General features: G+C 72.1%; 48 protein-coding genes and 1 CRISPR repeat array (1 of these 49 running past the window's edge). Of the genes, 14 read left to right on the top strand and 34 right to left on the bottom strand.

Translation table 11 applies throughout. From position 1 onward, the window contains the following. Positions 1-196 precede the first annotated feature (196 nt). Positions 197-898 carry a response regulator transcription factor CtrA gene (gene ctrA, locus miv_RS05270; RefSeq protein ID WP_048430019.1) on the bottom strand — a complete coding sequence of 234 codons (702 nt, stop codon included), beginning with the start codon at positions 896-898 and terminating at the stop codon, positions 197-199. Between the two features lie 431 nt (positions 899-1,329). Here ctrA and fliI point away from each other — a divergent pair, with 431 nt between their 5' ends. Further along, entirely contained in the window at positions 1,330-2,670 is a 1,341-nt protein-coding gene (gene fliI / locus miv_RS05265) for a flagellar protein export ATPase FliI (RefSeq protein WP_207181733.1), read from the top strand. An 89-nt stretch (positions 2,671-2,759) separates the two neighbouring features. Further along, the gene (gene fliJ, locus miv_RS05260) at positions 2,760-3,167 is read left to right on the top strand and encodes a flagellar export protein FliJ (protein ID WP_058618694.1); all 408 of its coding nucleotides are present in this window, start codon (positions 2,760-2,762) and stop codon (positions 3,165-3,167) included. Positions 3,168-3,365: 198 nt separating this feature from the next. Here the strand turns inward: fliJ and deoA are convergent, their stop codons facing one another. From deoA to cdd, 3 genes are read right to left on the bottom strand one after another with little or no spacing between them, the layout of a single operon-like run. Beyond that, positions 3,366-4,679 (bottom strand): thymidine phosphorylase, encoded by a 1,314-nt coding sequence (deoA, locus tag miv_RS05255; protein ID WP_207181731.1) that lies wholly within the window; start codon positions 4,677-4,679, stop codon positions 3,366-3,368. Positions 4,680-4,701: 22 nt separating this feature from the next. Then, positions 4,702-5,538, bottom strand: coding sequence for a purine-nucleoside phosphorylase (locus miv_RS05250; protein WP_207181730.1), 837 nt, complete (start codon positions 5,536-5,538; stop codon positions 4,702-4,704). Beyond that, the gene (gene cdd / locus miv_RS05245; RefSeq protein WP_058618695.1) at positions 5,535-5,933 is read right to left on the bottom strand and encodes a cytidine deaminase; all 399 of its coding nucleotides are present in this window, start codon (positions 5,931-5,933) and stop codon (positions 5,535-5,537) included. Before cdd ends, miv_RS05250 begins: the two co-directional genes overlap by 4 nt. Before the next feature lie 128 nt (positions 5,934-6,061). Between cdd and miv_RS05240 the strand changes: the two genes are divergently transcribed. Beyond that, on the top strand, positions 6,062-6,283 hold the full coding sequence (locus tag miv_RS05240; RefSeq protein WP_048431488.1) for a DUF2093 domain-containing protein: 222 nt from the start codon (positions 6,062-6,064) through the stop codon (positions 6,281-6,283). On the opposite strand, the gene lpxK is transcribed toward miv_RS05240, so the two are convergent. From lpxK to miv_RS05225, 3 genes are read right to left on the bottom strand one after another with little or no spacing between them, the layout of a single operon-like run. After that, positions 6,269-7,261: a tetraacyldisaccharide 4'-kinase gene (gene lpxK / locus miv_RS05235; RefSeq protein WP_207181729.1), complete on the bottom strand. Its 993-nt coding sequence runs from the start codon at positions 7,259-7,261 to the stop codon at positions 6,269-6,271. The genes miv_RS05240 and lpxK overlap by 15 nt on opposite strands. Next, entirely contained in the window at positions 7,258-8,592 is a 1,335-nt protein-coding gene (locus tag miv_RS05230; RefSeq protein ID WP_207181728.1) for a 3-deoxy-D-manno-octulosonic acid transferase, read from the bottom strand. Before miv_RS05230 ends, lpxK begins: the two co-directional genes overlap by 4 nt. Continuing rightward, positions 8,589-9,320, bottom strand: a complete 732-nt coding sequence (locus miv_RS05225; RefSeq protein WP_048429344.1) for a lysophospholipid acyltransferase family protein — start codon at positions 9,318-9,320, stop codon at positions 8,589-8,591. Before miv_RS05225 ends, miv_RS05230 begins: the two co-directional genes overlap by 4 nt. Before the next feature lie 253 nt (positions 9,321-9,573). Next, positions 9,574-10,089: direct repeats of the CRISPR family, unit length 29 nt; unit sequence GGGTCGATCCCCGCGAGTGCGGGGGAGCC. 214 nt (positions 10,090-10,303) lie between these two features. Here miv_RS05225 and mbfA point away from each other — a divergent pair. Continuing rightward, positions 10,304-11,272, top strand: coding sequence for an iron exporter MbfA (mbfA, locus tag miv_RS05220; protein ID WP_048429349.1), 969 nt, complete (start codon positions 10,304-10,306; stop codon positions 11,270-11,272). Positions 11,273-11,435: 163 nt separating this feature from the next. Next, the gene (gene glcF, locus miv_RS05215) at positions 11,436-12,779 is read left to right on the top strand and encodes a glycolate oxidase subunit GlcF (protein WP_207181727.1); all 1,344 of its coding nucleotides are present in this window, start codon (positions 11,436-11,438) and stop codon (positions 12,777-12,779) included. Positions 12,780-12,812: 33 nt separating this feature from the next. On the opposite strand, the gene miv_RS05210 is transcribed toward glcF, so the two are convergent. From miv_RS05210 to miv_RS05170, 9 genes are all read right to left on the bottom strand, one after another. Continuing rightward, positions 12,813-14,204, bottom strand: coding sequence for a TAXI family TRAP transporter solute-binding subunit (locus tag miv_RS05210; protein WP_207181726.1), 1,392 nt, complete (start codon positions 14,202-14,204; stop codon positions 12,813-12,815). A 15-nt stretch (positions 14,205-14,219) separates the two neighbouring features. After that, a complete protein-coding gene (locus miv_RS05205; protein WP_244748881.1) occupies positions 14,220-15,146 on the bottom strand; it encodes a DMT family transporter in 927 nt (308 codons plus the stop codon). Positions 15,147-15,191: 45 nt separating this feature from the next. After that, positions 15,192-16,463, bottom strand: coding sequence for an arsenic transporter (locus miv_RS05200; RefSeq protein WP_207181725.1), 1,272 nt, complete (start codon positions 16,461-16,463; stop codon positions 15,192-15,194). A 252-nt stretch (positions 16,464-16,715) separates the two neighbouring features. Further along, positions 16,716-17,822, bottom strand: a complete 1,107-nt coding sequence (locus miv_RS05195; protein ID WP_207181724.1) for a metallophosphoesterase family protein — start codon at positions 17,820-17,822, stop codon at positions 16,716-16,718. A gap of 8 nt (positions 17,823-17,830) precedes the next feature. Then, entirely contained in the window at positions 17,831-19,159 is a 1,329-nt protein-coding gene (locus miv_RS05190; RefSeq protein ID WP_048429340.1) for an MFS transporter, read from the bottom strand. Positions 19,160-19,305: 146 nt separating this feature from the next. Further along, positions 19,306-20,166 carry a hypothetical protein gene (locus miv_RS05185; RefSeq protein WP_207181722.1) on the bottom strand — a complete coding sequence of 287 codons (861 nt, stop codon included), beginning with the start codon at positions 20,164-20,166 and terminating at the stop codon, positions 19,306-19,308. Between the two features lie 110 nt (positions 20,167-20,276). Next, on the bottom strand, positions 20,277-21,608 hold the full coding sequence (locus miv_RS05180; RefSeq protein ID WP_207183408.1) for a sigma-54-dependent transcriptional regulator: 1,332 nt from the start codon (positions 21,606-21,608) through the stop codon (positions 20,277-20,279). Between the two features lie 59 nt (positions 21,609-21,667). After that, positions 21,668-23,191: a sensor histidine kinase gene (locus miv_RS05175; RefSeq protein WP_207181720.1), complete on the bottom strand. Its 1,524-nt coding sequence runs from the start codon at positions 23,189-23,191 to the stop codon at positions 21,668-21,670. A gap of 176 nt (positions 23,192-23,367) precedes the next feature. After that, on the bottom strand, positions 23,368-27,102 hold the full coding sequence (locus tag miv_RS05170; protein ID WP_048428619.1) for a vitamin B12-dependent ribonucleotide reductase: 3,735 nt from the start codon (positions 27,100-27,102) through the stop codon (positions 23,368-23,370). Positions 27,103-27,624: 522 nt separating this feature from the next. Between miv_RS05170 and miv_RS05165 the strand changes: the two genes are divergently transcribed. Together miv_RS05165 and miv_RS05160 are read left to right on the top strand one after the other, a co-directional pair. Further along, positions 27,625-28,041, top strand: a complete 417-nt coding sequence (locus miv_RS05165; protein WP_082172168.1) for an NADH:ubiquinone oxidoreductase subunit NDUFA12 — start codon at positions 27,625-27,627, stop codon at positions 28,039-28,041. Positions 28,042-28,186: 145 nt separating this feature from the next. Beyond that, complete coding sequence (locus miv_RS05160; RefSeq protein WP_048428620.1) at positions 28,187-28,858, top strand: DUF2155 domain-containing protein; 672 nt, start codon at positions 28,187-28,189, stop codon at positions 28,856-28,858. Between the two features lie 266 nt (positions 28,859-29,124). Here miv_RS05160 and miv_RS05155 read toward each other — a convergent pair whose 3' ends face one another. From miv_RS05155 to argJ, 3 genes are read right to left on the bottom strand one after another with little or no spacing between them, the layout of a single operon-like run. Beyond that, the gene (locus tag miv_RS05155; RefSeq protein ID WP_048428621.1) at positions 29,125-29,541 is read right to left on the bottom strand and encodes a (deoxy)nucleoside triphosphate pyrophosphohydrolase; all 417 of its coding nucleotides are present in this window, start codon (positions 29,539-29,541) and stop codon (positions 29,125-29,127) included. Positions 29,542-29,584: 43 nt separating this feature from the next. Beyond that, positions 29,585-30,295, bottom strand: a complete 711-nt coding sequence (locus tag miv_RS05150) for an SIMPL domain-containing protein (protein ID WP_207181719.1) — start codon at positions 30,293-30,295, stop codon at positions 29,585-29,587. Continuing rightward, positions 30,292-31,533, bottom strand: coding sequence for a bifunctional glutamate N-acetyltransferase/amino-acid acetyltransferase ArgJ (gene argJ, locus miv_RS05145; RefSeq protein ID WP_048428623.1), 1,242 nt, complete (start codon positions 31,531-31,533; stop codon positions 30,292-30,294). Before argJ ends, miv_RS05150 begins: the two co-directional genes overlap by 4 nt. Before the next feature lie 316 nt (positions 31,534-31,849). Here argJ and miv_RS05140 point away from each other — a divergent pair, with 316 nt between their 5' ends. Together miv_RS05140 and miv_RS05135 are read left to right on the top strand one after the other, a co-directional pair. Further along, positions 31,850-32,812: a LysR family transcriptional regulator gene (locus miv_RS05140; protein WP_207181717.1), complete on the top strand. Its 963-nt coding sequence runs from the start codon at positions 31,850-31,852 to the stop codon at positions 32,810-32,812. Positions 32,813-32,860: 48 nt separating this feature from the next. Further along, complete coding sequence (locus miv_RS05135; RefSeq protein WP_244276231.1) at positions 32,861-33,565, top strand: 4'-phosphopantetheinyl transferase family protein; 705 nt, start codon at positions 32,861-32,863, stop codon at positions 33,563-33,565. A gap of 197 nt (positions 33,566-33,762) precedes the next feature. Here the strand turns inward: miv_RS05135 and miv_RS05130 are convergent, their stop codons facing one another. From miv_RS05130 to miv_RS05095, 8 genes are all read right to left on the bottom strand, one after another. Continuing rightward, complete coding sequence (locus tag miv_RS05130; RefSeq protein WP_048428626.1) at positions 33,763-34,641, bottom strand: RNA polymerase factor sigma-32; 879 nt, start codon at positions 34,639-34,641, stop codon at positions 33,763-33,765. Positions 34,642-34,966: 325 nt separating this feature from the next. Beyond that, a complete protein-coding gene (locus tag miv_RS05125) occupies positions 34,967-35,560 on the bottom strand; it encodes a CarD family transcriptional regulator (RefSeq protein WP_048428627.1) in 594 nt (197 codons plus the stop codon). A gap of 434 nt (positions 35,561-35,994) precedes the next feature. Further along, positions 35,995-36,333, bottom strand: a complete 339-nt coding sequence (gene fdxA / locus miv_RS05120; RefSeq protein ID WP_048428628.1) for a ferredoxin FdxA — start codon at positions 36,331-36,333, stop codon at positions 35,995-35,997. Between the two features lie 157 nt (positions 36,334-36,490). Next, on the bottom strand, positions 36,491-36,805 hold the full coding sequence (locus miv_RS05115; RefSeq protein ID WP_207181715.1) for an RNA-binding S4 domain-containing protein: 315 nt from the start codon (positions 36,803-36,805) through the stop codon (positions 36,491-36,493). Positions 36,806-36,825: 20 nt separating this feature from the next. Continuing rightward, on the bottom strand, positions 36,826-40,314 hold the full coding sequence (locus miv_RS05110) for a helicase-related protein (protein ID WP_207181713.1): 3,489 nt from the start codon (positions 40,312-40,314) through the stop codon (positions 36,826-36,828). A 150-nt stretch (positions 40,315-40,464) separates the two neighbouring features. Beyond that, positions 40,465-40,791: a hypothetical protein gene (locus miv_RS05105; RefSeq protein WP_048428631.1), complete on the bottom strand. Its 327-nt coding sequence runs from the start codon at positions 40,789-40,791 to the stop codon at positions 40,465-40,467. Between the two features lie 6 nt (positions 40,792-40,797). Then, on the bottom strand, positions 40,798-41,742 hold the full coding sequence (locus miv_RS05100; RefSeq protein ID WP_207181711.1) for a DUF3108 domain-containing protein: 945 nt from the start codon (positions 41,740-41,742) through the stop codon (positions 40,798-40,800). 78 nt (positions 41,743-41,820) lie between these two features. Next, positions 41,821-42,984: a helix-turn-helix transcriptional regulator gene (locus miv_RS05095; protein ID WP_207181709.1), complete on the bottom strand. Its 1,164-nt coding sequence runs from the start codon at positions 42,982-42,984 to the stop codon at positions 41,821-41,823. 448 nt (positions 42,985-43,432) lie between these two features. Here miv_RS05095 and rpmB point away from each other — a divergent pair, with 448 nt between their 5' ends. Next, complete coding sequence (rpmB, locus tag miv_RS05090) at positions 43,433-43,723, top strand: 50S ribosomal protein L28 (protein ID WP_048428632.1); 291 nt, start codon at positions 43,433-43,435, stop codon at positions 43,721-43,723. A 283-nt stretch (positions 43,724-44,006) separates the two neighbouring features. Here rpmB and cobT read toward each other — a convergent pair whose 3' ends face one another. The 3 genes from cobT to miv_RS05075 form a co-directional block, all read right to left on the bottom strand. Continuing rightward, complete coding sequence (cobT, locus tag miv_RS05085) at positions 44,007-45,911, bottom strand: cobaltochelatase subunit CobT (protein WP_207181707.1); 1,905 nt, start codon at positions 45,909-45,911, stop codon at positions 44,007-44,009. A gap of 179 nt (positions 45,912-46,090) precedes the next feature. Further along, positions 46,091-47,074: a cobaltochelatase subunit CobS gene (gene cobS, locus miv_RS05080; protein ID WP_048428634.1), complete on the bottom strand. Its 984-nt coding sequence runs from the start codon at positions 47,072-47,074 to the stop codon at positions 46,091-46,093. A 237-nt stretch (positions 47,075-47,311) separates the two neighbouring features. After that, positions 47,312-47,938 carry a J domain-containing protein gene (locus tag miv_RS05075; RefSeq protein ID WP_058617410.1) on the bottom strand — a complete coding sequence of 209 codons (627 nt, stop codon included), beginning with the start codon at positions 47,936-47,938 and terminating at the stop codon, positions 47,312-47,314. A 134-nt stretch (positions 47,939-48,072) separates the two neighbouring features. Here miv_RS05075 and miv_RS05070 point away from each other — a divergent pair, with 134 nt between their 5' ends. Next, positions 48,073-48,345 carry a BolA family protein gene (locus tag miv_RS05070; RefSeq protein WP_048452134.1) on the top strand — a complete coding sequence of 91 codons (273 nt, stop codon included), beginning with the start codon at positions 48,073-48,075 and terminating at the stop codon, positions 48,343-48,345. Here the strand turns inward: miv_RS05070 and miv_RS05065 are convergent. The 4 genes from miv_RS05065 to miv_RS05050 all read right to left on the bottom strand — a co-directional run bounded on the left by miv_RS05065 (position 48,287) and on the right by miv_RS05050 (position 51,881). Then, the gene (locus miv_RS05065; protein WP_207181703.1) at positions 48,287-49,579 is read right to left on the bottom strand and encodes an MFS transporter; all 1,293 of its coding nucleotides are present in this window, start codon (positions 49,577-49,579) and stop codon (positions 48,287-48,289) included. The two genes, miv_RS05070 and miv_RS05065, sit on opposite strands and share 59 nt — an antisense overlap. Before the next feature lie 34 nt (positions 49,580-49,613). After that, positions 49,614-50,780, bottom strand: coding sequence for an acetyl-CoA acetyltransferase (locus tag miv_RS05060; protein ID WP_207181702.1), 1,167 nt, complete (start codon positions 50,778-50,780; stop codon positions 49,614-49,616). A gap of 63 nt (positions 50,781-50,843) precedes the next feature. Next, on the bottom strand, positions 50,844-51,569 hold the full coding sequence (gene queC / locus miv_RS05055) for a 7-cyano-7-deazaguanine synthase QueC (RefSeq protein ID WP_207181701.1): 726 nt from the start codon (positions 51,567-51,569) through the stop codon (positions 50,844-50,846). 96 nt (positions 51,570-51,665) lie between these two features. Further along, entirely contained in the window at positions 51,666-51,881 is a 216-nt protein-coding gene (locus miv_RS05050) for a glycine zipper 2TM domain containing protein (protein ID WP_048430443.1), read from the bottom strand. Between the two features lie 233 nt (positions 51,882-52,114). Here miv_RS05050 and rpsT point away from each other — a divergent pair, with 233 nt between their 5' ends. The 3 genes from rpsT to miv_RS05035 form a co-directional block, all read left to right on the top strand. After that, complete coding sequence (gene rpsT / locus miv_RS05045; RefSeq protein WP_048430444.1) at positions 52,115-52,390, top strand: 30S ribosomal protein S20; 276 nt, start codon at positions 52,115-52,117, stop codon at positions 52,388-52,390. Positions 52,391-52,587: 197 nt separating this feature from the next. Further along, positions 52,588-54,126, top strand: a complete 1,539-nt coding sequence (locus miv_RS05040) for a YifB family Mg chelatase-like AAA ATPase (protein WP_207181700.1) — start codon at positions 52,588-52,590, stop codon at positions 54,124-54,126. A 134-nt stretch (positions 54,127-54,260) separates the two neighbouring features. Continuing rightward, positions 54,261-56,023: the 5' portion of an ATP-binding protein gene (locus miv_RS05035; RefSeq protein WP_207181699.1), read on the top strand. 256 nt of this gene lie beyond the right edge of the window; the window shows 1,763 of its 2,019 coding nt (coding positions 1-1,763); its start codon is at positions 54,261-54,263; its stop codon lies off the right edge, out of view.

The raw sequence follows: 56,023 nt of genomic DNA, 5'->3' as shown, positions 1-56,023 counted from the left end.
GACGCCTCACCGGAACGCTCGCGCGGCTGGCGCCGTGACCTGTCCTGTCCATTCCGGCGCCGGGCACACCTCGGCGCGAGCGGCCGGTGACGCCCGCGTCTCGCGTCCTCGATTGTCGCGACCGTTTCCAGACACAAAAAAACCCCGCCGGGGCGGGGTTCTTTGGTCCGGCCCCCCCGGAGGGGGGATCGCACGATCAGACCGCGATGCGGTTCTCTTCCTCGGACGGCTCGCGCAGCACGTAGCCGCGGCCCCAGACCGTCTCGATGTAGTTCTTGCCCTGGCTGGCATTCGCGAGCTTCTTGCGAAGCTTGCAGATGAACACGTCGATGATCTTCAGCTCGGGCTCGTCCATGCCGCCGTAGAGATGGTTCAGGAACATCTCCTTGGTCAGCGTGGTGCCCTTGCGCAGGCTGAGGAGCTCCAGCATCTGGTACTCCTTGCCGGTGAGATGCACCCGGGCGCCCGACACCTCGACCGTCTTCTGGTCGAGGTTCACGATCAGGTCCCCGGTGGTGATCACCGACTGCGCGTGGCCCTTCGACCGGCGCACGATCGCGTGGATTCTCGCGACCAGTTCATCTTTGTGGAAAGGTTTGGTGAGGTAATCATCGGCACCGAACCCGAGGCCCTTCACCTTGTCCTCGATCCCGGCCATGCCGGAGAGGATCAGGATCGGGGTCTTGACCTTCGCCACCCGCAGCGAGCGCAGAACCTCGTAGCCCGACATGTCGGGAAGGTTCAGGTCGAGCAGGATGATGTCGTAGTCGTACAGCTTGCCGAGATCGACACCTTCCTCGCCGAGGTCGGTCGTGTAAGTGTTGAAGTTCTCGGACTTGAGCATCAGCTCGATGCTCTGCGCTGTCGCGCTGTCGTCCTCGATCAGAAGTACCCGCATCTCAGGTCCCCAAGCCCTGGCCCTCAAGGGTTAAGGCAAGCCCCCGCCGCCCGTCTCCCACCGGCCCGTGGGGGACGCCCGTTGTCTTCCGAACCGCGACGCTAGGCCATAACGGTTAACAAACCCTGTTCCCGTCCCGCAAGCGGTTATCAAACCGCAAGACGGTGGTGGCCCTTACGGGTTTGCGTTCCGCTCCGGCCGAATCGCGATACCATACCCGCATCCCGCCCTGCCGGGCCGGCTAAATGGCTCGCGCCCTGAAGCCGCCCCACGATGTTGCGTCCGCGCCACGCCCCCGGAGAACCTCCGGGAGCCTGCCATGGATCCCACCTGCCTCAGTGTTAAGGAGAGGGGTAAATGGATCGTTGATGGAATCCGGCAATGGCGGCGGCAGGGATCGGGAAACCCGCTCGTTTCAACAGGATGCTGCGATGACGGGCCCCGGGCGCCTCGAGGCCGCCCGCGCCGCGCTCGCCGGCATCGAGGAGGTCGAGACCTTCGGCCGGGTGGTGGCGGTGCGCGGCCTCCTCATCGAGGTCGCCGGCCCGGTGGCGGCGATGCGGCTGGGCGGCCGGCTCGACGTCGTGGTGAACGAGGCCGCCGGCACCGCCGTGCCCTGCGAGATCATCGGCTTCTCCGGTCCCCACGCCCTGGCGATGCCGTTCGGCTCGCTCCAGGGGGTGCGCCGCGGCTGTCCGGCCCGCGTCCGAGGGGAGGGCGCGGGCGCGATCCGGCCGAGCCGGGCCTGGCTCGGCCGCGTGATCGACGCGCTGGGGCGCCCGATCGACGGCAAGGGGCCGCTGCCGCCCGGGCCGATGCCCTACGGCCTGCAGGCCGACCCGCCGCCCGCCCATGCCCGCCGCCGCGTCGGCCCGCCCCTCGATCTCGGGGTGCGCTGCCTCAACACCTTCCTGACGATGTGCGAAGGGCAGCGCATGGGCATCTTCGCGGGCTCCGGTGTCGGCAAGTCGGTGCTGCTCTCGATGCTGGCACGCTACACCGCCGCCGACGTCGCGGTGATCGGCCTCGTCGGCGAGCGCGGCCGCGAGGTGCAGGAATTCCTCCAGGACGACCTCGGGGAGGAGGGCCTGTCCCGCTCGGTCGTGGTCGTCGCCACCTCCGACGAGCCGGCGCTCATGCGCCGCAACGCCGCCTACGTCACCTTCGCGCTGGCCGAGCATTTTCGTGACGAGGGCGCGCAGGTGCTCTGCATGGTCGATTCGATCACCCGCTTCGCCATGGCCCAGCGCGACATCGGGCTCGCGGCCGGCGAGCCGCCGACCGCCAAGGGCTACACGCCGACCGTCTTCTCCGAGCTGCCCCGCCTGCTGGAGCGGGCCGGGCCCGGGACCGGGGACGGGGCGATCACCGGCCTGTTCACCGTGCTGGTCGAGGGCGACGACCACAACGAGCCGGTGGCGGACGCGGTGCGGGGCATCCTCGACGGGCACATCGTGATGGAGCGGGCCATCGCGGAGCGCGGGCGCTACCCGGCGATCAACGTGCTGCGCTCGGTCTCCCGCACCATGCCGCGTTCCTGCGACCCGGACTATCTCGAGGTGGTGCGCCGCGCCCGCCGGGTGCTCTCGACCTATGCCGACATGGAGGAGCTGATCCGGCTCGGCGCCTACCGGCCCGGCAGCTCGCCGGAGGTCGACGAGGCGATCGCGTTGATGCCCGATCTGGAGGCTTTTCTGGGGCAGGGTAAGGAAGAAGCAACCTCCATCCGCGAGGGTTATGAGCGCCTCGCCGCGATCGTCGGCGGGCCGTGAGGGTGGGCCGAGCCGCCCGCCCCGCGGCCGCGTGAAGGCGCGCGACGGGCGAGGCTCGGTCGCATGCCGCTGGCGGGAGTGGAGTAACAATGAAAACGCGGGACACGCTCATCCGGCTGCGCCGCTTCCAGGCCGACGAGAAGCGCCGCAAAGTCGCGCAAATCGAGGCGATGATCGCCGATTTCGCACGCATGGCCGCCGACCTCGACCGCGAGATCGGCCAGGAAGAGCAGCGGGCCGGGATCTCCGATCCGGCCCATTTCGCCTATCCGACCTATGCCCGGGCCGCCGCGCAGCGCCGCGACAACATCCGCCGCTCGGCCGAGGACCTCGACGTGCAGCTCGCGGCGGCCAAGGCCGCCCTCGCCGAGGCGTTCGAAGAGCTGAAGAAGGTCGAGATCCTCGACGACCGCGAGCGCTCGGGCGAGCGCGCCGCCGAGAATGCCCGCGACCAGGCCAGCATGGACGCGATCGGGCTCGGCCGCGCCCGGGCCTGACGCGGGCGAGCCGAAGGCCGGCTCGCCCCCCACGCAACGGGGCATCCGGCGAAATTTTTTCGACCTCCAGATGTGGGATCGTCTCTTCCGGATTGCGGAGGCGATCCCGCGTTTCGGCTCTTCACCGCCCGCCCCATGAGACCACCTGCTCCATGAGACCACCTGCCCCATGAGGCAGGCTCCCGCCGTGGAGACGCGTCAGCCGACCCGCTCCAGGATCGCCTCGCGCGCGGGAGCCGCGTCCCCGCCGATGCGATAGGCCGCGACCACCGCCGCCTCGGCCCGCGCGGCGTCCGCCTCGCTCCGGGCATGCACGATCGCCAGCGGCCGCTCCGGCCCGACCTCGTCTCCGAGGGCGGCCAGATCGGTGAGTCCGACCGCGTGATCGATCGCGTCCTGCGGCCGGGTGCGGCCGCCGCCGAGGCCGATCACCGCGACGCCGAGGTCTCGCGTCGCGACGGCCGCGACCCGGCCGGCCCGCGGTGCGGAAATCGCCCGCACCACGGCGGCGCGGGGCAGGTGACGCTCCGGCGCCGCGATCAGGTCGGCGGGTCCGCCGAGCGCCGTCACCATCCGGGAAAACACCTCCGCGGCGCGGCCCGAGGTCAGGCTGTCCTCCAGCCGGGCGGTCGCCTCGGCGAGGCTGGGGCTCAGGCCCCCGAGCACCAGCATCTCGGCGCCGAGCGCCACCGTAACGGCGTGGAAGCGCGGCTCGCGCCGGCGCCCGGCGAGGTAGTCGAGGGCATAAGTCACCTCGACGGCGTTGCCGGCCGCCGAGGCGAGCGGCTGGTCCATGTCGGTGAGGAGCGCCCGGGTCGGCAGGCTGGCGCCGTTCGCCACGGTCACCAGGCTCTCGGCGAGGCCCCGTGCCTCCTCGGTCCGGGCCATGAACGCGCCCGAGCCCGCCTTCACGTCCATGACGAGGCCCTGCAACCCGGCGGCGAGCTTCTTCGACAGGATCGAGGCGGTGATCAGGTCGAGGGATTCGACCGTGCCGGTCACGTCCCGGATGGCGTAGAGCCGCCGGTCGGCGGGGGCGAGGTCCGGGGTCTGGCCGATCACCGCGCAGCCGACCTCCCGGGTGACGCGCCGGAACAGGTCGACGTCCGGGGCGGTGGTGTAGCCCGGGATGCTGTCGAGCTTGTCGAGGGTGCCGCCGGTATGGCCGAGGCCGCGGCCCGAGATCATCGGCACGTAGCCGCCGCAGGCCGCGACCATCGCGGCGAGCGGCAGGCTCACCGTGTCGCCGACGCCGCCGGTCGAGTGCTTGTCGAGGACCGGGCCCGGCAGGTCCCAGGTGAGCACGGTGCCGGAGCGGGTCATCGCCCGGGTGAGCGCGACGCGCTCGGGCAGCGACAGGCCGCGGAAGAAGACCGCCATGGCGAAGGCCGCCGCCTGGCCCTCGGTGACCCTCCCGTCGGTGAGCCCGGCGATGAAGGCCTCGAGGGCGTCGTCCGGCAGCGCCTGCCCGTCGCGCTTGAGGCGGATCAGTTCCTGCGGCAGCAGCGTCATGGGTTCGTCCCGGAAGAGGATGTCAGAGGTCGCCGGACAGCAGCGCCGCCACGAGGCGGCCGACATCGTCGGCGGCCTCGTGGGCGACGCGCTTGGTCTCGGCATGGTGGGGGGCGCCGATTCCGGTCCCGGCCTCGAACCCCGCGGCGTAGTTGGTCACCAGCGACAGGGCCGCGACCCTGAGGCCGAAGAACCGCGCGAGGATCACCTCCGGCACCGTCGACATGCCGACGAGATCGGCGCCGAGCGCCTTGGCCATCCGGATCTCCGCCGGGGTCTCGAAGCTCGGGCCGGAGAACCAGGCATAGACGCCCTCCGCCAAGGGCACGCCGCAGGCCCGCGCGGCCCGCTTCAGCGCCGCGCGCAGGGCCGGATCGTAGGCGTCGACCATCGGCACGAAGCGGGCGTCGGACGGCTCGCCGTAGAGCGGGTTCATCCCCGAGAGGTTGACGTGGTCGGTGACGAGGGCGAGGCGGCCGGGGCCGGCCTCGGGCAGGAGCGAGCCGGCGGCGTTGGTGAGGAGGAGCGGCGGCGCACCGAGCGCCGCCACCAGGCCGACCGGCACCCGCATCGCGGCGGCGTCGCCGTGCTCGTAGGCATGGGCGCGGCCCTGGAACAGCAGCACCCGGCGCCCCGCGAGGCGCCCCGCCACCAGCCGCCCGGCATGGCCCGAGACACCCGAGACCGGGAAATGCGGGATCTCGCCGTAGGGCAGGGCGACCGCCTCGGTGAGCCGCCCGGCCAGGGGCCCCAGCCCGGTGCCGGCGACGAGGGCGAGCGCGAAGGGCTCGGGTCCCAGGCGGGCCCGAACGACACCGGCGGCCGCGGCGATGCGGGGATCGTGCGCGGGGTCGCTCACGCGAGGTTGTCCGGCCCGAACGAGGCGGGCAGCAATTCGTCGAGGGTGAAGGTCCGGCGTACCCCCTCCGGCCCGGCGACATGGATCGGCGTGTCGGGGGCGGCGAATTCGCGGATGCGCTGGCGGCAGGCGCCGCAGGGGGTGACCAGCGCCGCGCCGTCGCCCAGCACCAGGATCGCCGCGATGCGCCGGCCGCCGGCCGCCACCATGGCGGCGATCGCCCCGGCCTCGGCGCAGGTGCCGACCGGGTAGGCGGCGTTCTCGACGTTGCAGCCGGCATGGACCGCCCCGGTCTCGTCCAGGACGGCGGAGCCGACGCGGAAGCGCGAATAGGGGGCGTGGGCGCGCCCCTGGACCGCGCGGGCGGCGGAAAACAGGGTGTCGATCGGGTCCATCCCGGCTCCGGCTGCGTGGCGGCAAGCCGCGATCATGGCGATCCGGGCGCCCGCCGTCGAGCCCGTCGACAAGCCGGCGCCGGGGTCGTAAACCCGTCATCCTTCCATGAATCGAGGAATCCGGGGCGATGCTGGGACGGTTCGAGCGCAACGGGTCCGGCGAGGCCACCGTCGAGTACGGCGACAGCAACCTGCGGGTGGTGCGGCCCGGCCGGTTCGTGCGCTGCGGCGTGACCGGGGTCGAGATCCCGCTCGACGCCCTGCGCTACTGGAGCGTCGCGCGCCAGGAAGCCTATGCCGATCCCGACGCCGTGATGGTGCGCCTGCGCCAGGACTCACGGGCCGGGTAGCCCTCGAAGCCTCCTCAGCAGGGCGGCGAGCGCCTCCGGCGCGTCGAGCGCCAGCACCACCGGCAGCGTCGCCACCGCCAGATCGCCCGGCAGGCGCACCCGATCCTTCTCGGTCGTGACCAGGAGCAGGTTGGTGCGCGCCGCCTCCGCCACGAGGGCGTCGATCTGCGCCGCCGTGAAGGCGTGGTGGTCCGGGAAGGCCCGGGTCTCGCGCAGGTCCGCCCCGAGGTCGCGCAGGCTCGCGAAGAACTTCTGCGGCCGCCCGATCCCCGCGAAGGCCAGGACCGGGCGCCCCGCCAAGGCCGCCGCGGCCGCCGGATCGGGCACCAGCCGGCCGCGCAGGGCCGGAAGCCCGCGCGCCCGCGCTTCCGCCAGGAGCCGTTCGCCCGGCGCGCCCCCGCCGATCACCAGGGCGGCGTCGATGCGGGGCCATTGCGCGGCGGCCGGCGCCCGCAGCGGGCCCGCCGGAAACACCCGGCCGTTGCCGAGCCCGACCGCCCCGTCGAACACCGCGATGGACAGATCCTTGGCGAGGCCCGGGTTCTGCAGCCCGTCATCCATGACCACCACGTCGGCGCCTTCCGTCAGGCACGCCCGCGCCCCCGCGACCCGGTCGCGGGCGACGATCGTCGGATGCGCGCGGGCGAGCAGCAGCGGCTCGTCGCCGACCTCCGCGGCACCGTGCCGGGCGGGATCGACCCGGACGGGGCCGGCGAGCCGCCCGCCATAGCCCCGGCTCAGGAAGGCCGGGCGCCGGCCGAGGCCGTGGAGCAGGCCCGCCACCGCCAGGGCCGTCGGCGTCTTGCCGGCGCCGCCGAGGGAAAAGTTGCCGATGCAGACCACCGGCGCGGGCACGCCGGTACCGGCCCGCGCCATCCGGCGGGCGGACAGAGCGCCGTAGACGTGACCGACGGGCGCCAGCAGCCGGGCCGCCGGGCTCGACGTCTCGCGCCACCAGAAGCCCGGGGCCTGCCTCACGAGGCGAACCGCCCGGCGATGATCAGCTGGCAGATGAAGGGTTCGAGGGCCGCCATGGCGCGATCGGTGGCGCCGCCGGCCGCCTCGATCGCCGCCGCCCCCACCCGGGCCATCGCCCGGCCCTGCTCCGGATCGCCGAGCAGGGCATCGACCGCCGCCGTCAGTTCCTGCCCGTCCCGCACGGTCCGGGCGCCCCCGGCGCGTTCGAGGGCGGCGTAGACCTGTGCGAAGTTGCGGACATGCGGCCCGGCCAGGATCGCCGCGCCGAGACGCGCCGGCTCGATCGGGTTCTGCCCGCCGTGACGCGCGAGCGAGCCGCCGACGAAGACGACCGGGCACAGGCGGTAGAACAGGCCGAGCTCGCCCACCGTGTCGGCGACGTAGAGGTCGATCTTGTCGTGCGGCTGCCCGCCGGTCGCGCGGCGCCCGACCCGCAGGCCCGTCGCGGCGGCCTGCGCCGCCACCTCCGCCCCGCGGTCGGGATGGCGCGGCACCACGAGGGTGAGGAGGCCCGGATGCTGTCGCGCCAGCGCCCGGTGGACCGAGGCGGCCGCGGCCTCCTCGCCCGGATGGGTCGAGGCGGCGAGCCAGACCGGGCGGCCCTGCGTCACGCCCTGGAGCTGGCGCAGCGCCTCGGGATCCGCCGGCGGCGGGCTCGCGTCGAATTTCAGGTTGCCGCCGGTCTCCACCCGGGGGGTGCCGAGGCGGGCGAAGCGCTCGGCTTCCTCCCGGCTCTGGGCGAGGCAGAGCGCGACGCGCGACAGGAGCGCACGAGCCACCGCCGGGGTGCGCGCCCAGCCCCGGGCCGAGCGTTCGGACATCCGCCCGTTGACCAGGATCAGCGGCACCCCGCGGGCGTGCAGCGCCAGGATGGTGTTGGGCCACAATTCCGATTCGGCGACGAGGGCGAGGTCGGGCTGCCAATGGTCGAGGAAGCGGGCGAGGTAGCGCGGCGCATCGAGGGGCACGAACTGATGCAGCGCCCCCCGCGGCAGCCGCCGGGCCAGGAGTTCGGCCGAGGTGCGGGTGCCGGACGTGACCAGCACCGTGAAGCCGCGCCGGATCAGCCGCTCGACGAGGCCGAGGAGCGACAGGGCCTCGCCGATGCTGGCCCCGTGGGCCCAGACCAGCGGGCCCGCCGGCCGCGGCTTGCCGGGGCGGCCGGTGCGCTCGGGCAGGCGCACCGGGTCTTCCTTGCCGCGCCGGCGCCGCCAGGCCAGCAGCCCCGCGAGGGCCGGCTCGCCGACGATCAACCCGTAATGATAGGCGCGCAGCAGCGCCGGCAGGTCGCCGGCCCGCTGCTCGCGGGCGCCCGTCTCTTCGCGCCTCATCGGGCGGAGGCCCCTTTGCGGGTATGGACCGGATCGATCCGGCCGACCTGCGCGAAGGCCCGGGCATGGACCGCGTTGAGATCGGTCTCGATGCGCAGGCGTGCGGCCTCGATCCCCGCCGCGTCGAGGTCGCGCGGGACGCTGATCGGTTCGCCGAAGGCCATCACGCCGCGGCCGAAGGGCAGGCCGAGGCTCGCCCGGTCCCAGCTGTCGAATTGCAGGTAGCGGCTCGTCACCACGGCGGTCGGTACCACCGGCCGGCCGGACATCCGCGCCAGCATCACGATACCCTCGCCGCAGCGCCGCGACACCTTCGGCACGTCGGCGCTGAAGGCCACCGACTCGCCGTCCTCCAGCGCCTTGAGGCAGCCGCGCAGGGCCTGGACCCCGCCCTTGGCCCAGATGTCGCGCGCCCGCCGCGCGCCCGAGCCGCGGATGACCCGCACGCCCATCCGCTCCAGGACGGCGGTGTTCACCCCGCCGTCGACCGACCGCGACACCATGGTGGCGGCCCGGTCCTGCGGCCGGCGCACGAACGGCACCATCAGGTGCTGGCCGTGCCACATCGCGATGATGAACGGCCGCAGCGGCGTGAGCCAGTCGTAGGCGCCGGGCGGATCGAGGCTGAAGCGGTTCGTGCCCTGCACCAGCTTCAGGTAGCTCGCGCCGAGGTAGCCGAGGCTCTCCTGGGCGGCCCGGCTGCGGGCGATGCGGGTGACGACGCTCATCGGCAGCACTTCGTTCGGGAGGACGGGCTCTTCGGAGCGCGGGACAAGCCCCCCGCGCGGCCTCGCACCCGCGGGACGCAAGGGCCCGCGCGAATCCGGGCGCCGTCATGCTCCGTTCGGGCCCGCGAGGCAACCGCCGCGCGGGCGCAGATGCGGGCGGCGGCGTGCGGCAGCGCACGCCTGCCAGGGCGGACATGATCCCCGCGGAGGGCGGGGGAACTCCGAGCCGCGTGTTGATCCTGGTGAAGGTCGCGGGTCGATCCCCGCGGGTGCGGCGGAGCCAGGCCGTTGCGCACGACGGTCATCGCTCGCTTGGGTCGATCCCCGCGAGTGCGGGGGAGCCCCGACCTGCCAGGCCGCATCGGCGAGCTGCACGGGTCGATCCCCGCGAGTGAGGGGGAGCCCTCAAGGCGGTCTACGGGTGGAAGCCTAAGAAGGGTCGATCCCCGCGAGTGCGGGGGAGCCATCTTTGCCTGGACGAGCCAGAGCAACCCCGCGGGTCGATCCCCGCGAGTGCGGGGGAGCCGCGCCCGTAACGCGGTCCGCATAGAGAACGTCGGGTCGATCCCCGCGAGTGCGGGGAGCCAAACCGCGACTGGGCTGATTTGCGGCGATGAGGGGTCGATCCCCGCGAGTGCGGGGGAGCCAAGCCTCGAGACTAGAGCGTGACGTCGAGCGAGGGTCGATCCCCGCGAGTGCGGGGGAGCCGCGATCTGGAGCGCAGGTATCAGAGCACAATCGGGTCGATCCCCGCGAGTGCGGGGGAGCCTCTACCAGCTAAATCGCTGATACCGTTCACGATGTCAAAGATGCCGTTGGGGAAGATCGGCGACCGGCGGCGTGTCAGGATGCCCGAGACCGGCCCGGTCGTCGAGGGCCATCGTCCGCGCGACGCCCGGCCCCGGATGGTGCGATGCACGCAAGCCCTTGTTTGGAATATCTACAATCTATAGATTGGAGCTATTCCAGACTGGAGCATGCCCGTGAAGGCCCTGACCGATCTCACCGAACGCGAGGTGCTGGCCCTCGCCATCGCCAACGAGGAGGAGGATTCCCGCATCTACCGCAGTTTCGCCGAGAGCCTGCGGGCCGACCTGCCGGGCTCGGCCGGGGTGTTCGAGGCGATGGCGGAGGAGGAGGCGGGACACCGCGACGACCTCTACGCCGCGTATCGCCAGCGCTTCGGCGAGCACCTGCCGCCGCTGCGGCGCGAGGACGTGAAGGGCTTTCCCCGCCGCCGGCCGGTATGGTGGCAGGGCCTCGATGCGGCACGGATGCGGCGGGAGGCGCAGGGGATGGAGGCGCAGGCCGCGGCCTTCTACGAGCGGGCGGCAGAGCTGTCCCGCGATCTCGGGGTGCGCCAGCTCTTCACCCGGCTCGCCGAGATCGAGCGCGGCCACGGCGACCGCGCCGCTTCCCTGTCGGCCGAGCAGGAGAGCGGGGACGCCGCCGCCGAGGAGGCGCGGGCCGCCCACCGCCTGTTCGTGCTGCGCTACGTCCAGCCGGGCCTCGCCGGGCTGATCGACGGCTCGGTCTCGACGCTGGCGCCGCTCTTCGCCGCCGCCTTCGCCACCCACAACAACTGGCAGACCTTCCTGGTCGGTCTCGCCGCCTCGATCGGCGCCGGCATCAGCATGGGCTTCACCGAGGCCCTGTCCGACGACGGCAGCATCACCGGGCGCGGCTCGCCCTGGCTGCGCGGTCTCGTCTGCGGCGTCATGACGACGGTCGGGGGCCTGGGCCACACGCTGCCCTACCTGGTGCCGGATTCCTGGTCGAACGCCTTCGCGATCGCCACCGTGCTGGCCGCCCTGGTGGTGGTGGTGGAACTCTGCGCCATCTCGGCGATCCGCACCCGCTACATGGAGACGCCGTTCTGGCGCGCCGCCCTTCAGGTGGTGCTCGGCGGGGTGCTGGTGCTGCTCGCCGGCGTCGCCATCGGCAGCGCCTGACCCGTCGTCCGGCGCGACCCCGCCGCGTGCGGCACCGTGCGCGGGGGGCGGCCCCGAAAGCCGCTCCCGCGACCTTGAAAATGGTCTAGATACAAGGGACCCGTGGGCCCGAGCGGACGGCCCATCAAGAGACGTCCTCCGAGACGCCGCCCGAGGAAACGCCGTGCAGACCAGCTTCACCCCCGCGCAGCTCGCCGATCCGGCCATGGCGGCCTCGGAGAAGATCCTTCGCACCTGCGTGCATTGCGGCTTCTGCACCGCCACCTGCCCGACCTACCTGCTGCTCGGCGACGAGCTCGATTCGCCGCGCGGGCGCATCTACCTGATCAAGGACATGCTGGAGGGGGGCAAGCCGGCGAGCCCGGAGGTGGTCAAGCACGTCGACCGCTGCCTGTCCTGCCTGTCCTGCATGACCACCTGCCCGTCCGGGGTGCACTACATGCACCTCGTCGACCATGCCCGCGCCCATATCGAAAAAACCTATTCCCGCCCGGCGGAGGACCGCCTCCTGCGCGCGGTGCTGGCCCGCGTGCTGCCCTATCCGAACCGCTTCCGCCTGGCGCTCCTCGGCGCCACCCTCGGCCGGCCGTTCCGGGGCATCGCCGCGAAGATGCCGAAGGTCGGCAACCGGCTCGCCGCGATGCTCGACCTCGCGCCCGGCGCGCTGCCGACCCGCTCGGCCCAGGACAGGCCCGGCCGCTTCCCTGCCGCCGGCCCGCGCCGGGGCCGGGTGGCGCTCCTGCGCGGCTGCGCCCAGAGCGTGCTGCGGCCCGACTTCAACGAGGCGGCGATCCGGCTCCTGAACCGCCACGGCGTCGAGGTGGTGCAGGCCAAGGGCGAGGGCTGCTGCGGCGCGCTCACCCACCACATGGGCCACGAGGACTCCTCGCACGCGCTCGCCAGGCGTACGATCGACGCCTGGATCGCCGAGATGGACGGCGAGGGGCTGGACGCCATCGTGGTCACGGCGTCCGGCTGCGGCACCACGATCAAGGATTACGGCTTCATGTTCCGCGACGACCCGGCCTATGCGGACAAAGCCGCCCGGGTCTCGGCGATCGCCCGCGACGTCACCGAGTACGTCACAGGCCTCGGCCTGTCCGCGCCGGTGGTCGAGACCGACCTCGTCGTCGCCTACCACTCCGCCTGCTCGATGCAGCACGGCCAGGGCCTGCGCACCGAGCCGAAGGCGCTGCTGGCGCGGGCCGGCTTCACCGTGAAGGACGTGCCCGAGGGCCATATCTGCTGCGGCTCGGCCGGGACCTACAACATCCTGCAGCCGGAACTCGCCACGCACCTGCGCGCCCGCAAGGTCGCCAACATCGAGCGCGTGCGGCCCGACGTGATCGCCACCGGCAATATCGGCTGCGCCACCCAGATCGGGAAGGGCACCGCCATCCCGATCGTCCACACGGTGGAACTCCTCGACTGGGCGACCGGCGGGCCGCGCCCGGCCGCCCTCGACGGTGTGGCGGACAAGCGGCCGGCGCTGGCGGCGGCGGAATAGGCGGCGGGCGCCCCGGTCGCCGGCCGACGGAATTCAGAGCACCGGCGGTGCCGCGACCTCCGCGGTTTCCCCCGCCGCTACCCGGCAATCCGCGACGGTCGCCCGGGCGGTGTCGATGGCGATCGACACCGCCGCCATCGTTCGTGAATCGAGCTCGCGCCGGCGCATGTCGCGCACCACCTCGATGGCGAGCTTGTCCACCTCGACGGCGAGGCCGGCGATCGCCTCCGGGTCGCGCGAGGCCCGGGCCTGGTCGGTGATCTCGAGCAGGCGATCGGTCACCTCGTCGATGCGCTCGCGGCGCAGGCTCGCCAGGCGCTGGCGCAGCCAGGCCACCGCCGAGGCGAGGCCGCCGGCCAGGGCCGCGAGGAGGTAGAGCGTATCGCCGTAGCGCTCGACGAAGCCGTGCTGCTCGCGCTCGAAATAGTCGATCGCCCCGGGATGGATCGGGATCCGGGCGCTCGTCGCCGCGACCGTCGTCTCGTAGGCCGGCGCCTGGACGTATTCGGCCGCGTCGGTCGTCTCGGCGGCGGCGGTGCGCAACTCGAACAGGTGCTGGGTCACGTCGGCCGCGAGGGTCCGGCTGAGCGACTTGCGGGCCATCAGCCGGTAGGAGGCTCCGACGGTCTTCACGTCGTCCGCCGGCAGCTTCGGCCGGCCGCCGAACAGGCCGGCCGGAACGGTCACGGCCTGGAGGCGGGGGAAGCGCTCGATCACCGCGTCGCTGTCGGGCACGTCGACGAAGGCGAGCTTGCCGTTGCGGCCGATCCCCCGCACCGCCTCGACGAGCCCGCGGGCCTTCGGGGCCGAGGCCGCGATGATGCTGACGAAGGCGTCCACCCGCCGGTCGCGGATCGCGGCCGCCGCCTCCGATCCGTCGAGGGCGACGAGGCGGACCGTGTGGGCCGGCACCGGAGCGCCCGCCTGTCCCGCGTCCTGGGTGTCCAGGGTCAGGTCGTAGTAGGCCAGGATGTTCTTGAGCAGCCAGAAGTCGGCGCTCTTGTGGGCCGCGATGCCGAGGCGCTTGCCGGCGAGTTTCGGGAAGCCGGTGATCCCCGAGGCCTCCGGCGAGACGATCAGCATCGCCTGGTCGCGCAGGATCGCGAGCGTCAGGGCGTTCGTCGGCAAGAGCACGTCGGGGCGAACCACCGCGAGGTCGGCCCGGCCGTCCTGGAGCGCGGCGGCGCTCTCGCGCACGTCGTCGAAGGACAGGATCTTGAGCTGGATGTTTTCCCGCCCCGCCGCGAGCGCGTCGGCGTAGGCCTTGATCAGGGCCGGCTCGGTCCCGTCCCGCGGGGCGACCGCGATGGTGAGGGTGGTGGCCTGGCTCAAGTAAAGTGCGACCCCGATCGCCGCGGCCAATGCCGCCACGATCAGGGCCGCGAAGGTCTCGCGCCGCAGGAGCCAGTCCGGAAGGGCGGGCATCGGCGCGGATCCGGCTCAGAACACCGAGATCAGCACGATCCCGCCGACCATCAGGGCGGCGCCGAGCAGCCGCGGCGGCCCGGCCTTGACCTGACGCATGCCGAGCCAGCCGAAATGGTCGAGCGCCACCGAGGTCAGCAGGTTCGCGGTGATGAGGAGCCCGTTCAGTGCGCCGGCCCCGACCTTGTCGACGAAGAGCAGGCCCGCGAAGACCGCGACCGCCCCGGTGAGGCCGGCGAGCGGCATCCACCAGCGCACCCCGGCCAGGTCCTTGCGGGTCGGCAGCGGCGTGGGCTTCAGCAGGGTCATCAGCGCGAAGGCGAAGACGACCGGCAGGAACGACACCGTGGCGGCGAGCCACGGATTGACCAGCGCCCCGCGCAGCTGCGAGTTCCACACCACGCCGATCGCCATCAGGGCGCCGGCCACGAGGATGAACGGGTAGAGCAGCTTGCCGCTCATGCCGTGGCTCTCGCCCTCGTCCTTCTTGCCGGCTGTCTTGGCGATGAACACCACGCCGGCCGCCATCATGAGCCCGCCGAGCCAGGGCAGCGGCTTGAAGCCGGCGGCCTGGAGGCCGAACAGCCCGAACGCGTCGAGGGCGAGCGAGGTGATGATGTTGGCGGTCAAGGTCAGGCCGTTGAACGGCCCGGCCCCGACCTTGTCGATGAAGGCGAGCCCGCCGAACACCGCGACCGCGCCGGCCAGCCCCCCGAGGGGGGCGTACCAGGGCATCTTCTCCAGGGTCTCGAGGCTCGGCAGCGGCGTCGGCATCACCAGGAACAGGGTGGTGAAGACGAACACGATCGGAAGGAACGACACCGTGGCGGCGAGCCACGGGTTGACCATGTGCCCGCGCAGCTGCGCGTTCATCGCGTTGCCGAGCGCCTGGAGCGCACCGGCGACCAGGATGAAGGGATAGAGGAGCGCGGCGATCGACACCGGGATAACCTTCCTGTGGGAGGGGAATCGGACGAGGAGGAGCGGTCAGACGAGAAGAAGACCGGCGAGCGCCAGCGCGAGGGCCGGCGGCATCACCAACAGGCCGAGCTTGAGGAAGCTCCAGAAGCTGACGTCCTGGCCCTCGCGGCGGATGGCGGTGAGCCACAGGATGGTGGCGAGCGAGCCGGTGACCGAGAGGTTCGGCCCGAGATCGACGCCGATCAGCACCGCGCCCGCGACCTTCTCGGGGACGTGCGCGGCCTGGACCGCAGCCCCGGCGATCAGGCCCGCCGGCAGGTTGTTGACGAGGTTGCAGGCGATGGCGATCAGCGCGCCGGCGCCCCAGGCGGTCTCGGTCGGCGCGGCGGTGGCGGCCTGCTTCAGGGCGTCGGCGATCATCGCCAGCACGCCGGTCTTCTCCAGCGCCTCGACCAGCACGAACAGGCCGGCGACCAGCGGCAGCACGCTCCAGGACACGTCCTTCACCACCTCGACCGCGCCGCTCCCCTTGCGGAGCGCCAGCACGATGAGGGTGGTGGCGAGCCCCGCGACGAAGGTCGGCAGGCCGAGATCGCGACCGAGCGCCGAGGCGCCGATCAGCACCGCGCCGGTCGCCACGATGCCGAGGCCCGCGACGATGCCGGTGCGGGAGAGCGCCGTCGCCTCGACGTCGGTGGCGACCGATTGCTGCTTGAGGGTGCCGTTCTGGGTCAGGCGCAGGACGAGGTAGGTCGTCCCGATCGCGAGCAGCGACGGCAGGGCGAACAGCGCGAGCCACCGGGTCAGCGGCGGCATGGCTTCCGCGAAGACCACGAGGTTCGCCGGGTTCGAGATCGGCAGCACGAACGACGCCGCGTTGGCGATGAAGGCGCAGATGAACAGGTAGGGCAGCGGGTTCTCGACCTTGGCGGCCCGGGTCGCCGCGTAGACCGCCGGGGTCAGCACCACCGCGCAGGCGTCGTTCGACAGAAAAACCGTGACGACGGTGCCGACGAGGTAGACCAGGGTGAAGAGCCGGGTCGCCGAGCCCTGGGCGGTGCGCACCGCGATGCCGGCGAGCCAGTCGAACAGGCCCTCCTTCCGGGCGACCTCGGACATCAGCATCATGCCGACGAGGAACAGGTAGACGTCGGTGCCCTTGAGCACACCCTCCCAGGCGGTCCCGGCCGGAAGCAGGCCGAGCAGCACCAGGGCGAGGGCGCCCGTCACCGCCCAGATCGCCTCCGGCCAGGAGAACGGGCGCACGATCACGCCGAGGGTGGCGAGGGCGGCGATCGCCCAGGTCGCGAGATTGGGGCTGAGCGTCAGCGCGGCCATCGGGGGAGAGGTCCTGTCGTCACGGTCGGGAGGATCTGAAGGGTGTTCGGCCTAGGGTCACCCGCATTCGCGGCCCTCCCACCCGCGGCCTCATTCCGAGGTGCGAGTGGAACGAGCCTCGAAGGAGGGCCCCAGGAATCACAGTGGGCGAGGCCTCCTGCGAGGCTCCCGTTGGTCGCACCTCGGGGCGAGGTCGCGGTTGGGAAGAATTTCAGCCGTTGCGGTTCGCTTCGCGGAGCGGGTGGTTCTCCATCACCACTGCCGCCCGTTACGGTTCGGTCCGAGCTGCGTCCCCAGGAGTCCCCGCGCCTCCCAGGCGCCGAGCGCATCGGCATCGCTGCCGATCCCGCGGGACGTGGGCAGTCCGTTCGGATCAGTCGCCGGCTCGATCGTGTCGGTGTCGGTGGCGCCCCCGCCCGTCGCTCGGACCGCGATCGCCCGGGCGTCCGCCGGCCAGGTGATGGTGGTCGCGTAGCAGCGTGCGCCGTCCTCCCGCCCCATCGGCCGCCACGCTCCGTCGTCGATGCGGTATTCCACCGTCTCGGCCGGACCCAGCACCAGGGCGCGCAGGGTCACGTCCTCGCCGACCACCTGGCCGGCGTCGCAGGCGAGGCGCCGGTCGGCGGGCGCGGTGATCAGCACGAAGGGCCAGGGCCGGGCGAGTTCCTTGAAGCGCCAGCTCGCCACGCCGCCGTCGATGGCCGCCACCGCGTAGCCGACCGGACCTTCCTCGATCTGCCCGGTGGAGCGGGTCGCCGCGTAGACGGTGCGCCCGTCATTGGCGAGTTCGTTGTAGTGGGTGTGGCCCATCTCGACGAGGCGCACCGGCCCGCGATGGACGAGATCGGCCACGCGCTCGGCCTCGCCCTCGCCCTTCAGGTCCGCCGGGTAGCTGTGCATGAACAGGGCGCAAGGACGCGACCCGGCGCGATCCAGCTCGGCGGCGAGCCAGGCGACCTGATCGGCGCCGAGGCGGAAATCCGGCCCGCCCGAGCCCGGTCCGCACATGTCGAGGAAGAGGCAGCGCACGCCGCGCACCTCCACGGCGTAGGGCAGGCGCGGCGCGTCGAGCCCACCATAGAAGGCGTCGAGGCTGCCGCCCTCCATGTCGTGGTCGCCGGTGATGACGTGGGCCGGCAGGCGGAGCCGATCGAGGCCGGCCCGCACCAGCGCGTATTGCTCGGGCCGGCCGTTATCGGCGTTGTCCCCGGGCACGAACACGAAGTCGAGGCCCGCACCCTCGTTCCCGGAGACGTCGTTCAGCTGCGCCACGATGGCGGCGAAGTCGCGGGCGTTGTCGGCCTCCGCCCCGGTGAGGTGGAGGTCGCCGATATGCGCGAAGGCGAGGGGGATCGTCATGGCCGCACTCAGACCCCTTGAAGGGCGGGACGACGGGTCGGTCCGGAGGGCGTGCCGGCCTGGGCCGGCTCGAAGCCCCGGGTCTCGGGCATCATCGTCAGGTAGAGGGCGAAGCCCAGGCCCGCGATGCCGGCGAGCGTCAGGAACGCCGTCGAGTAGCCGGCCGACACGATGATCAGCCCCGCGAGGGTCGCGCTCAACGAGGCGCCGAGGCCCTGGGCGGTCGCGACCGCGCCCTGGCTAACGTTGAACCGCCCGGTGCCGCGGGTCAGGTCCGCCACCACGATCGGAAAGAGCGCGCCGTAGACGCCGGCGCCGATGCCGTCGAGGAGCTGCACCCCCACGAGATAGAACGGGTTGTTCGAGAAGGTGTAGAGCACGCCGCGCAACGCCAGCACCCCGAAGGCGGCGAGGAAGATGGGTTTCCGGCCGATCGCATCGGCCTTGTGGCCGACGAACATCGCCACCGGCACCATCACGCATTGCGCCGCCACGATGCAGATCGCGATGAGCGAGGTGGCGTTGTCCTTGCCCGACAGGTGGGTGAGGAGCTGCCCGACCGAGGTCAGCATCGCGGCGTTCGACAGGTGGAAGATCGCCGCGAGCAGCGCGAACAGCATCAGGTACTTGTTCTGCAGGAGAGCGGTCAGGCCGGAGGGCTGCTCGGCGCCGGACTGGTCCTCGGCGCTGTCGAGGCCGCGGGCGAGGTCGTTGTCGATCGCGTCCTCCGGCACCATCAGCATCGCGCCGATCGAGAGCGCGGCGAGCACGCCCATCAGCCAGAACACCACGATCGGCCCGAACAGGTAGGCGAGCCCCCCGGCGAGCGCCGCCGAGACGGCGTTGCCGGCATGGTTGAAGCCCTCGTTGCGGCCGATGCGCTTGGCGAAGAGCTTGGGGCCCACCACCCCGAGGGTGATGGCGGCGAGCGCCGGCGGAAAGATCGCCCCGGCGATGCCGGCGAGCGACTGGGTGGCGGCCACCGCGTAGAAGTTCGAGATGAAGGGCAGCGCCAGGCAGCTCAGGGTGACGGCGAGCGCCGCCGCGATCACGATGGCGCGCTTGTGCCGGGAGCGGTCGATCAGCGCGCCTGCCGGGGTCTGGGCGATCAGGCCGGCGATGCCGGCGATCGTCATGACCATGCCGGTGGTCGCCTCGTTCCAGCCCTGGTCGGGGCCGCGCACGGCGATGAGGTAGATCGCCAGGTACGGCCCGAGTCCGTCGCGTACGTCCGCCAGGGTGAAGTTGAGCGCGTCGAGCCCGCGCAGCGCACGCCGGGACGGCTGTCGATCGGACGGCGCGGACGCAGAGGCAGGAACGGAGGTTGCCGAGCTCACCGTGATGTCTCCCTGAGGAAGGACCGACCGATCCGGAGCCGAGAACCGGCGAGATCGCGGAAAGTTGCGATGCCATAGGGATTAAGCACCTGCGCGGTGCGTTCGCGCCGCGCAGGTCGTCTTCGGCCGCTGGTCTCAGGCCGGGGTCAGAACCTGCGCGTGGGCGGAGGCGGGGGCGCGCCCGGACCGCCGGGGGGCGGAGGCGGAGGAGCTGCGCCGGGCCCGCCGGGAGGCGGGGGTGGTGGGGCTGCACCGGGCCCACCGGGGGGCGGCGGCGGCGGGGCCGCGCCAGGGCCACCGGGCGGCGGGGGCGACGGGGGCGGCGGCGCGTCGGGTCCGCCGGGCGGGCGGGGCTCGCCGCGGGGGCCCGGCGGGCGGGGCGGGGGCCCGCCGACCTCGGTGAGGGTGTCCGGGCTCGCGCCGAGCGCGCGCACCTCCACCACCGTCCCGAGCGGGCTTCTCGTCACCATGCCCCGGAGGCTCACCGGCTGGCCGGCCTGCAGGGTGGCCGAGAGGCGCGCCGCCTCGTGCGGCGGCAGCCGCAGGGTGGTGCCGTCGTCGAGGAGCGCGCCGTTCACCTCGCCCCGGCGGCCGTGCAGCAGGGCCGCGATGCGCCCGCTCATGACCGTCTCGCCGGCGGCCGGCTCCGGCCCCCCGAGGGTGACGAGGGTCGCCCCGGTCGCCTCGTTGCGGATCTGGGCACCGTCGATCAGGGGCAGCGCCCGGGCGCGCATGCCGCGCACCGAGACCGCGTCGCCCGGCCGGACCGTGAACACCACGGCGCCCGACAGGCGCGGCGGCAGCTTCACCTCGGTGCCATCGGCGAGGATCAGCCCGTCGACATCGCCGCGGGGGGTGAGCGTGTACTGCTTCACCGTCCCCTTCGTCTCCGGCAGGGTGCCGGGATCCCAGACCGAGTTGTCCTGCGCCGCGGCCGGACCGGCGGCGAGGAGCAGGGTCGCGAGGCCTGCCGCCCGGAGGCGGAAGGCGGGTGCGCCTGTCGTCATGGATGTCGCTCGTTGGCGCCGGCGGGCTGCCGGCTCGACCGCGACCTCTCAAGTGCCGTGCCAGACGGTAACTCGTTGAAAAGTCTCGATACGCCGATTTTCGCGACGGCTCAGGCGTCGGGATTCCCGACATGCGCCGTCGGGTTTTCGGACGCCTCGCGCGCGAGGCCGTGGCGCTCGATCTTGGCGTAGAGGAGCTGGCGCTGGATGCCGAGGGCCTTCGCGGCCCGCGCGCGGTTGCCGCCGCTCGCGCGCAGGGCCCGGCGGATCATCGCCTCCTCGAGCCGCGCCACGGCCCCCGGCAGGTCGTCGCCGAGCCAAGCCGGCAGGGCGGTCTCCGTGTCCTCCGGCGCCGCCCCGGCGAGGCCGAGATCGCCCGCGCCGATCACCGGCCCCCGCGCCAGCAGGGCCGCGCGCTCGATCACGTTGCGCAGCTCGCGCACGTTGCCGGGCCAGGGGTGGCGCATCAGGGCGGCGGCCGCCTCGGGCGACAGGCGCGTCGTCCCGGCACCGGCGAGGGCGAGGAAGTGCTCGGCCAGCGGCAGGAGGTCGGCCAGGCGCTCGCGCAGGGGCGGCAGGGTGATCGGCACGACGTTGAGGCGGTAAAAGAGGTCCTGGCGGAAGCCGCCCTCGGCGACGAGGCGCGGCAGGTCGCGATGGGTCGCCGCCACCACCCGCACGGTCACGGGAACGGGCCGCCCGCCCACCGGCGTCACCACCCGCTCCTGGAGCGCCCGCAGGATCTTGGCCTGCATGGGCGGCGGCATGTCGCCGATCTCGTCGAGGAAGAGCGTGCCGCCCGAAGCCTCCCGGAACGCCCCGGCGCGGTCCTGGGCCGCCCCCGTGAAGGCGCCGCGCAGGTGGCCGAACAGCTCGCTCTCGAGGAGGTCGGCGGGGATCGCCGCGCAGTTCACCGGCACGAACGGGCCGTCACGCCGGCGGCCATGGGCGTGCAGCGCCCGGGCCGCGACCTCCTTGCCGGTGCCGGTCTCGCCGCAGAGCAGCACCGTGGCGTCGCCGTCGGCGGCGAGCCCGACCGCCTTCTGCACCCGCCGCATCGCCTCGCTGGTGCCGATCAGGCCCGCCGCCGCGGCCGGGGCGGGCGGCTCGCCGGGCCGCATGGCGGCCTGTGCCAGCATCCCGCCGAGGAGATCCGCCAGTTCGGCCCGGCCGACGGGCTTCGTCAGGTGATCGTAGGCGCCGAGCCGCATCGCCTCGATGGTGTTCTCGGCGCTGGCATAGGCGGTCAGCACGGCGACCGGCGGCGCCGCCGGCCTGGCCCGCAGGCGCTGGAGCACTGCCATCCCGTCGAATTCGCCCGGCATACGCAGGTCGAGGAGCACCGCCGCGATGGCCGGATCGGCGGCGACCCGCGCCAGCGCCTCGGCGCCCGAGGCGGCGAGGATCGGGGTATGGCCGAGATCGCTCACCGTCTCGGCCATACCCTCGCGCAGGGCCGGCTCGTCGTCGACGATCAGGATGCGGGCGGGAGCGCTGTCCGTCACGGGGCGGTCTCGGGCGTGTCCGGTTCGGGCGGATCGATCTCGGGCAGATCGATCGTGAAGGTCGCGCCGGGACCCGGGGCATCGGGGGACGGGCCACCGGGAGGTGGGGCGGCGAGGTGCACCCGTCCACCATGAGCGCGGGCGATCTCCCGCACGATCGCGAGGCCGAGGCCGGTCCCGTCCGGCCGGCCGGTGACGAAGGGGTCGAACAGCCGGCCGCGCAGGGCCTCGGCGACGCCCGGTCCCTCGTCGGCGACGCGGATCCGCACCCTGCCGTTCTCGGCCTGGGCCGAGAGCCTCACCGTGCCGCCCGCCGGGCTGTGCTGCAGCGCGTTGAGGACGAGGTTGTCGAGGGCGCGCCGAACTTGCGCCTCGTCGAGGCGGACCTGCCGCGCGGGCGCGTCCGCCACCACGATCCGCAGGTCCCGCTCCCGGGCAAGCTCGTCGTGGAGGTGGGCGCACGCCTCCAGCACGCCCGCGAGGTCGACGGGCGCGAGGACCGGCATCCGCGGCTGGGTCAGGCTGAGGAGGTCGCGGGTCAGCTGGTCGAGGCGGGCGACCTGGGCCAGCACGAGGTCGAGGGCGGCGCGCGGCCGGGCCGGGTCCGGGCTCGCCAGCGCGTTCTCGGCCTTGAGCCGGATCGCCGCCAGGGGGTTGCGGATCTCGTGGGCGATGCCGGCGGTGAGCTGGCCCAGCGCGGCGAGGCGCTCGGCCTCCGCGGCGCGCTGCCGGGCCGCGCCGAGGCGCAGGCCCGCGGCGTTCAACGCCTCGACCAGCCGGTCGAGCTCGCGCAGGCCGGTCGGCGCCAGGCGGGGCAGGTCGCCCGCCGGCGTCTCGAGGCCGAGCTGGCCCTCGAGCCGGGCGATCCGCCGCCCGAGCACCCAGAGCAGCCGTCCGAGGATCAGGGCTGAGCCCAGCACCGTCGCGGCGAGGAAGCCGAACCCGGCGAGGAGCTGGCCGTAGGCCCGGCCCTCGTCGGTATGGACCCGCGTCATCGTCCAGGCCGTCGCCCCGTGGATCGGGCCGCGCAGGGGGCAGCCCTGCACCACCAGCGTCTGGGTGCGGGAGACCCGCCGCGTCGCCACCGGCCGCTCGCCGCTCAGGGTCTCGGCGTTGATGCGCCGGATCGTGTCGATCTCGGCCGAGGGCAGGTCGGTCTTCGGCCCCGTGCCCTCGTAGGTCGGAAAGGCGTAGGCGGCCGAGCCGGCGCCTGCGGTCCAGATCCCGCCCTCCACCCCCGGATGGCCGGCGAGCGCCGTCACCACCACGTCGGTGAGCTGTCCTTTCAGGGTGTCGTCGATCTCCGTCGCTCCGCCGCTCCAGCCGGCGGTGAAGAAGGCGAACCGGTCGCCGATCTCGCGGCAGGAGCGCGCCACCTCGACCTCGGCCTGCGCCACCTGCACGGCGGCCGACTGGGCGTAGAACTCGGTCAGCAGGTAGCCGGTGGCGCCCGCCGAGGCGAGGAGCAGGGCCCAGAGGGTCAGGAGGTGGGTGCGGAGGGAGTGGAGGCGGGCGGGCATGGCGCGGGGGGCATGGCGCGGGCGGGCATGGCGACGATCGAATCCGGCCCTGTCGCATGCACGACGGGCCGCATCCATGCGGATGCGGCCCGTTCATGCGCTCATATCGGGTCGTCCGCCACCGGGGGACGGGCCCCGGCCTGCGCCGGAGCCCGATCCCTCGGCGCGAGCCGATCTCAGCTGCAGCCGGTCGTCGAGCCGCAGGTGTCGCACTTCAGGCAGGTCCCGTTCCGCACCAGGGTGAAGTTGGCGCATTCCGGGCAGGCCTCGCCGACATAGCCCTTCATCTTCGCCTCGGCGCGGCGGTCCGAGACGCTGCGGCCGGCGGGAGCCGCCTCGGGCTTGGCGAAGGGCAGGGCCTCGGCCAGCGCCTCGACCTTGCCGGCGAGGCTCGGCTCGGTCTTGAGCGCCACCGCACCCCGCACCGCATGGACGGTGCCGCCGGCCGGGGCCGACTGGCCGGTGACCGGCGCGGCGACGCCCGGGGTGGTGCCGGCGGGACCGCCGTGGATCAGGGTCAGCCGGTCGCTCGATCCCCGCAGCAGGCCGCGGGAGACGTTGGTGCTGGTCGCGGCCTCGGCGGCGTTGGGCTTGGCCGGAGCGACGCCGGTCGCCGTGTTGCCGAGCTCGGAGAGGTCGACATGGGCGAGGTCGTTGCGGCCGAGATACGAGATCGCCAGCTCGCGGAAGACGTAGTCGAGCACCGAGGTGGCGTTCTTGATCGCGTCGTTGCCCTGCACGAAGCCGGCCGGCTCGAACCGGGTGAAGGTGAAGGCGTCGACGTACTCCTCCAGCGGCACGCCGTATTGCAGGCCGAGCGAGACCGAGATGGCGAAGTTGTTGATGAAGGCCCGGAGCGCCGAGCCCTCCTTGTTCATGTCGAGGAAGATCTCGCCCAGCCGCCCGTCGTCGTACTCGCCGGTGCGCAGGAAGATGGTGTGGCCGCCGATCTTGGCCTTCTGGGTGTAGCCCTTGCGGCGGCTCGGCAGCTTCTCCTGGGAGCGCAGGCGCTCGACGCGCTCGACGATCCGCTCGACGATCTTCTCGGTCACCGCCACGGTCTTGGCGACCGCCGGCTGCGCCAGAAGGGCCTCGACCGCATCCTCCTCGTCGTCCGACTCGTCGCTGACGAGGGCGGAGTTGAGGGGCTGCGACAGCTTCGAGCCGTCGCGGTAGAGGGCGTTGGCCTTGAGCGCCAGGGTCCAGGACAGCCGGTAGGCGTTCTTGCAATCCTCGACCGTGGCGTCGTTCGGCATGTTGATGGTCTTGGAGATCGCCCCCGAGATGAAGGGCTGCGCCGCCGCCATCATGCGGATGTGGCTCTCGACCGAGAGGTAGCGCTTGCCGATCCGGCCGCACGGATTGGCGCAGTCGAAGACCGCGTAATGCTCCACCTTCAGGTGCGGCGCGCCCTCGAGCGTCATCGCCCCGCAGACATGGACGTTGGCGGCCTCGATGTCCTTGCGGCTGAAGCCCAGGAAGGTCAGCAGGTCGAAGGACGGATCGGCGAGCTTGTCGGCCGGCACGCCGAGGGTCTGGGTCAGGAAGTCCTCGCCCAGGGTCCAGCGGTTGAACACGAACTTGATGTCGAAGGCCGACTTCAAGCCCGCCTCCACCGCCGCGATTTTTTCGTCGGTGAAGCCCTTGGCCCGGAGCGAGCCCGGATTGATCGCCGGCGCCTGGCCCAGCGAGCCGTGGCCGACGGCGTAGGCCTCGATCTCGGCGATCTCGGCCTCGCGGTAGCCGAGCGTGCGCAGGGCATCCGGCACCGCCCGGTTGATGATCTTGAAGTAGCCGCCGCCGGCGAGCTTCTTGAACTTCACCAGGGCGAAGTCGGGCTCGATGCCGGTAGTGTCGCAATCCATGACGAGGCCGATCGTGCCGGTCGGCGCGATGACGGTGGACTGGGCATTGCGGAAGCCGTGCTCCTCGCCGAGCGCCAGCGCCCGGTCCCAGGCCGCCTTGGCGTGCTCGACGAGCGCATCCACGGGGCAGCCGGCATGGTCGAGCGGCACCGGATCGGTGTTGAGGAACTCGTAGCCCGTGGCCTCGCCGTGGGCGGCCCGGCGATGGTTGCGGATCACCCGCAGCATCGCGTCGGCATTCTCCTCGTAGGCCGGGAACGGCCCGAGCTCGCGCGCCATCTCGGCCGAGGTGGCGTAGGACACGCCGGTCATGATGGCGGTGAGCGCACCGGCGATCGCCCGGCCCTCGCGGGAATCGTAGGGCAGGCCCATGGTCATCAGGAGGCCGCCGATATTGGCGTAGCCGAGGCCCAGCGTCCGGTACTTGTAGGAGAGGTCGGCGATCTCGCGGCTCGGGAACTGCGCCATCAGCACCGAGATCTCGAGGACCACGGTCCAGAGCCGGCACAGGTGCTCGTAGCCCTCGACGTCGAAGCTCTTGGCCGAGCGGTCGTAGAGCGCCAGCAGGTTCGCCGAGGCGAGGTTGCAGGCGGTGTCGTCGAGGAACATGTACTCGGAGCACGGGTTCGAGGCCCGGATCCGGCCGCCCGACGGGCAGGTGTGCCAGTCGTTCATCGTGGTGTTGAAGTGCAGGCCCGGATCGGCCGAGGCCCAGGCGGCCTCCGCGATCTTGTCCCACAGCTCGGTCGCCTTGACGGTCTTCGCCACCTTGCCGGTGGTGCGGTGGGTGAGTGACCACTCCGCATCCGCGTCGACCGCCCGCAGGAAGTCGTCGGTCAGCGAGACCGAGTTGTTCGAGTTCTGGCCGGCGACCGTAAGGTAGGCCTCGGAATCCCAGTCGGTGTCGTAGATCGGGAACGCGATGTCGGTGTAGCCCTGGCGGGCGTACTGGATCACCCGCTTGATCGCGGCATCCGGCACCATCACCTTGCGGGCGGCCTTGACCTCGCGCTTGAGCGCCGGGTTGCGGTCGGGATCGAAGCAGGCGTCGCCCGCGGCCTCGCAGTTGACGCAGGCCTTCATCACCGCCTTGAGGTGCTTGGACACCACCTTGGAGCCGGTGACGAGGGCGGCGACCTTCTGCTCCTCCTTGACCTTCCAGTCGATGAAGGCCTCGACGTCCGGGTGGTCGATGTCGACGATCACCATCTTGGCGGCGCGGCGCGTCGTGCCGCCGGACTTGATGGCGCCGGCCGCCCGGTCGCCGATCTTGAGGAAGCTCATCAGGCCCGACGACTTGCCGCCGCCGCCGAGCTTCTCGTTCTCGCCGCGCAGGCGGGAGAAGTTCGAGCCGGTGCCCGAGCCGTACTTGAACAGGCGGGCCTCGCGCACCCACAGGTCCATGATGCCGCCCTCGTTGACGAGGTCGTCGGCGACGGACTGAATGAAGCAGGCGTGGGGCTGCGGGTGCTCGTAGGCCGAGGCCGACTGGGTCAGCTCACCGGTCTTGTAGTCGACGTAGAAGTGCCCCTGCGCCGGGCCGTCGATGCCGTAGGCCCAGTGCAGGCCGGTGTTGAACCATTGCGGCGAGTTCGGCGCCACCATCTGGCGGGCGAGCATGGCGCGCAGCTCGTCGTGGAACGCGCTCGCATCCTCCTCGCTCGAGAAGTAGCCGCCCTTCCAGCCCCAGTAGGTCCAGCAGCCGGCCAGGCGATCGAAGACCTGGGTCGCCGAGGTTTCGGAGCCGGTCCGCTCGCCCTCGGGCAGGGCGGCGAGCGCCGCCTCGTCGGGGACCGAGCGCCACAGGAAGGACGGGACGCCGTTCTCCTCGACCTTCTTCAGCGCCGCCGGGACGCCGGCCTTGCGAAAATACTTCTGGGCCAGCACGTCGCAGGCGACCTGGCTCCAGGCCTCCGGCACGTCGATGCCGTCGAGGCGGAAGACCACCGAGCCGTCCGGGTTGCGGATCTCGCTCACCGCCTTGCGGAACGGGATGCTGGCGTAGGGCGACTGCCCCGCGGTGGTGATGCGACGCTCGAACCGCATGGGATACTCTCCGGTCACGAACAGCCGGGGACCGCCCGCATGCATGCGGGGTCCGCCGGTTACAAGGGAAGGGCGGGGCGCGTAGGAATTCGGCGGACGAGCCGCGACGCCCCCTCGAGGAGCCGCCCGTCCTGTCGTCTGGAAACTACCGATCTCGGTGGCTTCCCGTCAATAACTTGTGTCGGCTGACTCCGTTCCTCGCTATATGTTGTGTCGACGGGCGGATTCCTGTGGATAGCGCGACGCCCCCGGCTAAGCGCGCTTCCGGCTTGGGAGAATCGCTTCGCGTCCACCGCCGCCCACAGGCCGCACCGCGTCCGGGCCCGGACTTGTTCACAGCCGGGTGAGGATTTCCGGCCACTTTCGGCGACACGACCGGGTCGGCTGCCGCCGCTGCGCGGGGAATCGTGTTGCGGCGCGGGACGCGCTGGACATCCGGGGGCCATCTCACCATAGTCCCGCGCGACGACGGGGGGCCGGACCTCCCATTCCCGGGGGCTCCCCGCGAGAGAGACGGTCGCGATGGCGCTGAAAGACACCCTGCTTCGGATCTTCACCTGGTGGAGCGGCTCGACCGTCAGCCTGGAGTTCTACACCAAGCGCCGCGGCAGCTTCGTGGGCGAGGACGAACTCGGCAACCGCTACTACCGGGCGCAGGGCCCGCTGATCGACGCCTCGGTCGGCTCCGAGCGCCGCTGGGTGATCTACAACGGCTACGCCGACGCCTCGAAGGTGCCGCCCGGCTGGCGCGGCTGGCTCTGCCACGCCACCGACGTGCCGCCCTCCGAGGAGACCTACATCCCGCGCGAGTGGCAGAAGCCGCACGAGGAGAACCTCACCGGCACGGTCGCGGCCTACCGCCCGCGGGGCTCGCAGCTCTCCTACGGCCAGCGGCCGGCGGCGACCGGCGACTACGTGCCGTGGGTCCCGGGCGAATAGCCGCCCTTTTTCCACCATCCTCCTTGTGTCTATCGCGGGCGGGCCGACGGGGCCCGCACGCGTGGCCGTGCCGGCGCGACCGGCCGGCCTGGGCTCCGTGTGGGCCGCCGAACTTCGAGCCGGGAGCGATTGGGTTTTGAGCCGCATGACCGCACGCCGCGCCGCGGGCGCCTTCCTGCTCCTTCGCGGTGTCGTTCTGGGCGGTGCCCTTCTGGGCGGCGCGCTGTCCTCCGGGCCGGCTCGGGCCGACAAGATCCGCAACCCGACCGCCGTGTTCGCCGGCCTCGACAAGATCACCGGCCGCACCGTCTCCTTCGAGGTGGCGGTCGACGAGACGGTGCAGTTCGGCGCGCTCCAGCTCACCCCGCGGGTCTGCTACACCCGGCCCCCGACCGAGAGCGCCAAGACCACCGCCTTCCTGGAGGTCGACGAGGTCACGCTCGAGAACAAGTACCGCCGCATCTTCACCGGCTGGATGTTCGCCTCGAGCCCGGGCCTGCACGCCATCGAGCACCCGATCTACGACGTGTGGCTGGTCGACTGCAAAGGCGGCACCGACCTGATCGCCGAGCCGAAGGAGCAGGAGGACGCGCCGGTGGCCGCCGCCAAGCCCGAGGGCCGCAAGCGCCGCGAGCAGGCCCGCGGCGGCGACGAGGCGCCCCGCGCCCGACAGGTCAACCGCCAGGGCCAGGTCGATGTCGAGCCGCTGCGCGGCACGCCGGTCCAGCCGCGCCAGACGCCGTCGCGCCGGTTCTTCCCGACCAACGACGGTCCGAAGCCGGGCGGTGTCGATCCGATGGATCCGAACCCGCGCTGAGGATCGGGCGGGCCGAGCTGGGCAGTCGCTCCGACGTCCGCGGGCATGGTCGATGGGTTCGACGGCAGAAGCACGCCCGCCGTCATTCCGGGGCCGCGAAGCGGGGCCCGGGATCAAGATACGCGGCCGCTAGGCTGTGAATCTGTACCTCGGCTGTTCTGTCCTCGACGCTCCGCGGTTCCGGGCTCCGCTTTCGCGGCCCTCGGATGGCCGAAAGCATGTCGACCCAGTTCCGCTGACCAGGGCAGGCTGCGACGCCCCGACTCCTACGGACCGAGCAGATCCACCAGCGCCGGCAGCAGCGGCAGGTCGGCCGGGGGCATCGGATAGCTCGCGAGGTCGCGCGGCCGCACCCATTTGAGCGCCTGTCCCTCCTGCGGCCGGGCCAATCCCTCCCAGCGCCGGCAGACGTAGAGCGGCATCAGCAGGTGGAAGCTCTCATAGGCGTGGCTGGCGAAGGTGAGGGGGGCGAGGCACGCCTCCTTCACGGTGATGCCGAGTTCCTCCGCCAGTTCCCGGATCAGCGTCTCCTCCGGCCGCTCGCCGGGCTCGATCTTGCCGCCGGGAAACTCCCACAGGCCCGCCAGGCTCTTGCCCGGCGGGCGCTGGGCCAGCAGCACGCGCCCGTCCGGGTCGACGAGGGCGACCGCCACGACGAGGAGGAGCTTCAAGGGATCGGCCATGGCGGGCTCGCGCGGGGAGGAACGTCGGAGAGATCGCGCCCCGTCAGGGCGCGACCGCGTAGGTGGCCTCGACGCTCGCCTCGACCGTCAGGGTGCCGGGCTCGACCGGCACCGCGAGGCCGCCCGGCACGCCCTTGGCCGCGAAGGCGCGGGCCTGCATCGGCATCGCAGCGCCCTGGCGGGGCGGCGAGACGAGGCTTTCGAGGCGGCCGAGCCGCAGGCCCGCGGCCTCGGCCAGGGTCTCGGCCTGGCGCTTGGCGTCCCGCACCGCGTCGGCCCGAACGGCATTCTCGGCCTGGCCGGGATCCGTCAGGCCGAAGGCGACGCCGCCGATCCGGTCGGCGCCGCCGTCGAGCAGGCGCCGCATCAGGGCGCCGAGGCGCTTGAGGTCGCGCACCCGGACGCTGACCGCGTTGGTGGCCTGATATCCGTCGGGCACGTCCCGCATCTGGCCGCCGGGGTCGCGTACCGTCTTGGTGGCGGGGCGCAGGGACACGGCGGCGGTGGCGAGATCCGGCCCGGTGATGCCGAACTCGCCGGCGAGCTCAACCACCTTGCGGGCGGCCGCCGAGTTCTGGTCCAGGGCGGCGGCGGGCGTCGCTCCCCGGCTCTCGACCGCGACCTCGACCGTGGCGAAGTCCGGCGCCACCTCGCGGCTCGCCCGCCCGATCACGCCGATGCGGCCCGGCGGCTCGTCGGCGAAGGCGGGTCCGGCGAGGAGGAGCGCGAGGAACCCGGCGGTCGCCGCCCTCACGAGCGGTAATCCCCGTTGATCTCGACATAGGCCTTGGTGAGGTCGCAGGTCCAGACCCGGGCCCGTCCGGCGCCGAGGCCGAGATCGACCCGGATCGTCACCGCGTCGCCGCGCATCGCCGCGGAGGCGGCCTCCTCGTCGTAGCCGGGATCGCGGGCGCCCTCGACGGCGACGCGCACGTCGCCGAACCAGATCGCCAGCCGGTCGCGGTCGGCGGGCTCGCCGGCCTTGCCGACCGCCATCACCACCCGGCCCCAATTGGCGTCCTCGCCCGCCACCGCGGTCTTCACCAGGGGGGAGTTGGCGATCGACATCGCGATCCGGTGGGCGGAGGCGTCGTCGGTGGCGCCGCCGACCTCGACGGTGACGAACTTGCGCGCGCCCTCGCCGTCGCGGGCCACCAGCTGGGCGAGCTCGGCGAGGAGGTCGTCGAGGGCGGCGGCGAACTCGGCCAGCGCCGGGTCCTCGACCGAGTCGACCGGGGCGTTGCCGGCCTTGGCGGTGGCGAACAGCATCAGGGTGTCGGAGGTCGAGGTGTCGCCGTCGACCGTGCAGCAGTTGAAGCTCGTGGCGACGCCCTTGGTCAGGAGCGCCTGCAGCACCGGGGCCGGCAGGTCGGCGTCGGTGAACACGAAGGAGAGCATCGTCGCCATGTCGGGGGCGATCATGCCGGCGCCCTTGGCGATGCCGTTGATCGTCACCGTGGTCCCGCCGATCGACACCCGGCGGGTGGCGAGCTTCGGGAAGGTGTCGGTGGTCATGATGGCGCTGGCCGCCTCGGTCCAGCGCTCGGCCCCGGGACCGGTGCGCCCGGCGCACTCGGCCAGCACGCCGTCGAACTTGGTCGCGTCGAGGGGCTCGCCGATCACGCCGGTCGAGGCGATGAAGACCTCGCCCGGGGCGCAGCCCGCGGCCTTGCCGGCGATCTCGGCGGTGAGCCGCACCGAGTCGCGGCCCTTGAGGCCGGTGAAGGCGTTGGCATTGCCGGAATTGACCACCAGCGCCCGGGCCGACTGGCCGCCGCGCAGGGTCTCGCGGCACCAATCGACCGCCGCCGAGGGGCATTTCGAGCGGGTGAAGACGCCTGCGGCCCGGGTGCCCGGATCGAGCAGCACCAGGAGCACGTCGGTGCGGCCGCGGTAGCGGATGCCGGCCTGCGCGGTGGCGAGGCGCACGCCGGCGATCGGCGGCAGGGCAGGCTGGTGCTTGGGCGCGAGCGGCGAGACGGGATGGGACATGCAGGGCTCCGGTCCGCCGACGCCGCGTCATCCGCGCCGGCGCGGCGGTGTTGCCCCGCCGAGGTGGCCTGCGTCAACCGGGCCCGCCATGGATCCGCCGATACGGTTGCAGGCAAGGTTGTGCAGGCCGGAGTTGCGTTGCCGGCTTCCGGTCGACGGTCGGCGTCGTTTGCCCCTCGTACGGAGGGGCGAAGCGCAAAAATCGAACCTTACGTCCGCGCCGAGTTCCATTATCTAGAGTTGCGCCATATCATCTAGAGGATAGATGGTTCGGTCGCGCCGCGGCGCGCACCGCCCGCTACCCGGAGGTTTCCGCTTGGCCCACCCGCAAGTCCTTCGCGACATGGCGCTCTTCGTCGAGGTCGCGAAGCGGAAGAGTTTCAGCCAGGCCGCCGTCGCGCTCGACGTGCCGATCTCCTCCCTCTCGCGGCGCATCACCCAGTTCGAGACCGCGATCGGCCTGCGCCTGCTCGACCGGACCACCCGCAAGCTCGTCCTGACCCCGCACGGCGAGGCCTATTACGAGCAGGCGACGCGCCTCGTGGAGGAGGCGCAGCGCACCTTCGACGAGCTGATCGCGCAGGCCAAGGGGCCGAGCGGCCTGCTCAAGATCGCGGCGCCGCCGGACCCCTGGGTGATGCACCACCTCTCGGCCGTCGCGGCGGATTATTCCCTGCGCTTCGACCAGGTGCGGGTTCACCTCGACCTCTGGCCCCATCTCGTCGACCTCGCCCAGGACGGCTACGACCTCGCCCTCGCGGTCGGGATGCCGCGGGAGACCTCGATGATCACCCGCAAGGTGGCGGAACTCGAGAACGGCCTCTTCGCCGCCCCCGACTACCTCGACAGGGCCGGCAGACCCAACGCCCCGGCGGACCTCGCGCGGCATCAGGCGGTGGTGGTCGGAGCGCCGAGCGCCTCGAACGCCTGGCCGCTCCAGTCCGACGACCGGACGGTGTCGGTCTCGGTCGGCGCCACCGTTTCCAGCAACTCTCAGGCGATGGCCCGGCGCTTCGCCGCATCCGGCCGCGGCATCGCGCTCCTGCGGGTGATCGACGTCGAGCAGGACGTCGAGGACGGGCGCCTGGAGCGGGTGCTGCCGGATTGGCGCGGCACTCCGAGCCCGGTTTCCATCGTCACCACCTCCCGGCTGCTGCCGGCCAAGACCCGCAGCTTCATCGCCTTCGCCTCGCGCCACTTCGCCGAGCAGCTGGCGCCCCGCGGCATCACCCTGGACGAGGCCGAGCTCGCCGCCCTCTACGACGCCCAGGAGGCGTGACGCGCGCCGCCCACCCGTGCTTTAGCGGGGTCATGCCGAGGGCCGGCCGTGGATGAGGTGTGGCGGATGACGGATCTCTCGACCCTCGCCTATGCCGGCGGAACCCTGGTCGTGGCCGCACCGGCCGGCCGCGTGACGGCCGATCTGCCGGCCTCGCGCCGGGCGCTGCCGCCGGACGAGGTCGCCCGCATCGCCCGCTTCCTGCAACCACGGGACCGGCACGAGCGCGAGGCGGCCCATGGGCTCCTGCGTCATCTCGTCGGCGGCCATCTCGGCCGCGACCCCGCCGAGATCGTCCTGGCGCGGGATGGCGACGGCCGGCCGTTCCTGCCCGGACGGTCCGACCTGGACGTGAATCTCAGCCATGGCGGCGGCTGGGTTGCCGTCGGACTGTCGGCGGAGGGACGAATCGGCGTCGATGTCGAGGGAGCGGCCCGGCCGGTGGATTGGGACGGGGTCGCGCCGGTCTTCCTGCACCCGGCGGAACTCGACGCCTATCGCGGCCTGCCGGCGGGCGCCCGACCACGGCAGGCCCTCGAACTCTGGTCGGTGAAGGAAGCCTTCCTGAAGGCGACCGGCGAAGGGCTGATCGCCGAACCCCGTTCGGTCCGGCCGATCGCGGACGGCACGGCTTGGCGGCTCGCCCGGGCCGGTCTGTCGCTGCGGGCCGAGTCGCGGCTGCTGTCCGATGGCGCGCGGCTCGCCTGGGCGGTCGAGGAGGGCGCGCACGACGCGAGGGTCGTCGTCGGTTGAGAAAAGCCGCCTTCGCCACCTGAAACGGGCGTCGCGTCACGAGGGCGGTCGATCACCGAACCAAGGCCGCTCTCAAGCGCCCATAAACGCGCCGGCACCCTCCATCGTCATCGCACGCCGCAAAAGCGGATCATGCGATGACGATGGAGGGTGTCGGCGCGAGTGGCAGATCGAACGGCTGTCTGGAGCGAAGCGTGTCAGACGTAGGCGTTCATGCCAGCGTTCGATTGCGGGAAGCGCTCGGCCAGCGCGCGGCGAAGCTTCTCGAGGGCACGGTTCTCGATCTGGCGGACGCGCTCCTTGGAGATGCCGAGGCGATGCCCGAGGGCTTCCAGGGTCGCCTGATCCTCCGCGAGGCGCCGCTCTTGCAGGATGCGCAACTCGCGCTCCGACAGGACGGTGAGGGCTTGACGGAGCCACGTCAGGCGCCGCTCGCCGTCGACGGCATCGGAGACGGTCTCGTCGGGGAGGGGGGCGTTGTCGACCAGGAAGTCGACCCGCTCGGCCGAGGCGTCGCCATCGTCGCCGATCGGGGCATTGAGGGACATGTCGGGGCCGGAGAGGCGGGCATCCATCAGCGCCACGTCATCGCGGGAGACGCCGATGGCGGTGGCGATGCGGCGGTGGATCTCGTCGCCGACGCGCTCGTCGGTCGATTGCATCAGCCGCGCGCGCAGGCGACGGAGATTGAAGAACAGGGCCTTCTGGGCCGAAGAGGTGCCGCCGCGGACGATCGACCAGTTGCGCAGGATGTAGTCCTGGATCGAGGCGCGGATCCACCAGGTCGCGTAGGTCGAGAAGCGTACCTCCCGCTCCGGCTCGAAGCGGGCCGCGGCCTCCATCAGGCCGACATGGCCTTCCTGAACGAGATCGGCCATCGGCAGGCCGTAATGGCGGAACCGGCCCGCCAGGGCGATCACCAGACGCATGTGGGCGGAGATCAGCCGGTGCAACGCCCGCTCGTCGCGGTCGTCCTTCCAGCGGACGGCGAGACCGCGCTCCTCTTCCCGCTCGAGGAACGGCGCGTCCATCGCGACCCGCACGAACTGCCGACGTATGCCTGCGATTTCCGCCATCCCCGCCTCCGCCACGTTGGTGAGCGCTGTGTGTCGCGATGTGGCCGGGGCGCGGCATGGAGCGCGCCCGTTGCACCGCAAGGCCTGCGACAACGGCACGAGACGGTCATCGGTTCCCGCATTGCGAAAAAATCCTGCGGGGGCACGATTCCGTCGTGGGCACGACGATGGCGGCGGAGCGCCGGGTGGAGTGCCGTCGGACTGATCGGGGGAGGGCAGCCGTTCTCGGCTCGGCGGGAGGATGGCGCGCGCGACGACGGTCGGAAAACGCGAAAGCCCGGCACTAGGCCGGGCTTTCGTTTCATCTCGATGCAGGTGGGGACGTTCAGGCGGCCTCGGCCTCGTCCTGGACGTCCTCCCCGTCGGCCTCTGCCTCGGCTTCGGCGCCCTTCGCACGGCGCGGCGACTTGGCGAGGCTCTGCTCGATGAGCTTGAGCGACTCGGTGTCGGTGATGCGGTTCACCGCCGCGATCTCGCGCACGACGCGGTCGAGGGCCGCCTCATAGAGCTGACGCTCGGAATAGGACTGCTCGGGCTGGGCGTCGGAGCGGTAGAGGTCGCGCACCACCTCGGTGACGGCGATCAGGTCGCCGGAATTGATCTTCGCCTCGTATTCCTGGGCGCGGCGCGACCACATCGTGCGCTTGACCCGGGCGCGGCCGGTGAGCACGTCGAGCGCCTTCTTGACCAGTTCGGGCTCGGCGAGCTTCCGCATGCCGACCGAATTCGCCTTGGCGGTCGGGACCCGCAGGACCATCTTGTCCTTCTCGAACGACACCACGAACAGCTCGAGCTTGTAGCCGGCGATCTCCTGCTCCTCGATGGCCGTGATGCGGCCGACGCCGTGAGCCGGATACACGACCGCTTCGCCGGTCTTGAAACCCTGCCGGGCAGCTGTCGTCTTCTTGGCGGTCGTCATGCGGGGGTGGCCTCCAGGTCACCGTTCGCGGCAATGTCCGCGACCGGATCATTCATCCGGGTCAGGGCGCCCGGCGAAAAATACGCGCCTGCCGGACGTTCCCGAAGGAGCGCCCGCCAGTCCCTGTCAAACCATAGCTAAGGAACGTCCGAACGCGCCGCAGGCGGGATAGGATCCACCACGGCTGGTCGCATGCCCCGTCGCCCCATCGATGAAATCCCGCTCGGTGGTCGAGGGCAGCACGTCGGACGTAAGCGACGGCAATCAGGAAGCTAGCACGAAGAGGCCCTAAAATCAAAAAAATTCAGGCGCCCGGCGTGGAGACGCGGGCACCTTGCACCATCTTTCACCAGCTTGGCGATGCAATTGCAGGGCGGCCATGCGACGAGGGAAGAGGTTTCTTCCCCGCAGCCGCCGCCCGGCGTCAGTCGCTCTCAGTCGCCCGAGCCCGGGTTGGCCGAGAAATGCGCCTCGAGCTTGCCGGTCTTGCCGTCCCACTCCTTGGCGTCGGCCGGCGCGGGCTTCTTCTGGGTGATGTTCGGCCAGCCCTTCGCCATGTCGGCGTTCAGCTTCAGCCAGCTCTCGAGGCCCGGCTCGGTATCGGGCTTGATCGCCTCGGCCGGGCACTCGGGCTCGCACACGCCGCAATCGATGCACTCGTCCGGGTGGATGACGAGCATGTTCTCGCCTTCGTAGAAGCAGTCGACCGGACACACCTCCACGCAGTCCATGTACTTGCACTTGATGCAGTTGTCGGTGACGACGTAGGTCATGGGCCGGTGAAACCTCGACAGCGGAGAGGGCGCTCGCGCGCGGCGCCCGGACGTATGGGGCGGGCCTTAGACCCGGCCGGGCGGGCTTGCAAGCCGAACCGTGGCAGGGGACGTCGCGTTGCCGCCCGGCGTCGCCTTCCCGTCACGCTTTCGGGCCTCAGCCGGCTCGGCCGGCGAGCGACCCGCCCGCCGGGTCGTCTCCGGGATCCGCGGACAGGTCCGTATAGAGCCCCCGCGCCTCGGGCGCCGGGCCCCGGCGCACACCGAGGTCCCGAACCCGCACCGCTGCCGTGACGTGCTGGGCCGCGACGGTGACCACGTCGCCCACCGCCAGGGCCTTCGACGGCGCGTCGGCGCGCTGGCCGTTCACCCGGACGTAGCCGTCCTCGATCAGGCGAGCAGCCAGCGAGCGCGTCTTGGCGAAGCGTGCGAACCACAGCCACTTGTCGAGCCGCTGGCGGTCCTCACGCATCGCCGGTCACCGTGGGCCGATCATCGCTTGTCGCCGTCCCGCGACTCCATCTGCGCCTTGAGGGCGAGGAGCTTGGCGAAGGGCGAATCCGGGTCCGGGGCGCGCTCGCGCCGCGGCGGCCGGGCGTCGTGCATGCCGCCGCGGGGAGCGCCGTCCCGGCGGTCCTGCGGCGGACGATTGCCGTCGCGCCCGCCCGGATGCGGACCGCGCGGGGGACGCCCGTCGCGGGCGCCGCCGCGGTTCTCGCCGCCGCGACCCTCGAAGCGACCCTCGGGCCGACCACCCTCGCCGGCGGCACGGTTCTCCGCCGGGCGCCGGTCGCCCCAGCGCTGCCCGTCGCGCGGGCCGGAGCGGTTCGCCCGCTGCTCGCCTTGCGCGCCCTCGCCGCCCTCGGGACGCTGGTCCTGGCGCGGGACACCGCGGAATCGGTCGCGCTGCTGGCCCTCGCGCGGGCCCTGGCCGTCCTGCGGGCGGCCGCGGCCCTGGTGACGCGGGGCGTGGTTGCGCTGGTGGCGGTGCATCCGCCACACCTCGATCACGACCGGCTCGGCCTCCGCGGCGGCCTCGCCGCTCGCCTGTTCCGGGGCGGTCTCGCCGGGGACCTCGGCGTCCGCAGCATCCGGCGCCGTCTCGGCGGCCGCGACCGACTCCGCGACGTCGGCATTCCCCTCGGCCTCGGGCGCCGCGGTCACGACGTCCTCGACCTGAGTCTCCTCGACCGCGCGGTCGTCCGGCTTGGCTTCTTCGGCGGAAACGGCCTCCTCCGGAGCGGCCGCCTCGGCGGGCGACTCCCCGGTCTGCGCCGCGGCCTCGACAGGAGCGTCGGCGGTCTGAGCCTCCTCGGGCGCCGCCTCGGCGGATACGGCCTCGGGCGCCGGGTTGCCGTGGTCGAAACCGTCCTGGGCCTCGGTCTCCCGAGGGGCGCCCTCCTGCTCCGCGGCCTCCTGTGCCGGCTCGCCGGTCTCGCCGTCCGTCCCTGTCTCGGCGGTCTTCGGCTGCACCGGCACCGTCGGGGCGGACGGACGCAGGGCGACCGTGATGGCCGGGCCGGGCCGGCGGTCGACGACGTAGCCCAGCGACTTCAGGATGGAGGCGAAATCCTCGCCCGAGCAGCCGACCAGCGAGGTCATGCCGACGGTCGGCACGAAGCCGTCCTTGTCGGCGGTGCCCGGAGGCGGCTCGCCCGGGGTGGTGCCGGGCACGTAGGCGATCGCCGGGCGGATCAGGTCGGCCAGGCGCTCGAGGATGTCGACGCGCACCGCCCGGCCGCCGCAGACCCGGAAGCCGGCGGCGCGGTAGAGGCCCTTGGCGATCTCGGGATCGACCGGCATCGAGGTGCGGCCGGAGCCGGCGAGATGCGCGATCTCGTCGAGACCGCGCTGGTCGAGGCCGCCATTCTGCAGCGCCCAGAGCTGCGCCGCCAGCGTGCGCGGCGCGGGCTTCAGCAGGGCCGGCATGGTGATGTGGTAGGCGCCGAAGCGCACCCCGTGCTTGCGCAGGGCCCCGCGACCGTCCTGGTCCAGGCTGCGCATCTCGTTGAGGACCTTGGCGCGCTCCAGCACGCCCAGCGCCTCGGCGACCTGGAAGCCGATGCCGCGGGCGAGCCCGGTCAGGTCGGCGGCGGTCTCGAGCTCGAGGGCCGGACCCAGCAGCCGCACGATGTGGGCCTTGAGCCAGGCGTCGAGGCGGGCCTCGACCTTCTCGCGGGCCGCACCCGCGAGCTGCTCGTCGGCGAGCAGCCGCAGGCCCGGGGCGTAGAGCTTCTCGCCCGGGACCAGCTTGGCGACCGGGTTGCCGGTCCAGCGGATCGTGCCGTCGTTCGAGAGCACCAGAGCCGCGTCCGCCGCGGCGGCGAACCGGTCGGCCCGCGCCTCGATCTCGCTCGCCAGCGCCTTCTCGGCGGCGCTGCGCAGGGTCTTGGCTTCCTGGCCCTCGGCACCGGGATCCGGCACGAACTGGAATCCGTGCAGGTGGCCGACGTGCTGTCCCTCGACCGTCACGTCGCCGCCCGCGGTGATCTCAGCTTCCAACATGGTATTCTCTCTCAGGCGCCGCATCAGCACGCTGGTGCGCCGATCGACGAATCGACTCGCCAGCCGCTCGTGCAGGGCGTCGGACAGCCTGTCCTCTACCCGACGCGTCTCGCCCTGCCAATGCTCCGGGTCGGCGAGCCAGTCGGGTCGATTCGCCACGAAGGTCCAGGTGCGCACATGGGCGATGCGTTGCGACAGGGCGTCGATGTCCCCGTCGGTGCGGTCGACCATGGCGACGTGCTGGGAAAACCAGTCGACCGGGATCCGCCCGGCCATGCCGCGCATCAGGAAGCGGAAGAGCTGGGCGATGAGGTCGGCATGGGTCTGGATCGCCGACTTGCGGTAATCCGGTACGCCGCAGACCTGCCACAGCCGCTCTACCGCGCTGCGCGACGTGGCGTAGTCGCGGATGTCGTCCTCCTTGGCGAGGAGATCGAGGGCCGCCTCGTCGTCGCCGGTCGGCGCCCGGGTGAGCCCGCGCTCGCTCGGGTGCTCGCCGAGGCTGCGGCGCAGCGCGTCGACCGAGCGGAAGTCGAGGTCGGGATTGCGCCATTGCAGCATCCGCAACGGCTCGAAGGTGTGGCTCTCCAGCGCCTCGACCATCTCGGCGTCGAGGGCCGGGCACCGCCCGGTGGTGCCGAAGGTGCCGTCGCGCAGGTGGCGCCCGGCGCGTCCCGCGATCTGCGCCATCTCGGACGGGGAGAGGTCGCGAAAGCGCGTGCCGTCGTATTTGCGGTTCGACGCGAAGGCGACGTGGTCGACGTCGAGGTTGAGCCCCATCCCGACCGCGTCGGTCGCCACCAGGTAATCGACCTCGCCGGACTGGTAGAGCTCGACCTGGGCGTTGCGGGTGCGGGGCGACAGCGCGCCGAGCACCACCGCGGCGCCGCCGCGCTGGCGCCGCAGCAATTCGGCGATGGCGTAGACCTCTTCCGCCGAGAACGCCACGATGGCGCTGCGCTGGGGCAGGCGCGAGAGCTTGCGGCTGCCGGCGAAGCTCAGCTGCGACAGGCGCGGGCGGGTGGTCACATGGATGCCCGGGATCAGCGCCTTGACCAGCGGCTCCATCGTGGCCGAGCCGATCAGCAGCGTCTCCTCGCGGCCGCGCTGGTGCAGCAGGCGGTCGGTGAAGGTGTGGCCGCGGTCGCGGTCGGCGCCGAGCTGGATCTCGTCGATGCCGACGAAATCGACCTCGTTGTCCCGCGGCATCGCCTCGGCGGTGCAGATCCAGTAGCTCGGCCGGTTCGGCTTGATCTTCTCCTCGCCGGTGACGAGGGCGACCCGCTCGGGACCGACCCGCTCGACCACGCGATGATAGACCTCGCGGGCGAGCAGCCGCAGCGGCAGGCCGATCATGCCGGTCGGGTGGCCGAGCATCCGCTCGATGGCGAGGTGGGTCTTGCCGGTATTGGTCGGACCGAGCACCGCCGTGGCGCCGCGCAAGCGGGCCTGCGGTGAGAGGGAGCGGCGCGTCATCGGGCTGGGCTGAGGTCCTCGGGGCCGGGGGCGGAACCGGGTTCTCCGGGGACCTGGCGGGAGGCCCTCCGGCGGCCCTGGCGAAGGGCTCCGGCGCGGCCGCCGCGTCGTGTCGGGCTTCACGGCGCCGAGGATCGCGCCGCGGCCCCGTCAGCGCTCCGGGCCGCGACCGTAGGGCGGGCGCGGCCCGAGCGGCGGCCTCCCTCCATATGGGGCGGGGGCGTACCGATCGCCATATGGCGGCGGCCGATCGCCGTAGGGGTCCGGCGCCAGGCCGGGGGCGATGACCTCGATCCGCGTGCCGGCCGCCGGCCCGGGTTCGAGATCGGCGCAGAGCGTATCCGGCACCGCCGTGAGCGGGCCCGGCGGGTTGGGCCCGACCGTGGCGGAGGAATAGGCGTCGCCGCCGCAATCGGGCCCGTTCGCCAGGGCCGGGAGCGGCGCGATCAGCAGGAGCAGGAGGGCGAGCGTGCGCATCGGCGCTCAGCGCCCGTCCGTCGGGGGCTCCGCAGTCTGGGCGGCGGCCTGCGCGACCGCCTCGGCCGGCCCTTGCCCGCTGCGCGACCAGCGCGTCGCCTCGATGATGTTGAGGCCGAGCTGGGTCCGCACCGCGATGCGCAGGGGCAGCAGCACCCGCGTCCCCTCGACGGGGGCGAGCCACACCGACATCTCGGTGTTGTCCTCCATGAACTTCACCCCCGGCCGGTCGGGCCGGTGGCCGGCGATCGGCTGGTAGCGGGCGTTGCAGACCAGGATCGGGCCGGCATAGCCGGGCTTCTGCACGCTACGGGTCTCGCCGTAGCTCAGCACGACGTTGAACCGGCTCGCGCCGTCGAAGACCGGGATGGTGCGGTTGCAGTTCTGCGGGTCGATGAGCTCGCCGCGCCCCTGGGCCGGCATCATCAGGGCGCTCACCGGGTCGATGACGCCGCGCTTGTGCACCTCGCTGACGGTGACCCGCTCGGGGTCGGGCACCAGCGGGGGGGCGATGTCGGAGGCCACCACGTTGCCGCGGGCGAGCGCCATCCGCACGGTGATCGAGGCGCTGGCGCTGTGGGACGCGAGCGCGAAGGCGGCCGGAACCGGCTTGGCGGTCACCGTGCCGCTCGCCCGGCCCGAGCCGTAGCCGCCGGTGATCGCCCCGACGAGCCCGGTGAGCCGGGCGCTGACGTCCATCGTGTAGCGCTGGCCCTCGACCGCCCCCGTCACCTGCGCGGTGCCGATCGGCACGCCGGCCAGCATGATGCCGTAATCGACCGTGACGGCGGTCTCGCCGGCCTTCGGCGCGCGGCTCCGCGCGGCCTTGGCCGGGCTCGCCTCGCCGGCCGGCAGGGCGAACGCCGCCGCCAGGGCCAGCGAGAGGAGGGCCCTGGTCGGGAGAGCGGCCTTGAGGAAGGAGGCCTTGGGGAAAGAGGCCTTGGAACGCATGCGGGAACCGATCTCGATCGCCGTCGCCTGCCGCCGAGGAGGCGGGGAGAATCTGTCCCTATCGTGGCGCGGTTAGGGTTAACGGATCGTCTCCCCGCGGGATCGCGGCCGGCCGTGGCGCGTCCAGGTGGAGAGACGCGTCACCAGGGCGACGAGCTCTCCCTGCCGCGCAAGGCCGAGCACGGCGTTGATCGCCTTGAGGTGCGTCCGCACCGTCGCGATGCCGAGCCCGAGGGTCTCGGCGACGTCGGACGGGGCCAGGCCTTGGCCGACCAGTTCGGCGACGCGGGCCTGGGCCGGGGAGAGGCCGAGCTGCCGGAGCTGCTCCGCGATCCCGACAGGAGCGGACGGCGCGGTGTCGCGCAGGAGCAGCATGATCCCGTGCCGGGTTCCCGCCGCGGCCGACAGGGTGTCCGCCGTCGGCCCTCGGCCGCGGATCGGCACGGCGTCGAGATGGAGCGGTGGACCGCCCCGCGCCCGGGCGAGCAGCAGGGGCCCGCTGGACCGGCCCATCGCTGCCGCCGCGAGCAGCGCGGCGAGCCGCGGCCGCTCGGCCGGTCGCGTCGCGGTCGGGCGCCTGTCCCGGCCGAGTTCGAGACCGTCGCCGAGGAGGTGGCGCGCCGCGGCGTTGACGAAGCGGGCGCGGCCGAGGCCGTCGAGCAGGATCAGACCCGTTTCCAGGTGCTCGATCGCGTCCTCGAGGTCGCCGGCGCGGCGCTGCGCCTGGGCGAGCCGCGCGTTCACGCCGAGCGCCCGTGCCAGATGCCCGGAGACCAGCTCCACCCGCCGCAGCTCGTCGGCCTCGAACATGCCGCGGCCGAAGCCGCGCAGGATCGACACCGACGTCAAGGCGCCGTCGCCATCGGCAATAAACCGGAAGGCCCCGAAGCCGAGGCCGTGGCGGCGGAGGAAGTCCTGGTAGAACGGGTCCCGGGCCATCTCCTCCGGCGTGAACAGCATCGCGTCGGTGATGAGCAGGCCGGGCCGAGGAGCATCCATGCGGTGGCAGGCCACGACGCGGCTGTCGTAGCGCGACCAGCCGGCCGCGTAGTCCCGGCTGGCCTCCGCCAGCGTGTCGGCGACCACGAGGGGGATGGCCTCCCGGGGATAGACGGGAATCAGCAGGGCTCCCACCGAGGCCGTCGCCTCCGATACCCGTCCGAGGGCCGTGGGCCAGTATTCGGGATCGAGCCCGGCATCGTAGATCGCATCGATGCAGGCCAGGAGACGGGTATCGGTCATGACGGACCCTGCACGCCCGATCATCTGTTCGCGTGCGTGGACGGGCCCGGACTCGCACAGTCGCTCGGTGCATCCAGGGATGCCGGTGCCGTCCCGGACAATCAAGCCCTTGATGCGGGCTCCTGAACCGACGCGCCGCTCCTTCCCGTTCCCAACGACAACGGAACGCTCGATCTTGCGGCTCGCATCACCGGGCGGGACGGCCCGGCTCCGCGTCTCGCCGGTCCTTCGCCCCGCCTGCCGCTCGCGGGACGGCGGTGCCGTTCTGGGCCCGGGTCCCGGGCGGCAATCGGAGGCTCTTGCCTTGACGGGACCCGCCTTCTCCTTCTATAGGCGCGTGCTTTCCAGGGACTTCGCGGGGTCCGGTTCAGGCCGGGGTGCGCTGCACACCCGGCTCTCGCGTTGCGTGGTCCCTCGCCGAACGAAGACCAGTTGAGGATTGAAGACCATGTCGCGTCGCTGCGAGCTCACCGGTAAGGGGGTGCTCACCGGCCACCTCGTGAGCCACTCGAACCACAAGACCAAGCGCCGGTTCCTCCCGAACCTGTGCAACGTCACCCTGCTCTCGGACACGCTCGGCCGCTCGGTGCGCCTGCGCGTCTCGGCGAACGCCCTGCGCACGGTCGAGCACCGCGGCGGCCTCGATGCGTTCCTGATCAAGGCCGGCGAGACCGACCTGTCGCAGAACGCCCGCCTGCTGAAGCGCGAGATCGAGAAGAAGCTCGCCGAGGCGGCCTGATTTTTTTCGCGTTGGAGGCGCCCGGCGCCTCCTTCGTCAGGCAAGACCCATGAAAAACCCCCGGATGCGCCAAAGGCGCCCGGGGGTTTTTGTGCTTGATGCATGGTTGTCGATGACACCGTTCATCCCATCCACGACCTCATCCTGAGGTGCGACTGAAAGGAGCCTCGAAGGAGGGCTCCATGAATCGCGGACATATCTGGAGCCTCCTTCGAGGTCAGTCCATCGCAGACGGACTGACGCCTCAGGATGAGGTTTACGGGTGGGATAGTACGGGATGGCTCTATCGCCGCCCACCCGCCGCCATCCGGCGCGCCGGCGCCCGCCCGCCGCCATCCTCCTCGAACAGTTCCGCCAGCTTCTCGGTCATCACGCCGCCGAGCTCCTCGGCGTCGATGATGGTGACGGCCCGGCGGTAGTAGCGGGTCACGTCGTGGCCGATGCCGATGGCCAGAAGCTCCACCGGCGAGCGGGTCTCGATCTCGTCGATCACGTAGCGCAGGTGCCGCTCCAGGTAGTTGCCCGGATTGACCGACAGGGTCGAGTCGTCGACCGGGGCGCCGTCGGAGATCACCATCAGGATGCGGCGCTGCTCGGGCCGGCCGAGCAGGCGCTTGTGGGCCCAATCCAGCGCCTCGCCGTCGATGTTCTCCTTGAGCAGGCCCTCGCGCATCATCAGCCCGAGATTCTTGCGCGCCCGGCGCCACGGCGCGTCGGCCGACTTGTAGACGATGTGGCGCAGATCGTTGAGGCGCCCCGGGGTCGGCGGCTTGCCCGATTGCAGCCAGGCCTCGCGCGACTGCCCGCCCTTCCAGGCCCGGGTGGTAAAGCCGAGGATCTCGACCTTGACGCCGCAGCGCTCGAGCGTGCGGGCCAGGATGTCGGCGCAGGTCGCCGCGACCGTGATCGGCCGGCCGCGCATCGAGCCCGAATTGTCGAGGAGCAGGGTGACGACCGTATCGCGGAAATTCGTGTCCTTCTCGTGCTTGAACGAGAGCGGCTGGTAGGGGTCGATCACGACGCGCACGAGGCGGGCCGGATCGAGCTGGCCTTCCTCCAGGTCGAACTCCCAGGCGCGGTTCTGCTGCGCCAGGAGCCGCCGCTGCAGGCGGTTGGCGAGGCGCCCGACCACGCCCTGGAGATGGGCGAGCTGCTTGTCGAGGTAGGAGCGCAGACGCGCCAGCTCATCGGCGTCGCACAGATCCTCGGCGTGGATGACCTCGTCGTATTTCTGGGAGAAGACCTTGTAGTCCGGTCCCCGCGGTTCGTTGGCCCGCGGGCCCGGCGGGCGCCACGACTCGGAAGCCTCCTCCGAATCGGCGTCCTCGGCATCTTCCGGCAACTCGCCCGACGGCGCGTCGGCAGCCTCGGTGGCGCCTTCCTCGATCTCGTCGGAGGCCTCGTCCGAGACCTCCATTTCGGCCCGGTCGCCCTGGCTCTGCTGCTCGGCCTCGCCCTCGCCGGCCTGCTGCTCGTCGGACTCGGCCTCGTTCTCGTCGTCGTTCTCCTCGTCGTCGGGGTCGAGGGGGGCCTCGTCCGCCATGTCGAGGGAGGAGAGGAGGTCGCGCACCGAGCGGGCGAAGGCGCGCTGGTCCTCGAGGTTGCCCATCAGGCCGTCGAGGTTGCGTCCGGCCCGGTCCTCGATGAACTCGCGCCACAGCCCGACGATGCGTTGCGCGGCCTGCGGCGGTGCCTGGCCGGTCAGGCGCTCGCGCACCATCAGGGCGACCGCATCTTCCAGCGGCGCATCGGCCCGGTCTGTGATTTCCTCGTATTTGCCGCCGCGGTGGTAGCGGTCCTCCAGCATCGCCGTGAGGTTGCCGGCCACGCCCGCCATGCGGCGCGAGCCGATCGCCTCGACCCGGGCCTGCTCGACGGCATCGAACACCGCGCGGGCGGCGGCGTTCTCGGGCGCGAGGCGGCGGTGGACGGTGTTGTCGTGGCAGGCGAGGCGGAGCGCCATCGAATCGGCGTGGCCGCGCAGGATCGCGACGTCGCCGGGGGAGAGCTTGCGCGGCGGCTCGGGCAGGCGGGCCTTGTCGCCGGTGAGCGCCGGCCGGTCGGTCGCGAAGGTGACCTCGATCTCGGCCTTGCGGGCGATGGCCCGCAGCGTCCCGGCCACCGAGCGCTTCAGCGGCTCGGCGACGGACTCGCGCTTCTCGCCGGGCTTGCGGTTGGAGATGGACATGGCGCGGCTACTTCTTCAGCGAGTCGAGGTCGAAGGGGTGCAGCATCGAGGCCTGCCGCACGAGCGCCCGGGGGGCACGATCGCCGTCCCGGCCGGGCCGGCTCCGCTGCGCGGGCACCTTGACGGGGCGCTCGCGCAGGGGAGCCGGGCTCGGCCGGCAGACGATGGGTCCGGCGCCGTCAGCTCAGCGCGACGTTGACCGCGCTCTCGGGCAGCTCCTTGCCGAAGGAGCGCTGGTAGAACTCGGCCACCAGCGCGCGCTCCAGCTCGTCGCACTTGTTGAGGAAGGTGACACGGAACGCGAAGCCGATATCGTTGAAGATGTCGGCGTTCTCGGCCCAGGTGATCACCGTGCGCGGGCTCATCACGGTCGACAGGTCGCCGTTGATGAACGCGTTGCGGGTGAGGTCGGCCACGCGCACCATCTTGTTGACGATGTCGCGCCCGCCCTCACCGCGGTAATGCGGCGCCTTGGAGAGCACGATGTCGACCTCGCGATCGTGCGGCAGGTAGTTGAGCGTGGTCACGATCGACCAGCGGTCCATCTGACCCTGGTTGATCTGCTGGGTGCCGTGATACAGGCCCGAGGTGTCGCCGAGGCCGACCGTGTTGGCGGTGGCGAACAGGCGGAAGCCGGGATGGGGCCGGATCACCCGCTTCTGGTCGAGCAGCGTCAGGCGGCCCGACACTTCGAGCACGCGCTGGATCACGAACATCACGTCCGGCCGGCCGGCATCGTACTCGTCGAAGACAAGCGCAACGTTGTTCTGCAGCGCCCAGGGCAGGATGCCGTCCTGGAAGGCGGTGACCTGCTTGCCGTCCTTGAGCACGATCGCGTCCTTGCCGACGAGATCGATGCGCGAGACGTGGCTGTCGAGGTTGATGCGGATGCAGGGCCAGTTCAGGCGTGCCGCGACCTGCTCGACGTGGGTGGACTTGCCGGTGCCGTGATACCCGGTGATCATCACCCGGCGGTTGCGGGCGAAGCCCGCCAGGATCGCCAGGGTGGTCTCGCGATCGAACAGGTAGTCCGGATCGAGATCCGGCACGTGCTCGTCGGTGGCCGAGAAGGCCGGGACCTCGAGATTCGAATCGATCCCGAACACCTTGCGCACCGAGACGGTCGTGTCCGGGAGTGCGGGTGGCGTGTCTTCAGCAAGCATACGGAGCCTCGTCGGGGCAGGCCGGCCCGGCATGGGCGGCCTGCGAATGTCGCGACGGCGCGGAGGAGACCGGCGGGCGCCGCTTGTCCTTAAGCTGCGGGGGAAGCCGGCGCAAACGTGCCTGACCCGGATATATGGGGCAGGCGCCGCGTTTCGACCCCCCCTTCGCAACGGATCAGGGATGCGAGATCCGTGCCCGGCGCAGGGCCGATGCCGGCCTCGCGTCCGGGGCCGGCCTCAGCACAGGCCGGCGCCCCGCAGGGTGTCGTGCGCCTTGATGATGTCGCGCAGGCGGTCCTCGAACGAGCGGTCGCCGCCGTTGGCGTCGGGGTGGAAGCGCTTCACCAGCACCTTGTACTGCGCCTTGATGGCGGCCGAATCGGCGCTCTCGTCGAGGCCGAGCACGTCGAGGGCCTTGCGCACCGGGGCCGAGTACCGCGGCGGCGGCGGTTCGGCCCGGGCACGGCGCGAGGCGGCAGGGCCCGCGCCCTCGCCGCGCAGGATGCCGAGGGGGTCGACGTAGTCCCAGTCGCGCTGTGGGGCGTCGGGCTTCGCACCGGTCTTTCCGCCGGGATTGACGCCCATCGCCCAGGTCGGCCGGTGCCCGATCACCGCGTCCTTCTGGTAGGCCTGGACGGCCGCGTCGTTCATCCCGTCGAAGTAGTTGTAGGACGCGTTGTACTCGCGCACGTGCTGCATGCAGAAGCGCCAGTACTGGCCCTCCTGCTTGCGCCCCTTGGGCGCCTTGTGGAGCCCCGGCTGGGTGCAGCCCGGCCGGTCGCAGGCCGGACCCTCGGCCTTCTTCGGCTCGTCGCACGAGGGCCGGATGCGGATGCGGTCGAACAGGGGCGAGTTCAGATCCATGACGGGGCGATTATGAGGGGCGGGGGGGCGGGCACAAGGGCTCCGGGCCTGATGCCGCAGGCGGAACCGGACGGCTTGACGGGGGATGCCCGCTCCGGTCACTCGAACCCAAGCAGGTTAAGGACGGGTGCGCGATGAGCCTGGGAGACTGGATCAGGACGACGCTGGAGGAGCGGCTGGCGCCGACGGCGCTCAGCGTCGTCGACGAATCACACCAGCATGCCGGCCATTCCGGCTGGCGGGAAGGCGGGGAAACTCACTTCCGGCTGGATGTGGTGTCGGCGGCCTTCGAGGGTAAGAGCCGGGTCGAGCGCCACCGCATGGTGAACGCGCTCCTCGACGACGCCTTCAAGCGCGGGCTCCACGCCCTGGCGCTGCGGGCGCGCACGCCGGGGGAGGCGGGGTAGGGCCCGGCTCCATCCCTCCTGGATCGACGGCGTTCGGCCGCTCGAAGGCCGGTTTTCGTGGCGCAAAGGCGTACACGGCCGTCGCCGCCAGCAGTGCCAGCCCATAGGCCAGGAAGAGCCGGCCGTAGACGGCATCCGGCGCCAGCCCGCCGGTGCCCAGAACGAACGCGGCCGAGAGCCCCTGCACGGCCGCCGCCCCGCCCATGAAGACGATGTTCATGAAGGCGACGCCGCGCCCGAGCAGATGGGCGGGGAAGAACCGCCGGGCATGCGCCATCAGGATGCCGTAGCTCAGGCCCGCCGCGCCGGTCAGCGCCAGGAGCACGACGGCCAGCGCCGTCGAGCTGCCGCCGAACAGGCCGAGGACCGAGAGCGCCAGCCCGGTCACGAGGCAGCCCGCTAAGGCCGTCCGCTTCGGATCGCGCACCAGCCGCTCGAGCGGCCCGTACCCGATGGCGCCGGCCGCCATGGCGGCGCTCATCGCCAGCGTGCCGTTGCCGCGCTGGAGCGGGTCGAGGCCGTGAACGGCGCCGAGATAGGACCCGACCCAGAGCGAGCGGGTCGCGATGACGACGGCATAGCTCACGAACACGACCGGGAAGACCGGCCACAGGGCCCGCATCCGGGCCACCTCGGCAAAGCCCCGCCAGATCGAGGTCTTGGTCGGACCCTTGCTCGGATCGGAAAGTCGCGGCGGATCCTCGATCAGCCACAGGACCAGCCCGGCCGCCGCCAGGGTCACGAGGGCGAGGCCGACCAGGATCGTCCGCCAGCCGAAGGCGTGGCTCGCGAGCGCCAGCGGCGTGGATCCGAGGAGGTCGCCGCTGGTGCCGAGCCCGATCATCACCGAGGACAGCATGGCGAAGCGCTCGGGCGGGTAGGACCGCCCGAACAGGTAGAGCCCACCCATCAGGGCCGGCGCGCAGCCGAGCCCGATCAGCGCCATCGCGGCGGCGGCCTCGGCAAAGCCCTGCGCGAGGCCGAGGAGCCCGGCGCCGAGGGCCGCCAGCACCAGGAATCCCGCCACGGTGCGCCGCGGCCCTACCCGGTCGAGGAGAAGGCCGGTCGGCACTTGACCGATCGCGAAGGCCAGGAACCAGCCCGCCGAGAGCAGTGCGAGATCGGACGCCGCAAGGCCGAGATCGGGCCCGAGATCGGGCGCGACCATCGCCAGGAAGCCGCGGTCGAACTGGCTGATCGTGTAGGCGAGCAGCAGGACCAGGAACGCCGTCATCGGAACGCCGTCATGGTCCTGCGATCCTCGTCCGTTACTTGATGCGCTCGAGCACGCTGACGTAGTTCGCCACCGCGACGCCGCCCATGTTGAACACGCCGGCGAGCGTCGCGTCCGGGATCTGCATCCCGCCGGCCTCGCCGCAGAGCTGCATCGCCGACAGCGCGTGCATCGAGACGCCGGTGGCGCCGATCGGGTGGCCCTTGGCCTTCAGCCCGCCCGACGCGTTGACCGGCAGCTTGCCCTCCTTGGTGGTCCAGCCCTCGCGGATCGCGTCGGCGCCGCGGCCCTCCTTGGTCAGGCCCATCGCCTCGTACTCGATGAGCTCGGCCACCGTGAAGCAATCGTGAGTCTCGACCAGCGACAGGTCGTCGAGGGTGATGCCGGCCTGGTCGAGCGCCCGGGCCCAGGCGGCGGCGGCGCCCTCGAACTTCAGGACGTCGCGCTTCGACATCGGCAGGAAGTCCTGCGCGTGGGCGTTGGCCCGGAAGGCGACGGCGCGGCGCATGCGGAGCGCCGTCTCGGTGTCGGCGAGCACGACCGCCGCGGCGCCGTCCGAGACCAGCGAGCAATCGGTGCGCTTGAGCGGGCCCGCCACGAACGGGTTCTTGTCCGACTCGGTGCGGCAGAACGCGAAGCCGAGATCCTTGCGCATCTGCGCGTAGGGGTTCTGGACGCCGTTGTGGTGGTTCTTGGCGGCGATCATGGCGAGCGCGTCGGACTGGTCGCCGTGACGCTGGAAATAGGCGCCTGCGATGTTGCCGAACACGCCGGCGAAGCCCGCCGGGTTGTCGCCGTCCTCCGGGAGGTAGGAGGCCTTGAGGAGGGTACGGCCGATCTCCGGGCCGGGCGTGCGGGTCATCTGCTCGACGCCGACCACCAGCACCACCCGGGCGCGCTTGGCCTCAATGGTCTTGATGGCCTGGTGCACCGCCGCGGAGCCCGTGGCGCAGGCGTTCTCGACCCGGGTCGCCGGCTTGAACCGGAACCCGTCATCGGCCTGGAGCACCAGGGAGGCGGTGAAGTCCTGCGGGGTGAAGCCGGCATTGTAGTGGCCGAGCACGATCTCGTCGACGTCCTGCGGGCCGATCCCCGCATGGGCCAGAGCCTCGTTGGTGACGCGGACGATCAGGCTCTCGACGGTCTCGGAATCGTGCTTGCCGAACGGCGTGTGGCTCCAGCCGACGATGCAGGCGGTCATGCGTGTCTCCTCCCATCTTTGCGGCGCACTCTGCGCAACGGGAGGCCGGCCGGCAAGCGCCGCTCACGCATCCTCGGCGCGGAAGCGCGCATAGCCGGAGGCCCGCAGGGAACAGGCCGGGCAGGTGCCGCAGCCATGGCCCCAAGGGTGCAGGGCACCGCGCTCGCCGAGGTAGCAGGTGTGGCTCTCGCGCACGATGAGGTCGACCAGGGCCTCGCCGCCGAGGTCCCGGGCGAGCCGCCAGGTCTCGGCCTTGTCGATCCACATCAGCGGCGTGTGCAGCACGAAGCGGCGCTCCATGCCGAGGTTGAGCGCGACCTGGAGCGCCTTGATCGTGTCGTCGCGGCAATCGGGGTAGCCCGAAAAATCCGTCTCGCACATGCCGCCGACGATGTGGCGCAGGCCGCGGCGATAGGCCAAAGCCGCCGCGAAGGTCAGGAACACGAGGTTGCGGCCCGGCACGAAGGTGTTGGGCAGCCCGCCCGACTCCATGGCGATGGCGGTTTCCCGGGTGAGCGCGGTCTCCGACACCTCGCCGAGCGCCGCGAGGGACAGCGTGTGGTCCTCGCCCAGGCGCCCGGCGAAGGCCGGGACGATCCGGGTCATCTCGGCGCGCAAGCTGGCCCGGCAATCGAGCTCGATGCGGTGGCGCTGACCGTAATCGAAGCCCAGCGTCTCGACATGGCCGAAGCGCTCGAGGGCCCAGGCGAGGCAGGTGGCGGAATCCTGTCCACCGGAGAACAGGACCAGGGCGCCGTCGGGGGACGTCGTGCGGGCGGGGGACGGCATGCGGGCTCCACGCGAAAGGGGGCGGCCCCGCTGCCGGAGCCGCCCCCTGTATAGGTCCCCGATGGCGCCGAGCCTACCGGCCCCGCGAGCGGACCATTACTGGCCCTGCGCCTGGCTCGCCTTCTTGTTGGCATTGTGGTGGCCGACCGCGCAACCGGCCGCCGCGCCGGCCTTGCCGTGCCCGACCACCTTGCCGGCCAGCCCGCCGACGATGGCGCCCTTGATGCAGCCCTTGGCCTCGGCCTGGTGCGGGACCGCGACGGCGCCGAGCGCGAGGAGGCCGGCGGCGAGGAGGGAAGCGGAGCGGATCATGGTGATCTCCCGTGTCTCTTGTGATAAACTCAACCGTTGATCGGGCAACGTGTTCCGAGACGCGGTTCGCTCTGCGGCCGGCGTTGACGACCCGCCCGGTCGCGTCTATAGACCGCGGATCGCGGACCTGCGGGCTTTCGTCCGGCGGGTTGCCCGTGCTTCCATACCCTGACACGCGACGCCACGATCCCGCCGGGATCGCTCGGGCCTCGCTTTGAGAATGAGGAACGCCGATGGCCAACACCGTGTCGGCCAAGAAGATGACCCGCAAGATCGCCAAGCGTACGGCGATCAACCGCTCGCGCCGCAGCCGCATGCGCACCTTCATCCGCAAGGTCGAGGAGGCGATCGAGGCCGGCGATCATGGCACCGCCATGACCGCCCTGCGCAGCGCCGAGCCCGAGATCATGCGCGCGTCCCAGAAGGGGATCGTGCACAAGAACACCGCGTCTCGGAAGGTCTCGCGCCTCGCCGCCCGCGTGAAGGGCCTGCAGGCCGCCCAGGCGTAACGCGCGCCAGCGCAACGCTTCGCCGCGGATCCGCGTCGCGCCGACGGGCGCACGGGATCCGGGGACCGAGAGGAGAACGCCCGGCCGCCGTGCCGGGCTTTTTCGTGTCTGGACAAGTGTTTTCCGGATCCGGGTTGTCGCTGAGCCGTCCGCCGACTAACGTTACGGCAGGACGCCAGCCCGAAAGTCCCGCCCGCATGGTCACCCGCGTCGCCACCGTCGCCTTCGAGGGAATCGAGGCGCGCGCCGTCGACGTCCAGGTGCAGATCACGCCCGGCGCCGTCGCCTTCACGGTGGTCGGGTTGCCCGACAAGGCGGTGGCCGAGTCCCGCGAGCGGGTGCGCTCGGCGCTGATCGCCTCCGGCCTGGCCCTGCCGGCCAAGCGCATCACCGTCAACCTCGCCCCCGCCGACCTGCCCAAGGAAGGCTCGCACTACGACCTGCCGATCGCGCTCGGCATGATGTGCGCCATCGGTGCCCTGCCGGCGGATGCGCTCTCGGGCTATTGCGTGCTGGGCGAGCTCGCGCTCGACGGCAGCCTCACGGCGGTGGCGGGCGTGCTCCCGGCCGCGATGGCCGCCAATGCCCGAGGGCTCGGCCTGATCTGTCCGGCGGCGAGCGGCCCGGAGGCCGCCTGGGCCGCCGGCGACATGGACGTGCTGGCGCCGCGCTCCCTGATCCAGCTCGCCAACCATTTCAAGGGCACGCAGGTGATGGCGCGGCCGGTGCCGGCGGTGGCCGCCCCGGCCGGTGTGCTGGCGGATCTGCGCGAGATCAAGGGCCAGGAGGGTGCCAAGCGCGCGCTCGAGATTGCCGCGGCCGGCGCGCACAACCTCCTGATGAACGGCCCGCCGGGCGCCGGCAAGTCGATGCTCGCCGCACGCCTGCCCTCGATCCTGCCGCCGCTCGGCCCCCGCGAGCTGCTCGAAGTTTCCATGATCCAGTCGGTGGCCGGCACGCTGAAGGACGGCGCGCTGTCGAACCGCCGGCCGTTCCGGGCACCGCACCACTCCGCCTCAATGGCGGCGCTCGTCGGCGGCGGCCTCGGCGCCCGGCCCGGCGAGGTCTCGCTGGCGCATGGCGGCGTGCTCTTCCTCGACGAATTGCCCGAGTTCAACGGCCAGGTTCTCGATTCCCTGCGCCAGCCGCTCGAGACCGGCAACGTGATGATCGCCCGGGCCAACCACCGGGTGACCTACCCGGCCCGGTTCCAGTTGGTGGCGGCGATGAACCCGTGCCGCTGTGGCCAGGCGACGGAGCCGGGCTTCGCCTGCCGGCGCGGGCCCAACGAGCGCTGCGTCGCCCAGTACCAGGCCCGGCTCTCGGGGCCGCTCCTCGACCGGATCGATCTGCAGATCGAGGTGCCGGCCGTCACTGCCGCCGACCTGATCCTGCCGCCGCCCGAGGAAGGCTCGGCGGAGGCCGCCGCCCGGGTCGCCGCGGCGCGCCTCCTGCAGGAGCGGCGCTACGCCGAGGCCGGCCAGCCCGCCGGCACCACCAACGCCTCCTGCCCGGCGACGCTGATCGAGGAGGCCGCGCGTCCCGACGCGGAGGGGATGGCGCTGATCCGCGACGCGGCCGACGCGATGCGGCTCTCCGCCCGCGGCTTCCACCGGGTGCTGCGCGTCGCCCGGACGCTCGCCGACCTCGACGGCGAGGCGCGGGTACGCCGACTCCACCTCGCCGAGGCGCTGTCCTACCGCAGCCGGGCCGACCGCCGTCCGGCCGCCGCCTGACGGGCAAGGTCAACGACGCGTTATCGTCGTTCGTCCGATGCTGTCGGTCGAACGAACCTGCGGCTCAACGACTTTCCCAACTCATCTTTCAGGTCCGCGGGACTAACCTCGGGCGGAATGCTGGAGGATGCGGAATGGTGTGGCTCGGCGCGGCGATCGGTCTTCTGGCTCTCGCCTGGCTCGCGGCGCGCTGGAGCGGCGAGCAGCGAAGCCGGCACGACGGCGAGGTCGAGCGCCTGCACGACCTCGTCTGGCGCACCTCCGAGAGCGAGGAGCGCTACCGCAGCCTGGTCGAGGCGCAGATCGAGCTCGTCGTCCAGCGGGATGCCGAAGGGCGCATCACCTTCGCCAGTGCGGGGTTCGCCGCGCTCCTCGGTACCGTTCCGGCCGCGCTCCTGGGCACCACCCGGGAGGTCGAGGTGGTGGAATCCGGGGAGATGCGCCGGCGGGCCGACGGAGCTCGCCTGGTCGATCTCGCGATCCGACCGGTCGGAGGCGATACCCCGCGCTGGTTCGCCTTCGTCGAGACCGTGACGACGGGGCGCGACGGCCGGCCCGAGGTGCTGCGCGCGGGCCGCGACGTCACCGACCGGGTGGAATCCGCCCGCGTCCTGGAGGAAGCGCGCAGCCGTGCCGAGGCCGCGAGCGTGGCGAAATCCCGCTTCATCGCCAGCGTCAGCCACGAGTTCCGCACCCCGCTCAACGGCATCATGGGCATGGCCGACCTGATGCTGGAGACGCCCCTGAGCCCCGAGCAGCGCACCTATGCCGAGGCCGTGAAGACCTCCGGCGAGGCCCTGCTCTCGCTCATCGACGGCATCCTCGACTTCTCCAAGATCGAGGCCGGCCGCCTCGACCTCGCGGCCGAGCCCTTCGACCCGGCGGCCCTGGTCGAGAGCGTGGTCGAGCTTCTGGCGCCCCGTGCCCAGGACAAGGGTCTCGAGATCGCCGCCGACATCGAGACTCTGCCGGCTGTGCTGGTTGGCGACGCCGACCGGGTGCGGCAGATCCTGATCAATCTCGCCGGAAATGCCGTGAAGTTCACGGAATCCGGCGGCGTCGGCGTCACCGCCGCCTGGGGGCCGGAGGGGCTGACCCTCGCCGTCCACGACACCGGACCGGGCATCCCCGAGGACCGCCTGCCGGTGCTGTTTCAGGAGTTCGAGCAGGGCGACGGCAGTGCCAGCCGCCGCCACGAGGGTACGGGACTCGGCCTCGCCATCACCACGCGTCTCGTCGAGCGCATGGGGGGCCGCCTCGTCGTCACCTCGCGGCCGGGCGAGGGGAGCTGCTTCCGGGTACATCTCCCCCTCCGATCCGGCGCCGAGGAGGTCCGGTTCGATGCTCCGAGCCTCGCCGGTCACAATGTTCTGGTGGTCGCCGCGGCCGCCTTCGAGGCGCCCTACATCGCGCGCCGCCTCGGACGGGCCGGTGCCGACGCAGCGGTGGTCGAGAGCGAGGCGGAGGCTCTGGCGGCCCTGTCGGCGGAGACCGTCTACACGGCGGTGATCGCCGACCGGGCGCTCGGCGACGCCGCGGTTCGCCGGATCGCCGCTGCGGCCCGTCAGGCGGGGGTCGGTCGCAGCATCGTCCTGTTGTCACCCTTCGACCGGCGCGATTTCGGCTCGCCCGCCGCTGCGGGTTTCGATCGCTACCTCGTCAAGCCGGTCCGTCTCGCCTCGCTCCTCGCCCGCATCGCCGAGCCGGCGCCGCCGCGGGCCGTGGCACCACCGGTGCCGAGAGGACCGGTTCGGTCCACCTCCTACCGGCCGCGGGTGCTTCTGGCCGAGGACAACCCCATCAACGCGCTTCTGGCGACCAAGGCCCTGGAACGACTCGGCGCCGTCGTGATCTGGGCTCGCGACGGGGCGGAAGCGGTGACGCGGCTGCAGGAGGC

The organism is Methylobacterium indicum (assembly GCF_017347565.1).
GTDB classification, from domain to species: domain Bacteria; phylum Pseudomonadota; class Alphaproteobacteria; order Rhizobiales; family Beijerinckiaceae; genus Methylobacterium; species Methylobacterium indicum.
Note: the sequence above shows the minus strand (reverse complement) of the source record. Positions and strands in the feature narration are given on the sequence as shown.

What these genes read in the sequence shown, in the direction of transcription:
- miv_RS05040 (WP_207181700.1), top strand. Translation starts at nt 52,588, where the DNA reads ATGGTCACCCGCGTCGCCACCGTCGCCTTCGAGGGAATCGAGGCGCGC.
- fliJ (WP_058618694.1), top strand. Translation starts at nt 2,760, where the DNA reads ATGAAAACGCGGGACACGCTCATCCGGCTGCGCCGCTTCCAGGCCGAC.
- miv_RS05115 (WP_207181715.1), bottom strand. Translation starts at nt 36,805, where the DNA reads ATGCGTGAGGACCGCCAGCGGCTCGACAAGTGGCTGTGGTTCGCACGC.
- miv_RS05100 (WP_207181711.1), bottom strand. Translation starts at nt 41,742, where the DNA reads ATGCGTTCCAAGGCCTCTTTCCCCAAGGCCTCCTTCCTCAAGGCCGCT.
- miv_RS05200 (WP_207181725.1), bottom strand. Translation starts at nt 16,463, where the DNA reads ATGGCCGCGCTGACGCTCAGCCCCAATCTCGCGACCTGGGCGATCGCC.
- cdd (WP_058618695.1), bottom strand. Translation starts at nt 5,933, where the DNA reads ATGGACCCGATCGACACCCTGTTTTCCGCCGCCCGCGCGGTCCAGGGG.
- argJ (WP_048428623.1), bottom strand. Translation starts at nt 31,533, where the DNA reads ATGTCCCATCCCGTCTCGCCGCTCGCGCCCAAGCACCAGCCTGCCCTG.
- cobS (WP_048428634.1), bottom strand. Translation starts at nt 47,074, where the DNA reads ATGCTTGCTGAAGACACGCCACCCGCACTCCCGGACACGACCGTCTCG.
- miv_RS05105 (WP_048428631.1), bottom strand. Translation starts at nt 40,791, where the DNA reads ATGCGCACGCTCGCCCTCCTGCTCCTGCTGATCGCGCCGCTCCCGGCC.
- rpsT (WP_048430444.1), top strand. Translation starts at nt 52,115, where the DNA reads ATGGCCAACACCGTGTCGGCCAAGAAGATGACCCGCAAGATCGCCAAG.
- rpmB (WP_048428632.1), top strand. Translation starts at nt 43,433, where the DNA reads ATGTCGCGTCGCTGCGAGCTCACCGGTAAGGGGGTGCTCACCGGCCAC.
- miv_RS05175 (WP_207181720.1), bottom strand. Translation starts at nt 23,191, where the DNA reads ATGCCCGCCCGCCTCCACTCCCTCCGCACCCACCTCCTGACCCTCTGG.
- miv_RS05060 (WP_207181702.1), bottom strand. Translation starts at nt 50,780, where the DNA reads ATGACCGCCTGCATCGTCGGCTGGAGCCACACGCCGTTCGGCAAGCAC.
- miv_RS05095 (WP_207181709.1), bottom strand. Translation starts at nt 42,984, where the DNA reads ATGACCGATACCCGTCTCCTGGCCTGCATCGATGCGATCTACGATGCC.
- miv_RS05065 (WP_207181703.1), bottom strand. Translation starts at nt 49,579, where the DNA reads ATGACGGCGTTCCTGGTCCTGCTGCTCGCCTACACGATCAGCCAGTTC.
- miv_RS05130 (WP_048428626.1), bottom strand. Translation starts at nt 34,641, where the DNA reads ATGGCGGAAATCGCAGGCATACGTCGGCAGTTCGTGCGGGTCGCGATG.
- ctrA (WP_048430019.1), bottom strand. Translation starts at nt 898, where the DNA reads ATGCGGGTACTTCTGATCGAGGACGACAGCGCGACAGCGCAGAGCATC.
- miv_RS05165 (WP_082172168.1), top strand. Translation starts at nt 27,625, where the DNA reads ATGGCGCTGAAAGACACCCTGCTTCGGATCTTCACCTGGTGGAGCGGC.
- miv_RS05230 (WP_207181728.1), bottom strand. Translation starts at nt 8,592, where the DNA reads ATGAGGCGCGAAGAGACGGGCGCCCGCGAGCAGCGGGCCGGCGACCTG.
- queC (WP_207181701.1), bottom strand. Translation starts at nt 51,569, where the DNA reads ATGCCGTCCCCCGCCCGCACGACGTCCCCCGACGGCGCCCTGGTCCTG.
- miv_RS05240 (WP_048431488.1), top strand. Translation starts at nt 6,062, where the DNA reads ATGCTGGGACGGTTCGAGCGCAACGGGTCCGGCGAGGCCACCGTCGAG.
- cobT (WP_207181707.1), bottom strand. Translation starts at nt 45,911, where the DNA reads ATGTCCATCTCCAACCGCAAGCCCGGCGAGAAGCGCGAGTCCGTCGCC.
- fdxA (WP_048428628.1), bottom strand. Translation starts at nt 36,333, where the DNA reads ATGACCTACGTCGTCACCGACAACTGCATCAAGTGCAAGTACATGGAC.
- miv_RS05070 (WP_048452134.1), top strand. Translation starts at nt 48,073, where the DNA reads ATGAGCCTGGGAGACTGGATCAGGACGACGCTGGAGGAGCGGCTGGCG.
- miv_RS05050 (WP_048430443.1), bottom strand. Translation starts at nt 51,881, where the DNA reads ATGATCCGCTCCGCTTCCCTCCTCGCCGCCGGCCTCCTCGCGCTCGGC.
- miv_RS05110 (WP_207181713.1), bottom strand. Translation starts at nt 40,314, where the DNA reads ATGACGCGCCGCTCCCTCTCACCGCAGGCCCGCTTGCGCGGCGCCACG.
- miv_RS05155 (WP_048428621.1), bottom strand. Translation starts at nt 29,541, where the DNA reads ATGGCCGATCCCTTGAAGCTCCTCCTCGTCGTGGCGGTCGCCCTCGTC.
- miv_RS05180 (WP_207183408.1), bottom strand. Translation starts at nt 21,608, where the DNA reads ATGGCCGAGACGGTGAGCGATCTCGGCCATACCCCGATCCTCGCCGCC.
- miv_RS05160 (WP_048428620.1), top strand. Translation starts at nt 28,187, where the DNA reads ATGACCGCACGCCGCGCCGCGGGCGCCTTCCTGCTCCTTCGCGGTGTC.
- fliI (WP_207181733.1), top strand. Translation starts at nt 1,330, where the DNA reads ATGACGGGCCCCGGGCGCCTCGAGGCCGCCCGCGCCGCGCTCGCCGGC.
- miv_RS05210 (WP_207181726.1), bottom strand. Translation starts at nt 14,204, where the DNA reads ATGCCCGCCCTTCCGGACTGGCTCCTGCGGCGCGAGACCTTCGCGGCC.
- miv_RS05225 (WP_048429344.1), bottom strand. Translation starts at nt 9,320, where the DNA reads ATGAGCGTCGTCACCCGCATCGCCCGCAGCCGGGCCGCCCAGGAGAGC.
- deoA (WP_207181731.1), bottom strand. Translation starts at nt 4,679, where the DNA reads ATGACGCTGCTGCCGCAGGAACTGATCCGCCTCAAGCGCGACGGGCAG.
- miv_RS05195 (WP_207181724.1), bottom strand. Translation starts at nt 17,822, where the DNA reads ATGACGATCCCCCTCGCCTTCGCGCATATCGGCGACCTCCACCTCACC.
- miv_RS05170 (WP_048428619.1), bottom strand. Translation starts at nt 27,102, where the DNA reads ATGCGGTTCGAGCGTCGCATCACCACCGCGGGGCAGTCGCCCTACGCC.
- miv_RS05185 (WP_207181722.1), bottom strand. Translation starts at nt 20,166, where the DNA reads ATGACGACAGGCGCACCCGCCTTCCGCCTCCGGGCGGCAGGCCTCGCG.
- miv_RS05125 (WP_048428627.1), bottom strand. Translation starts at nt 35,560, where the DNA reads ATGACGACCGCCAAGAAGACGACAGCTGCCCGGCAGGGTTTCAAGACC.
- miv_RS05075 (WP_058617410.1), bottom strand. Translation starts at nt 47,938, where the DNA reads ATGGATCTGAACTCGCCCCTGTTCGACCGCATCCGCATCCGGCCCTCG.